The sequence below is a fragment of the Pseudomonas syringae group sp. J248-6 genome (assembly GCF_032586995.1).
Lineage (GTDB): Bacteria > Pseudomonadota > Gammaproteobacteria > Pseudomonadales > Pseudomonadaceae > Aquipseudomonas > Aquipseudomonas amygdali.
Genome location: NZ_JAWHOP010000004.1, coordinates 1 through 56947 on the forward strand (window position 1 = coordinate 1; position 56947 = coordinate 56947).

The 56947-nt window shown below is 56.8% G+C and carries 50 protein-coding genes, 3 tRNA genes and 1 pseudogene; 33 read left to right on the plus strand and 21 right to left on the minus strand.

Annotated elements, in window-relative coordinates; genetic code table 11:
* Both RYC17_RS06450 and RYC17_RS06455 read left to right on the plus strand, forming a co-directional pair.
* Positions 1 to 6597, plus strand: a 6597-nt coding sequence (locus tag RYC17_RS06450; protein ID WP_316902652.1) for a DUF637 domain-containing protein, incomplete at its 5' end; no start/stop codon positions are given.
* Between the two features lie 9 nt (positions 6598 to 6606).
* The gene (locus RYC17_RS06455; RefSeq protein ID WP_080396151.1) at positions 6607 to 7014 is read left to right on the plus strand and encodes a hypothetical protein; all 408 of its coding nucleotides are present in this window, start codon (positions 6607 to 6609) and stop codon (positions 7012 to 7014) included.
* A 49-nt stretch (positions 7015 to 7063) separates the two neighbouring features.
* On the opposite strand, the gene RYC17_RS06460 is transcribed toward RYC17_RS06455, so the two are convergent.
* Complete coding sequence (locus RYC17_RS06460) at positions 7064 to 7222, minus strand: hypothetical protein (RefSeq protein ID WP_158510003.1); 159 nt, start codon at positions 7220 to 7222, stop codon at positions 7064 to 7066.
* A 192-nt stretch (positions 7223 to 7414) separates the two neighbouring features.
* On the opposite strand from RYC17_RS06460, the gene RYC17_RS06465 reads away from it, so the two are divergent.
* The 6 genes and pseudogenes from RYC17_RS06465 to RYC17_RS06490 form a co-directional block, all read left to right on the plus strand.
* On the plus strand, positions 7415 to 8836 hold the full coding sequence (locus RYC17_RS06465) for a CdiA family toxin C-terminal domain-containing protein (protein WP_316902653.1): 1422 nt from the start codon (positions 7415 to 7417) through the stop codon (positions 8834 to 8836).
* Positions 8833 to 9189: a hypothetical protein gene (locus tag RYC17_RS06470; RefSeq protein WP_058399682.1), complete on the plus strand. Its 357-nt coding sequence runs from the start codon at positions 8833 to 8835 to the stop codon at positions 9187 to 9189. Before RYC17_RS06465 ends, RYC17_RS06470 begins: the two co-directional genes overlap by 4 nt.
* Positions 9190 to 9934: 745 nt before the next feature.
* Complete coding sequence (locus tag RYC17_RS06475; RefSeq protein ID WP_316902654.1) at positions 9935 to 10387, plus strand: hypothetical protein; 453 nt, start codon at positions 9935 to 9937, stop codon at positions 10385 to 10387.
* 368 nt (positions 10388 to 10755) lie between these two features.
* Entirely contained in the window at positions 10756 to 11112 is a 357-nt protein-coding gene (locus RYC17_RS06480; protein ID WP_080396154.1) for a hypothetical protein, read from the plus strand.
* Between the two features lie 714 nt (positions 11113 to 11826).
* Positions 11827 to 11952: a hypothetical protein gene (locus tag RYC17_RS06485; RefSeq protein ID WP_264674875.1), complete on the plus strand. Its 126-nt coding sequence runs from the start codon at positions 11827 to 11829 to the stop codon at positions 11950 to 11952.
* Between the two features lie 392 nt (positions 11953 to 12344).
* Positions 12345 to 12548 (plus strand): annotated as a pseudogene (locus RYC17_RS06490) (filamentous hemagglutinin family protein); the annotation flags it as partial.
* 168 nt (positions 12549 to 12716) lie between these two features.
* Here RYC17_RS06490 and RYC17_RS06495 read toward each other — a convergent pair.
* Positions 12717 to 14315: a glycoside hydrolase family 28 protein gene (locus tag RYC17_RS06495; RefSeq protein WP_058399685.1), complete on the minus strand. Its 1599-nt coding sequence runs from the start codon at positions 14313 to 14315 to the stop codon at positions 12717 to 12719.
* Between the two features lie 394 nt (positions 14316 to 14709).
* Here RYC17_RS06495 and nadA point away from each other — a divergent pair, with 394 nt between their 5' ends.
* Positions 14710 to 15768: a quinolinate synthase NadA gene (gene nadA / locus RYC17_RS06500; RefSeq protein ID WP_002552585.1), complete on the plus strand. Its 1059-nt coding sequence runs from the start codon at positions 14710 to 14712 to the stop codon at positions 15766 to 15768.
* A gap of 53 nt (positions 15769 to 15821) precedes the next feature.
* Here nadA and RYC17_RS06505 read toward each other — a convergent pair whose 3' ends face one another.
* Positions 15822 to 17255 carry a M48 family metalloprotease gene (locus tag RYC17_RS06505; protein WP_058399686.1) on the minus strand — a complete coding sequence of 478 codons (1434 nt, stop codon included), beginning with the start codon at positions 17253 to 17255 and terminating at the stop codon, positions 15822 to 15824.
* A gap of 140 nt (positions 17256 to 17395) precedes the next feature.
* On the opposite strand from RYC17_RS06505, the gene RYC17_RS06510 reads away from it, so the two are divergent.
* Both RYC17_RS06510 and RYC17_RS06515 read left to right on the plus strand, forming a co-directional pair.
* Positions 17396 to 17647 carry a sulfurtransferase TusA family protein gene (locus RYC17_RS06510; RefSeq protein WP_002552587.1) on the plus strand — a complete coding sequence of 84 codons (252 nt, stop codon included), beginning with the start codon at positions 17396 to 17398 and terminating at the stop codon, positions 17645 to 17647.
* Positions 17648 to 17682: 35 nt separating this feature from the next.
* A complete protein-coding gene (locus RYC17_RS06515; protein ID WP_058399687.1) occupies positions 17683 to 18753 on the plus strand; it encodes an AI-2E family transporter in 1071 nt (356 codons plus the stop codon).
* A gap of 54 nt (positions 18754 to 18807) precedes the next feature.
* On the opposite strand, the gene RYC17_RS06520 is transcribed toward RYC17_RS06515, so the two are convergent.
* Entirely contained in the window at positions 18808 to 19281 is a 474-nt protein-coding gene (locus RYC17_RS06520; protein WP_002552589.1) for a peroxiredoxin, read from the minus strand.
* A gap of 9 nt (positions 19282 to 19290) precedes the next feature.
* On the minus strand, positions 19291 to 19854 hold the full coding sequence (locus RYC17_RS06525) for a glycine cleavage system protein R (protein WP_003317383.1): 564 nt from the start codon (positions 19852 to 19854) through the stop codon (positions 19291 to 19293).
* Positions 19855 to 20179: 325 nt separating this feature from the next.
* On the opposite strand from RYC17_RS06525, the gene dapA reads away from it, so the two are divergent.
* The 5 genes from dapA to RYC17_RS06550 all read left to right on the plus strand — a co-directional run bounded on the left by dapA (position 20180) and on the right by RYC17_RS06550 (position 23874).
* Positions 20180 to 21058 carry a 4-hydroxy-tetrahydrodipicolinate synthase gene (dapA, locus tag RYC17_RS06530; RefSeq protein WP_004657692.1) on the plus strand — a complete coding sequence of 293 codons (879 nt, stop codon included), beginning with the start codon at positions 20180 to 20182 and terminating at the stop codon, positions 21056 to 21058.
* Positions 21059 to 21076: 18 nt separating this feature from the next.
* On the plus strand, positions 21077 to 22195 hold the full coding sequence (gene bamC / locus RYC17_RS06535; RefSeq protein WP_058399689.1) for an outer membrane protein assembly factor BamC: 1119 nt from the start codon (positions 21077 to 21079) through the stop codon (positions 22193 to 22195).
* Entirely contained in the window at positions 22196 to 22954 is a 759-nt protein-coding gene (locus RYC17_RS06540) for an MBL fold metallo-hydrolase (RefSeq protein ID WP_316889922.1), read from the plus strand.
* 28 nt (positions 22955 to 22982) lie between these two features.
* Positions 22983 to 23693: a phosphoribosylaminoimidazolesuccinocarboxamide synthase gene (gene purC / locus RYC17_RS06545; protein WP_005740975.1), complete on the plus strand. Its 711-nt coding sequence runs from the start codon at positions 22983 to 22985 to the stop codon at positions 23691 to 23693.
* Between the two features lie 91 nt (positions 23694 to 23784).
* Positions 23785 to 23874: transfer RNA gene (locus tag RYC17_RS06550), tRNA-Ser, on the plus strand.
* 133 nt (positions 23875 to 24007) lie between these two features.
* Here the strand turns inward: RYC17_RS06550 and RYC17_RS06555 are convergent.
* Together RYC17_RS06555 and RYC17_RS06560 are read right to left on the minus strand one after the other, a co-directional pair.
* The gene (locus tag RYC17_RS06555) at positions 24008 to 24319 is read right to left on the minus strand and encodes a type II toxin-antitoxin system RelE/ParE family toxin (RefSeq protein WP_058408898.1); all 312 of its coding nucleotides are present in this window, start codon (positions 24317 to 24319) and stop codon (positions 24008 to 24010) included.
* A complete protein-coding gene (locus tag RYC17_RS06560) occupies positions 24297 to 24545 on the minus strand; it encodes a CopG family ribbon-helix-helix protein (RefSeq protein ID WP_002552596.1) in 249 nt (82 codons plus the stop codon). The genes RYC17_RS06555 and RYC17_RS06560 overlap by 23 nt, the downstream gene beginning before the upstream one ends.
* A gap of 269 nt (positions 24546 to 24814) precedes the next feature.
* Between RYC17_RS06560 and gvpU the strand changes: the two genes are divergently transcribed.
* The 6 genes from gvpU (at position 24815) to RYC17_RS06590 (ending at position 31794) form a co-directional block, all read left to right on the plus strand.
* Positions 24815 to 25297, plus strand: a complete 483-nt coding sequence (gvpU, locus tag RYC17_RS06565) for a gas vesicle accessory protein GvpU (RefSeq protein ID WP_002552597.1) — start codon at positions 24815 to 24817, stop codon at positions 25295 to 25297.
* Between the two features lie 311 nt (positions 25298 to 25608).
* Positions 25609 to 27300: an NAD-dependent malic enzyme gene (locus RYC17_RS06570; protein ID WP_122258298.1), complete on the plus strand. Its 1692-nt coding sequence runs from the start codon at positions 25609 to 25611 to the stop codon at positions 27298 to 27300.
* Positions 27301 to 27535: 235 nt separating this feature from the next.
* The gene (locus RYC17_RS06575) at positions 27536 to 29179 is read left to right on the plus strand and encodes a phosphoethanolamine transferase (RefSeq protein ID WP_058399758.1); all 1644 of its coding nucleotides are present in this window, start codon (positions 27536 to 27538) and stop codon (positions 29177 to 29179) included.
* 188 nt (positions 29180 to 29367) lie between these two features.
* Positions 29368 to 30501: a ribonuclease D gene (rnd, locus tag RYC17_RS06580; RefSeq protein WP_002552602.1), complete on the plus strand. Its 1134-nt coding sequence runs from the start codon at positions 29368 to 29370 to the stop codon at positions 30499 to 30501.
* Positions 30498 to 30791 (plus strand): YcgL domain-containing protein, encoded by a 294-nt coding sequence (locus RYC17_RS06585; RefSeq protein ID WP_058399759.1) that lies wholly within the window; start codon positions 30498 to 30500, stop codon positions 30789 to 30791. Before rnd ends, RYC17_RS06585 begins: the two co-directional genes overlap by 4 nt.
* Positions 30792 to 30861: 70 nt before the next feature.
* The gene (locus RYC17_RS06590; RefSeq protein ID WP_004664280.1) at positions 30862 to 31794 is read left to right on the plus strand and encodes a D-2-hydroxyacid dehydrogenase; all 933 of its coding nucleotides are present in this window, start codon (positions 30862 to 30864) and stop codon (positions 31792 to 31794) included.
* Positions 31795 to 31860: 66 nt separating this feature from the next.
* Here the strand turns inward: RYC17_RS06590 and RYC17_RS06595 are convergent, their stop codons facing one another.
* On the minus strand, positions 31861 to 32454 hold the full coding sequence (locus RYC17_RS06595; RefSeq protein WP_004657710.1) for a nitroreductase family protein: 594 nt from the start codon (positions 32452 to 32454) through the stop codon (positions 31861 to 31863).
* A 211-nt stretch (positions 32455 to 32665) separates the two neighbouring features.
* On the opposite strand from RYC17_RS06595, the gene RYC17_RS06600 reads away from it, so the two are divergent.
* Entirely contained in the window at positions 32666 to 33115 is a 450-nt protein-coding gene (locus tag RYC17_RS06600; protein ID WP_316902655.1) for a YcgN family cysteine cluster protein, read from the plus strand.
* Positions 33116 to 33119: 4 nt separating this feature from the next.
* Here the strand turns inward: RYC17_RS06600 and RYC17_RS06605 are convergent, their stop codons facing one another.
* The 7 genes from RYC17_RS06605 to RYC17_RS06635 all read right to left on the minus strand — a co-directional run bounded on the left by RYC17_RS06605 (position 33120) and on the right by RYC17_RS06635 (position 39990).
* The gene (locus tag RYC17_RS06605; RefSeq protein WP_316902656.1) at positions 33120 to 33500 is read right to left on the minus strand and encodes a DUF2892 domain-containing protein; all 381 of its coding nucleotides are present in this window, start codon (positions 33498 to 33500) and stop codon (positions 33120 to 33122) included.
* Positions 33501 to 33598: 98 nt separating this feature from the next.
* Positions 33599 to 34099 carry an RNA methyltransferase gene (locus RYC17_RS06610; RefSeq protein WP_002552608.1) on the minus strand — a complete coding sequence of 167 codons (501 nt, stop codon included), beginning with the start codon at positions 34097 to 34099 and terminating at the stop codon, positions 33599 to 33601.
* A gap of 72 nt (positions 34100 to 34171) precedes the next feature.
* Complete coding sequence (locus RYC17_RS06615) at positions 34172 to 35056, minus strand: copper resistance protein B (RefSeq protein ID WP_316902657.1); 885 nt, start codon at positions 35054 to 35056, stop codon at positions 34172 to 34174.
* An 11-nt stretch (positions 35057 to 35067) separates the two neighbouring features.
* Positions 35068 to 36846, minus strand: coding sequence for a copper resistance system multicopper oxidase (locus RYC17_RS06620; RefSeq protein ID WP_316902658.1), 1779 nt, complete (start codon positions 36844 to 36846; stop codon positions 35068 to 35070).
* An 85-nt stretch (positions 36847 to 36931) separates the two neighbouring features.
* Complete coding sequence (locus tag RYC17_RS06625) at positions 36932 to 37306, minus strand: YajD family HNH nuclease (RefSeq protein WP_003317410.1); 375 nt, start codon at positions 37304 to 37306, stop codon at positions 36932 to 36934.
* Between the two features lie 66 nt (positions 37307 to 37372).
* On the minus strand, positions 37373 to 37849 hold the full coding sequence (locus RYC17_RS06630; RefSeq protein WP_002552612.1) for a cyclic nucleotide-binding domain-containing protein: 477 nt from the start codon (positions 37847 to 37849) through the stop codon (positions 37373 to 37375).
* An 80-nt stretch (positions 37850 to 37929) separates the two neighbouring features.
* Positions 37930 to 39990 (minus strand): S9 family peptidase, encoded by a 2061-nt coding sequence (locus tag RYC17_RS06635; RefSeq protein ID WP_316902659.1) that lies wholly within the window; start codon positions 39988 to 39990, stop codon positions 37930 to 37932.
* Between the two features lie 131 nt (positions 39991 to 40121).
* On the opposite strand from RYC17_RS06635, the gene RYC17_RS06640 reads away from it, so the two are divergent.
* From RYC17_RS06640 to RYC17_RS06650, 3 genes are all read left to right on the plus strand, one after another.
* Positions 40122 to 40598 carry a hypothetical protein gene (locus RYC17_RS06640; protein WP_058399764.1) on the plus strand — a complete coding sequence of 159 codons (477 nt, stop codon included), beginning with the start codon at positions 40122 to 40124 and terminating at the stop codon, positions 40596 to 40598.
* A gap of 76 nt (positions 40599 to 40674) precedes the next feature.
* Positions 40675 to 41463 carry a class II glutamine amidotransferase gene (locus RYC17_RS06645; protein ID WP_005782804.1) on the plus strand — a complete coding sequence of 263 codons (789 nt, stop codon included), beginning with the start codon at positions 40675 to 40677 and terminating at the stop codon, positions 41461 to 41463.
* Positions 41464 to 41508: 45 nt separating this feature from the next.
* Positions 41509 to 42033, plus strand: a complete 525-nt coding sequence (locus tag RYC17_RS06650; protein ID WP_005740963.1) for a DUF2937 family protein — start codon at positions 41509 to 41511, stop codon at positions 42031 to 42033.
* Positions 42034 to 42094: 61 nt separating this feature from the next.
* Here the strand turns inward: RYC17_RS06650 and RYC17_RS06655 are convergent, their stop codons facing one another.
* On the minus strand, positions 42095 to 43273 hold the full coding sequence (locus RYC17_RS06655) for a VWA domain-containing protein (protein WP_316902660.1): 1179 nt from the start codon (positions 43271 to 43273) through the stop codon (positions 42095 to 42097).
* Between the two features lie 39 nt (positions 43274 to 43312).
* A complete protein-coding gene (locus RYC17_RS06660) occupies positions 43313 to 44158 on the minus strand; it encodes an AAA family ATPase (protein ID WP_058399767.1) in 846 nt (281 codons plus the stop codon).
* 205 nt (positions 44159 to 44363) lie between these two features.
* On the opposite strand from RYC17_RS06660, the gene RYC17_RS06665 reads away from it, so the two are divergent.
* Entirely contained in the window at positions 44364 to 44594 is a 231-nt protein-coding gene (locus RYC17_RS06665) for a DUF4160 domain-containing protein (protein ID WP_044317730.1), read from the plus strand.
* The gene (locus RYC17_RS06670) at positions 44591 to 45079 is read left to right on the plus strand and encodes a DUF2442 domain-containing protein (RefSeq protein ID WP_031594859.1); all 489 of its coding nucleotides are present in this window, start codon (positions 44591 to 44593) and stop codon (positions 45077 to 45079) included. The genes RYC17_RS06665 and RYC17_RS06670 overlap by 4 nt, the downstream gene beginning before the upstream one ends.
* On the opposite strand, the gene RYC17_RS06675 is transcribed toward RYC17_RS06670, so the two are convergent.
* Positions 45076 to 46143: a DUF748 domain-containing protein gene (locus RYC17_RS06675; protein WP_122281480.1), complete on the minus strand. Its 1068-nt coding sequence runs from the start codon at positions 46141 to 46143 to the stop codon at positions 45076 to 45078. The two genes, RYC17_RS06670 and RYC17_RS06675, sit on opposite strands and share 4 nt — an antisense overlap.
* A gap of 126 nt (positions 46144 to 46269) precedes the next feature.
* Here RYC17_RS06675 and cysK point away from each other — a divergent pair, with 126 nt between their 5' ends.
* Together cysK and RYC17_RS06685 are read left to right on the plus strand one after the other, a co-directional pair.
* On the plus strand, positions 46270 to 47244 hold the full coding sequence (gene cysK / locus RYC17_RS06680) for a cysteine synthase A (RefSeq protein WP_002552621.1): 975 nt from the start codon (positions 46270 to 46272) through the stop codon (positions 47242 to 47244).
* 177 nt (positions 47245 to 47421) lie between these two features.
* Entirely contained in the window at positions 47422 to 48360 is a 939-nt protein-coding gene (locus RYC17_RS06685; RefSeq protein ID WP_004657737.1) for an aspartyl/asparaginyl beta-hydroxylase domain-containing protein, read from the plus strand.
* A gap of 55 nt (positions 48361 to 48415) precedes the next feature.
* On the opposite strand, the gene RYC17_RS06690 is transcribed toward RYC17_RS06685, so the two are convergent.
* Positions 48416 to 51889, minus strand: a complete 3474-nt coding sequence (locus RYC17_RS06690) for a PAS domain-containing hybrid sensor histidine kinase/response regulator (RefSeq protein ID WP_122281479.1) — start codon at positions 51887 to 51889, stop codon at positions 48416 to 48418.
* Between the two features lie 243 nt (positions 51890 to 52132).
* Between RYC17_RS06690 and RYC17_RS06695 the strand changes: the two genes are divergently transcribed.
* The gene (locus tag RYC17_RS06695; RefSeq protein ID WP_058399771.1) at positions 52133 to 54007 is read left to right on the plus strand and encodes an MFS transporter; all 1875 of its coding nucleotides are present in this window, start codon (positions 52133 to 52135) and stop codon (positions 54005 to 54007) included.
* Between the two features lie 97 nt (positions 54008 to 54104).
* On the opposite strand, the gene RYC17_RS06700 is transcribed toward RYC17_RS06695, so the two are convergent.
* Together RYC17_RS06700 and rdgC are read right to left on the minus strand one after the other, a co-directional pair.
* Positions 54105 to 55052: a bile acid:sodium symporter family protein gene (locus tag RYC17_RS06700; RefSeq protein ID WP_230017922.1), complete on the minus strand. Its 948-nt coding sequence runs from the start codon at positions 55050 to 55052 to the stop codon at positions 54105 to 54107.
* Between the two features lie 88 nt (positions 55053 to 55140).
* Positions 55141 to 56061 (minus strand): recombination-associated protein RdgC, encoded by a 921-nt coding sequence (gene rdgC, locus RYC17_RS06705; protein ID WP_057402085.1) that lies wholly within the window; start codon positions 56059 to 56061, stop codon positions 55141 to 55143.
* A gap of 171 nt (positions 56062 to 56232) precedes the next feature.
* Here rdgC and RYC17_RS06710 point away from each other — a divergent pair.
* Both RYC17_RS06710 and RYC17_RS06715 read left to right on the plus strand, forming a co-directional pair.
* Positions 56233 to 56308 (plus strand) — tRNA-Val (locus RYC17_RS06710).
* Positions 56309 to 56329: 21 nt separating this feature from the next.
* Positions 56330 to 56406: transfer RNA gene (locus RYC17_RS06715), tRNA-Asp, on the plus strand.
* Positions 56407 to 56947 lie beyond the last annotated feature (541 nt).

The window sequence follows — 56947 nt, forward strand, 5'->3', positions numbered from 1 at the left end:
TGGACCAACAGCAGCGTTATTCAGGCCGGGCGATTGACGGTGAATGTCGGCACCTTGAATCAGACGGCGGGCGGGCAATTGCTGGCGTCGAATTCGTTCAGCGGGAGTGGCGGGAACTGGACGAATGATGGGTTGATTGCGAGTGATGGCGGGGTAGAAATACGTATTGGCGGGACGTTTACCGGTAGTGGTAGGACTTCTAGTGTCGGTGGTATGTATCTGTCTGCTGGGCAACTGAATCTGAACGGCGCCTCGAGCATCACGAGTGGTGGTAACAGCGAAATCAATATTGGTGGCCAACTTACAAATAGCGGACGCCTGACCTCAGCAGGCGATTTAGTCGTGAATGCTGGTGGCATTGCCAACTACGGAACCCTGGGCGCCGCGCAAAACCTGACGCTTGCAACGCCGTCCCTCACTAATGATCGAGGTTTGATTTTTAGCGGCGGCGATACAACGCTGAGTGTTAATAGCTTCACCAACCAGAACGGTGACCTTTACAGTCAGCGAGCGCTATTTATCAAAGGCTATGGTGGCGGAACTCAGGCTAATGATGTTTCGAATATATCCGGGTCAATAGAAAGTGGCGGGACCCTCACCATCAATTCAGGAAGCTTTACTAACCGTACCTCTGACGCAGGTGGCGCTCAAGGGTTTGCTGTAGGTCGTACGCTGGTTTCCGGATTTATCGCCGTACTTTGTAATGATTGCAGTGGCGATCATTACAATGTTGATTACATCGCTAGAGAGTTTTACGAGGGTGGGCAGGATAACGACACCTCAGCCTCCTCTCTGCTGACCGCTGGAGGCGATTTCGTTTTCAGAGGCGGTGATTTCCTCAACAGTAAAAGCACCATCAGCGCGACGGGAAACATCGACATTCAGGCCAATAGTGTCAAAAACCTGGGTGCTGTCAGTGGCAGTATCGAGCGCACACGTACCTATAATTCCGGCAGGGTAACGGACGGTACGGTCAACCGGTTCATGCCTCAGGTAGTTGCTTACAATCAGCGCAACAACCCTGATTTCCCCTATGTTTATTATGTTGATGCGGCTGGTGGCTTGAGCCTGGGCATTGCCTCGTCCGTGACGACACGTGAGCCAGGGCGTGATGGTGGCACGATTAAAACGGTGGTGGTCAAAGACAAGTCGACCGGAAAGGCAGTTACCAATACGCTCACCGGTTATGGCTACGGTGGGACCAGCCCGCAGTCTCAATATGACCGTAACAATCTAGTACAACTGCCTGCAGGTTTGGAAAGCTACGCACTTATCAGTGACGTTGAAGTCGCAAAAGATGGCAGCGGTAACGGCGGACGCAGTGCAGTCATTCAAGCGGGCGGAAATGTATCCATTAATGCCAAACAGGATCTGCAAAACAGTGTCATTCACCAAGACTATGCAGGCAGCGCAGGCACCAGCAAGGTTCAGGACACGCGTACCTCCGGCACTGGCGCCACAGTTATCAGGATCAATGCCCAGCTCCCCCCCGACCTGGCCCAACAACAAGTTAACCCACTAAGCCTGCCAGGTTTCAGTCTGCCCACCGGACAGAACGGACTGTTCCGTCTGAGCGGCCAGACCGGCACCGCAGCCGCTGTCGCCCAACCCGTCGGCCTGCCACAAAGCTGGACCATGGGCGGCGCGGCGGTCTCCGTCGCTCAACGCGAGCAAACCGTTTCCGATGCACAGGCAAGCACCATCCAGATCGGCTCGGTTAGCCAGATATCCAACGCCACCCGCCAGCTTGCTTCGGTGACACGACAAGGCGCTGGCGTGAGTGCCAATGCATCCTCCTTCGACGCCAGCGCGCCAGGTGCCGCGCCCCTAGGCGGATTTGTACTACCGGGCCATACGTCTGATTCCACAGGTGTAACCAGCGTCGACAGTGTCACCGGTATCGCGACAGGTAATCAGGGAAGTGGTGCTTTGCTGCCTGTGCAAAATGCAGGTTCGACAGGTCTTCCGGTCATAACTGCCACAGGATCAGGTAGTTCGGCGGCCCAGAATGCCGGGATGGTGCAAGGCTCGCGTATCAACAGTGCCGGTCAAGTTGTAACCGACGCTCAGGGCCGCCCGGTAACTGCAACGGTTAGTAGCCCGGTCGCTGCTGCCGCAGCACAAACCGTTACCCGAGTGCAGGGCCTGCCCAGCAGTAACTTCGTTTCCAAACCGCAAAAATACCTGATCGAAACCAACCCGGTGCTCACTGAGCTCAAGCAGTTCATGAGCTCGGATTACCTGCTCGCAGGTCTGGGCTACGACCCGGAAGTCAGCGCCAAGCGCTTGGGCGACGGCTTGTATGAACAACGCCTCGTTCAGCAGGCAGTCGTGGCCCGCACTGGTCAGGCCTTCATCGATGGACAGACTTCCAACGAGGCGCAGTTCAAGTACCTGATGAACAACGCCATCGCCAGCAAACAGCAACTGAACCTGGCTGTCGGCGTATCGCTGAGTTCACAACAGGTCGCAGCGCTGACCCACGACATCGTCTGGCTCGAAGAGCACGAAGTGAATGGCGAGAAAGTGCTGGTGCCGGTGCTGTATCTGGCACAGGCCGACAATCGCCTTGGCCCGACCGGGGCATTGATTGCGGGTAACGACGTCTCACTGATCGCCGGCCAGAACCTCGACAACGTTGGCACCTTGCGTGCGGCCAATAACCTGTCAGCGGTTGCCGGTAACAATCTGGTCAACGCCGGCCTGATAGAAGCTGGTAACCGGCTTGATCTGCTCGCGGGCAATGACCTGATCAACACCGCTGGCGGCATCATCAAAGGTCGCGATGTTTCACTGACCGCGATCAACGGCGACGTGACCAACGAACGCAGCATCACCTCGATGGACAACAGCGCGCGCGGTCAGCGACATAACGAGTTCGCCGACAGTGCCGCGCGCATCGAAGCCGCCAATGACATGAGCATCTCGGCAGGCCGCGACGTCATCAACAAAGGCAGCGTGCTGGAAAGCGGTCGTGACATGAGCATCCAGGCCGGACGCGACGTCACCATCGCCCCGACCGAAGTCACCAACAGCCTGTTCTCGGACAGCAAACACAACAGCAGCGACATCACCCAACTGGGCTCCACCGCCAGTTCCGGACGCGACCTGACCGTTCAGGCCGGACGCGACATCTTCGTAATCGCCAGCCAGATCGACGCCAAACGCGACATCGCCATGGCCGCGACCGAAAACCTCACCATCAGCTCTGCGGCGGACGAAGAACACTCCCTGTCCAAAAGCAAAAAACTGACCCGTCAGGAAGACCACGTCAGCCAGGTTGCCGCCGATCTTGAAGCGGGAGGCAGCGTTGCCTTGCAGGCTGGCCAGAACCTCTCCGTGATCTCCAGCCGTATTACTGCGGGTAAAGAGGCGTATCTGGTAGCCGGTGAGAATCTGGACATTCTGGCCGCGCAGGACAGTGATTATTCGCTGTATGACAAAAAGAAGAAGGGGAGTTTTGGGGCGAAGAAAACCAAGCGTGACGAAATCACTGATGTGAAAAACATCGGCAGTGAAATTACCACTGGTGGTGATTTGCTGCTGTCGAGCGGAGGCGATCAGAAGTATCAGGCCGCGAAGCTGGAGAGCGGTAAAGACCTGACGATTGAAAGTGGTGGTGCAGTTACGTTTGAGGGCGTGAAGGACCTGAAGCAGGAGAGTCATGAGAAGAGCAAAAGTGACCTTGCCTGGAATTCGAGTAAAGGCAAGGGAAACACCGACGAAACCCTGCGTCAGAGTGAGCTGGTGGCCAAAGGCGAAGTAGCGATCCGCGCTGTTGAAGGCTTGAAAATCGACATCAAACAAGTCGACCAGCAAAGCGTTAGCCAGACTATTGATGCAATGGTCAAGGCCGACCCGCAACTGGCGTGGCTTAAGGATGCTGAGCAGCGCGGTGATGTGGATTGGCGTCAGATCAAAGAGGTACATGATTCGTTCAAGTACAACAATTCAAGCCTCGGCCAAGGGGCAATGCTGGCAATCATTATTGTCGTTACGGTGTTGACGGCCGGGGCTGGGACATTCGCTACAGCGGGTGCGGCAGCAGGCTCTGCTGCTAACGGAGCAGCACTCGCTGCTGGTATTTCTGGGACAACGGCTGCAACGATCGGTGTTGCGGCAAACGCGGCTGCTGTTGCCAGTCTAACGTCAATAACTGCTCAGGGTGTTGTGAGCACGATCAACAACAAAGGCAATCTGGGGGCAGCCTTAAAAGATACGTTTAGTAGCGATAGCTTAAAAAGCGCTGCCATCTCAGGCCTTACCGCGGGATTCACCGCCGGCGTCATTGATCCACAACTGGGCGGTAGTACTAAGCCATTCAACAATCTGACCAAGGGGTTCGATCTATCCACGTGGGGAGGCGTGGGTGGCTTTGCGGTTCATGCCGGTGCGCAAGGTCTGGCTTCGGGGGCTATCAATACTGCGGTCAACGGCGGTAGCTTGGGTGGCAATCTGGTTAACGGATTGGTCAGTCAGGCAGGCAACGTAGCTGCGGCCATAGGGTTTTATCAGGTCGGAAGTTTTGCAGATCAGAAGCTTCTTGAAGCTACTACAGCCGGGGATGTAACAGGAAAGGCCATGTGGGTTGAAGGTGGTATAGGCCGAACAACCTTGCATGCCTTGATGGGAGGCGCAGTTTCCTCTGCAACCGGCGGCGACTTCACCACTGGCGCCGTTGCCGCTGGTGCCAGTCAAGCAATGGCAGGTGCCTTGAATGATGTATTCAAAGCAAGCCCAGAATATCGTCAGGCCGCTGCGCAGATCGTCGGCTTGGCAGCGGCAGGATTGGCAGGTGGAGATGTCGAGAAAGCTGCCTGGGTTTCGGCCATGGCAGATCAATACAACCGACAGTTGCACCCGGACGAAATACCACTGTTGGAAAAACAGTCCGCGAGCCTGGCTCAGGAAGCCAACATCAGCCCGGCCGAGGCCGAGAAACGCCTAGCACAGGCATTGGCTTATTACACCGATAAAAATTGGAATGGTGCACTCGCAGAGAACGGTGTCGTCCCCGATGCTGTGACGCTGAAACATCTGGGTATCGCGCTTTCTCCTTTGGCTGATACTTATGCAGCGGTAGGCGATGTTCCTGTAGCGGCCGGGAGTAAATCTTATACGCCAGCAGAAACAGTGGCGCTCATCACCGACTATCGCAATACCCACACCGCTGAGTATGCAGATGCGTCGATCAACGCAGTCAACATGCAGGGGCTGTACGCAGGTGATCCTGGATACAAATACGCTAACTTTTACCAAAAAAACCTTGCGGTCAACACCGATTTTCTGAGTTCCCTTTCCGGCACTTTAGCCGGGATTGCCCAAGGTAGCGGCAGCGCGTTGTCGGATTCTTTCGGTTCGGCATGGGCGCTTATGAGTGATCCTGCAGGGGTTAGCGAGCAGGCCGCCAATGGTCTAATGGGTTTGAGCAAGAACCCATGGGGTTCCTTCATGAATAGCGTGGAGGCAAGCCAGACCAAAGAGGCCATGGCGACCATCTACGATATGCAGGGCAACACGGCGGCGAGTGCGGCTATTCGTGCGAAAAGTGATCTTGAGTTCGCGCTGAACTTCTTGCCAGCCAATCGGGCAAAGACGTTGGCAGAGCTCGGGGCAGGTCGCAAGTTCGTGATGGACGGTCCTTGCTGCTTCGCGGCCGGAACGATGGTCTCCACACCAGATGGCGAGCGCGCCATTGATACGCTCAAAGTGGGTGACATCGTCTGGAGCAAACCGGAGGGCGGCGGCAAGCCATTTGCGGCAGCGATCCTGGCGACACATATCCGCACCGATCAGCCTATTTATCGACTTAAGCTCAAAGGTAAACAGGAAGACGGCAAGGCTGAAGATGAAACCCTGCTGGTCACGCCGGGTCACCCGTTCTACGTGCCGGCCCAGCATGGCTTCGTCCCGGTCATCGACCTGAAACCAGGCGACCGTCTGCAGTCTTTGGCAGATGGCGCCAGCGAGAACACGTCATCCGAAGTCGAGTCACTGGAGCTTTACTTGCCAGTGGGTAAAACGTATAACCTGACGGTCGATGTAGGGCATACGTTCTATGTTGGGAAGCTCAAGACATGGGTGCATAATACCGGGCCTTGTCAGCTGCCAGACGGGTATTTTGGGGCAAGTGGTTCAAAAGGTGCAGGGACTGCTCTAGAAACTACTAGTCCTGTGGTTGTCAGTGGTACGCGGGCAATTGATAAGGCTCAAAGCTACGAAAGTGGTCTTCGAAATCTATACGGTAGTGTTCCTTATGCGGAGCGTCAGTACACAACTGTTATCAATGGGCAACGTGTTAACGGTGTTGCGGACAACGTGACTATTGTTAATGGGCAGCGGACTGCTGTTGAAGCTAAATTTGTAGAGGACTGGGGCAGCTCTCTTCGAAATCCTGCTAGCCCAGTGGGCTCAAAGCCTTGGTCGGCCGCTGAGCAGACCAAAATGGTGGATCAGGCGAAGAAATACTCATCCGGTTTCGAAGGCGGCGTTATTTATCATACGAATAGTCCAGAGTTGGCTAGTTACTATTCGAAAGTATTTACTGATGCAGGCGTTAAAAACTTTAAGTTTGTAATGACGCCAGTGAAAAACTGAGGTGATATCTTGGCTAACCAAATAGAAGAATTGGAGAAGGTTTTAGGCGGAAAGCTAGAAAGGTCTGATGCGAGAGTCATTCCTGGGACGGATGGTGCAACCACTAGGGAGGCTATTTATTTTTCTGATGATGGGAAAAGTAAATTTCGTAAACAATTTAAAAAAATAACGTGTTTTGCTGAACCTCCGAATGCAACTAGTGGTGGGATCAACGAAGCTGGATGCAGCATCACACCGGGACATGGCCCGCTCTTTCATGCTGTCGTATATCACGGTGATATTGACGGCTGGAGAAAAGACATCAAAGCCGGTGCAGAAGGTCTTGGTCTACTGTTGGCCCGAATCGAAGGTGATCAATTTATTATTTCCGATGGTCGTTCGATCCCTCTGTCAGATTGCAAAATAGAGTTCTCTTGAACACTGCTTACCCTCAACACCGGCCCTGCGCCGGTGTTGTTGTATCTGCTTACTGCAAAACTTCCCTTCCTTCACTGCTCGCTTTAGTCGTGGCCTGAGCGATCAGGGCATCGAGCGTCTGCGCAACAAATTTCTGCTGGCTTTTAGGTAGCTGGTCGATAGATTCCAGTTGCTGTTGCCATTTTGGAGCAGGTCCACGCTTACGCACAGTGGTTTCCTGCTGCTGACCAAACAGCTTTTCAAGTGTGGTCGAAAGGAGTCGGGCCAGTTCTGGTAACGCCGCTACCTGGATACGCCGCTTGCCGGACTCATAGGCTTGAATCTACGGCGGGAGCTTTGAGGATAACCTGGCCAGTTCGGCAGTCGCTACAGCGGCCAGCATCGGTGGCGCCAAAGGGCAATGGCGATAGGAGATCTTGAGTTAACTGAAGGAAGCATTACCAAGATTCTCTTGCACGCAGGCCTGGGTGGCCTGCTAGCCGAAGCCATGGGTGGTGATTTCCGCGCCGGAGCTATTGCCGGTGGTGCAAACGAAGTGTTGGTCGGATTGCTGGGGGATAAGTTACTTCCGTCAAACCTTGTCAAGGGAACGCCCGAGTATGAGCAGGCGCAGGCCAATCTTCTTGCTTTGTCGCAAATTGTCGGCGTACTAGGCGCTGCCGCTGGGAATTCGGATGTCGGCGTCTCTGCTGCCGTATCCGCTAATGCTACCCAGTACAACTGGCTATCACACGCTGAGATTCGGGATGCTGATAAGGCTCGGGCTGCCTGTGCGACGGCTGGTGGTGACGTTGGTGCTTGCCAAGCGAAGGTCACTCGTGAAACGGATGAACTGGACAAGGCACGAGACTACGAACTGAAAGAGCGTAAACGTGCAATTCAGCTCCAATCTTTTAAAGATGGCGGCTGGACTCTGGGCGAATACAACAAGGCTCTGTTCGACGATTATTTTGCCAGCAAAGGTGTAGATCAGAGTCAGGTCACATTTGATGGGTACGCCCCTGCGAAAACGTTGGGTTATATGCTTTCCGAACGGGGCCTTGGCACCATCAAACAGGCCGTAGAATGGCCAGGCAAAGTTGCTGACAGTGTCGTAAATTTTGTCAGTAACCCTATTGATACGACGTTAGGGGTCGGGCAGAACATTTTGTCTGCAGCCGGTTCGGGTTTGGATTGGGCTGCCAGTCCGATCCCAGCCCAAGGCCTTGAGCGAGTAGGCGATAAACTACTGGCGCAATCCGACCAGCAGGCGGGTGGGTTGATATTTGACGTCGTCAGTGGTTTGATCACTGCAGAGATTGGTGGGTTTGCGGTCAAGTGGGTTGGGGGTAAGTGCGTTCAATCTGAGGCTAGCGTGAAAGGTGGTACCAACCTTGGGCTACCAGATAATCTTTTACCAGACGCCGATTTTGTTGGTCGTGGTGTTGTTCGGCCTGATCTGAAAGATCATCTCGTAGATGCGACTCGCTCAGGGAAGCAGATATCGGGAGGGCATGATATGGATAGTTTTATGCAAGCGCTAACTGAGTATTCAGGGACGATTTCATCGAAAATAGAGGTTGCTCCTGGAATCTATAAGGTCGAATATCAGCTGCCGAATTCTACAAAAGATGCAGTAAAGACAGTGTATGATCCAAAAACATATCCAGATATGCCAAATATGGCTAATGAAGCTGCTTACAAAGCGCTGCTTCAGTATCAGGTAACAGGTAATTCATTGCAGGAGGTTGTTGTGGGTAAAGTTAGATTTCAGGTTCCGATAAATATCAAGAGTGAGCAAATGTATGTCCCGACGGCATTTCCAGTCGGTGTCGTTAAGTGAAGTGGGGAAAGCTTCCGGGGGACGACAGGGACTTATTGTTCTGGGTGCTCTGGTTCGCTATACAATATTATTCTGATGTCAGCTTGGAAAAGCTTTTAAAGAGATTTTTTACACATGGCAGTGGGCTTTTGGGGGACCCGGGCTGGGAATTTGAATTTTTGAGAAATGAGGTTGGTTATGAGTCCTATGATTTCTCCGCGGATGTCAACTTTAGTGGGATAGAACCGGCGCACATGAACTACAGCGCTGAAATCGTTCGCGAAGCTCTAAAGGATTCTTTGCTTGCCCTTGCTGATAAAGAACCGACAAAAGCTGATGAGGTGGTTAGCCTCATAATTAAGTATGGACTTTGAATTGGTGAGAAAGATCCAGCTGTCAGCTCTCATTGTTATTTTGATGTTGAATTAATGTTCGGCGCTGAGCTGTAGCTTACTAAGGGTAAGTACCTACCACGACACGCTTACAGACAGGATCGTGGGTGGCCGGTAGTGCTACGTCCTATAATCGGCTGCTTCACAGTACACGTTTCTGATAAGCAGATGGTTTACGCCAAAAACGTGAAGGAAGGATGGCTGACACCTGAGGAAACGGCCGGGCTTGATCAGTGGTTCAAAGACACGAGCTGGCTCGATGCTCAGAAGGGGAGATCAATAACAGATGTAAAAGAGCGTGCTACTCTGCTTACCGACCTGATGGCTGCAGCAGGGATGACGTTGCTGGGCGGAAGATCATCCGTTGGTACGAGTACACTGGGTGCAAAAGCATCTGCCCAGATCGACAGTCCGCCCGTGAAGAAAGGATGGAAGGTTGGTGATGATGTTTATAATCAAACGGCTAAAGGTCACGACCCTTCTTGGTCTGCTGTCCGGGCTAGGTTTTGGAAAAACGAGGCATCTGCTCCCGATGCTGCGAGTACATATGGATCAGAGAACCTTGATCGAATGAGTAAAGGGCTCGCACCGCAGCGATATAATGCGGATAAAGGTGGAGTTGAGTCACGAACCCATTCCTGCTCGGGATGGAGGGAAAGACTTTGTTCCTCGTTGGCCGCAAGATCACGCCGCTGTCGATCCTTACCGAAAGCCAGGATATTGATAAATGACGGAAACACTGTCTTCAATTTTTCAGCGGACTCGAGGGGCTCCTATTGAAGTTGCTGAGGGGCTTGCGCACCCGATTTTTCAAAAAAAGATTAGGGCAGGCCGAAGCAGATTCTTGGCTCGAAGGTTGAAATTATCTAAACAGCTGGTGTCTGGACTGCGTTTAAAAGTGGTAAAGGGCGAGCTAGAAGTAAATAACCAGCGTCACTCTGAAATAATTTTATGGTCTGATACTAGCCCGGAGTCAGTTTTTTTTACGGTGGTGTCCAAAAAAGCTTGCGAGCTAAAGGTCTGGAATGTATGGCGTGTGAACGATATCGTGCAGGCTTGGGTTGGGAACGCAGGAATTGTAATAAATGAGGAGGGTTGCATAAAAAAATTGGAGTGTAGTGGCGGTACTGAGGTAGTCGACTTTTCTACTTTAGTTTTCCAGATCGAGTCGATTGATTAATATTCACTACTCGGTGCAAAAGAGACAGGTTCCATCAGTCCTGGTCCCAAAATCCCTCCAAAATTGCAACCTCTATCGAATCCTCCTCAGGGGGCAGTTATTCCTCCGGCTGGGTGAGTCGTCCAGGTAAAACACAAGGCAGTACAATATATTATCCACCGGGATCCGACCCAAGTGCTCCAAGCAGCACATACATTCGGTTGATGCCTTCAGGCTCAACGCCAGTTCCCGGTCTGGAGAATGGCTACTGGATATCGGTGAAAAATGGACAACCTATAAACCCGGCCACGGGTGGAACTGGTGCAAGGGGAGATACGCATGTACCACTGCCACCTAATACCGTGCTGCCTAAACGTTAAGAGGAAAATATGATTAACGAATCAGATTTGGCGGAGTTAAGGTCAGCAGTGCTGACAGGTGTGACTATTGGTGTAGGTTCGCAGATTCTTATTTTCGGAAATGGAGTGACCTTATTAATTCAGTGTCCTTTTAAAAGCAATAGTAAACACGGCGAGCGGTGGGGGCACGGTGAGAAAGTTGCTACTGGTATACTGTTTCTTGATTTTTTGAATCATAAAATTGAGAATGCATTTCTTGATGCGGGGGGAGTATTAGTGCTTGATTTTGGAGGTGTGGGATCTTTGGTGATTGTTCCAGATTTAAATGGTTTGGAATCTTATGTTCTGACGACAAAGTTTGGTGTGTCTCCAATATTAGTAATTTGATGATGCAAAAGCGGCAGGTGGTGCGGTAGAACTAATATTTGACAAGGCTACCCGGGCTTGGACAAATATGGAGCATTGCCCCCGCCAACCTTTATTGGCCCAATAGATGAAGGGGCGCAGAAGTAGTGGGTAGAATATTAGAGCTTTATTCAGCACTGCAGCAAAATACACTCTCTATTAATATGGGCTCGAAAAATCTAGATGAGGTGTAAGAACTAATTCGTGCCGTAAAAAACTACCTGAAAAAGAAAATATTTCCTTTGAGTTTCAGTTAGGTACTACTTTTGTGGGTACCATTGATGATGGTGTTATTGATCGAGTCTTGCTGGAGGAGCTGCTTGTGCCGTGGCGAAATCATATCAAAGGCAAAAGTTGAGTTGGTCCAAAAGGCGTTCCCTCTACTGCTGAGTCAGGAGCGAGCAGCGCGGCCAGTGCTGCTAGACCTATAATGCAGATGGCTGCTGAGCAGGCCGCTGGAGCCAGGGCAACTACACAAATCACTAGCTATTCAAATCACGCATTAGAACAATTTGCAGGAGGGGATGGCGGCATTGGTGTAACCCAGTCTGCACTCAGTGGCGCTTGGTCTGACCTACAAAAATTGAATATGTCCTTTCAAGCTTGGGGGGACTTGGACTCAGATAGGCAACGGGCTTTGCAGTAGGCAGGCATGGTCGATCGGAAAGGTGATGTTTTAATTGGCGGAGATAGGTAATGAGTTATAAAAATTCTCCTGTTTATGACAGAAGCACTGTTGAAAAAGCTTTGGACTCAAAGGAAATAAAATCTGTTTGTGAGGCATTGTTGTCAATTGCTTTTTATGATCCAGACTGGGAGTGAGCGCAGAGAAAGTTTTTGGATGGGCTTGAAAGTAGCAATCCTGATATTAGGGGGTTGTCGGCAACTTGCCTGGGACATGTCGCTAGAATTCATCAGAAACTAGATAAAGTTAGGGTGATTACGGCCTTTCGTGATCATTTAAATGATAGCGCGATTTCAGGGCAGATAGAGGGTGCACTGAGTGATATTGATACGTTTGTAAAGTGATTTTTTGACTATTGATTGGTTTTGCAGAGTGAATGATATAGTTAGCGCGTCAAGTGAAATGGCGTGCTGTTTAGCCTTCGAGCTAATATAAGGCTGCTGGCGTGATATGAAAAATATGATCAAAGGGCGGTTGCAGGAACCGAGTGCAACACGATCGTTGAGTTGACCCGACCGGTGCATTGATTGCCGGTAACAATCTGGTCAACGCCGGCCTGATAGAAGCTGGTAACCGGCTCGATCTGCTCGCGGGCAATGACCTGATCAACACTGCTGGCGGCATCATCACAGGCCATGATGTCTCACTGACCGCGATCAACGACGACGTCATCAACAAGGGCAGCGTGCTGGAAAGCGGCCGCTACATGACCATCCAGGCCAGCCGCGACGTCACCATCGTCCCGACCGAAGTCAGCAACATCCTGTTCAGTGGCTGATTTCAGCTTTCCAGCATTCATATGCTCATGGTGTTTTATTATTCCCGTGAGGATATCCATAACCAAACAGCCATCTGCGGGGAACTCCAAGCCCCCGCAGCGCTGTCCGACAACAAACGTCCGTTAAAACGGAGCCCAAGGCACCACTGATTTCATCGGTACAAACGCTGCCGTGCAATCGACCGGCGCGCCGTCACCTGGACTGCCGGACACCGTGATGTCGTCTTTTATCGAAGGCACCAGTTTGTTGAAGAAGCTTACCGGCCCTGGGCCAATTGTGAAGTGGGTGGCGGTAAGCGCTGTGAAGGTTGGTTGAGTACCGTCAAAGACAACGTTATCCAGCGTGATCAGAATCGGCCGTTTATGGCCATTGTCACTGTAACCGGCGAAGGTCATCTTGCCGCCACCGAATCGCGGACTGTTCAGGTAGTGGAAGCCCTTCACTGTGATGTCGCTGAGATCGGGGTACGAGGTTCCGCTGGCACTGCCGTAGTTGGTGTCGAACACCAGCGGGAATTTGACGTTGCGCATGCATACATTTTCGTAACGGATACCGTCTACCTTTCCACCGTTCTTGGCGCTCGTCTTTATTCTTAGCCCGATGCCGTCCTGGCTGTCTCCGCCATCTGCCGCCAAATCCACAACGCTGACATTGTGTACGCCGCCGTTGGTTTCACTGCCGATGGACAGGCCGTGGCCATAATAAAAATGATTGTGCGCGAACATCAGGTCCCGGCTCCCGGAGATCCGGCTGGACTTTATCGCTACGTTGTCATCACCTGTGCTGATGTAGGAGTAGGCCAGCAATACTTTGTTCGATTGACCGGGGTCGAAGCCATCGGTGTTCTTCACGGTTTCCGGGGTAAAGCAGGTCCCTGGGGTCTTCTGGTCGGGCGTCGAGCCGCTCGGGCAGTGGTAGCCTTCTACACTGTAGACCCGGCTTGGATTCAGAATCTTGATCCCCCAGACAGTCACCCCGGTCACGCCGTCAGTCACAATGTTGAAGTCCGGAGCGTTTTGCAGCGTCAGCCCCTGGATAACGAAGTCCGTTCCGCCACTGACCTGTATAAGGCGCGGCTTTTGTTGATAAACGTTGGACAAGGTCTTCTGGTAAACAAGGTCCCACCAGCTGCGCAGATTGGCATTCGCCCCGGCGGTAAGCAGGCTGCCGCCGCGACCATCGATAACGCCTTTGCCTATGACGCCGCTGGAGTGGGTGTTTTTGGCCGAAATCAGTGAGCTGCAGGCATCCTGATTGGCAATTGTAGTGACGCCGCAAGTGCCTTTGCCGTTGTCGTAGTCCTTGGGGTTACGTGACGCAAACAGCGTTACGCCTTCGTCTATCCAGAGCGTGACGCCGGATTTCAATTGCAGAGGCCCGCTGAGGAATGCCGAGTTGTCGCCTTCACCTTTGACAAGCTGTACGGCTTGTCCGGCAGCACACCCATTGATTGCACTCTGGATATTCTCCTGGTCAGGCCTGGAGTCGAGCGCCGAAGTGTCAGCGCTGTCCAGCGAACCGTCTCTGGGAGTCAGGTGCGCTTGAAGTTGCTTGCAGACTGGTGGGCTGGGTGGCTCGCTTATGGTGCCCCATGGTGTCACCACGGCTGCCTCGCTGGCCGCCTGCGCGGGCAGGGTGAAAGTCAGTGACATGGCCACGGAAGCGGCCATCCAGGAGGTCTGCCGAAAAGTGTTGATGGCGAATTGTAGGGGACCTGGCATCTATGAGACCTGTGATAGTGAGTAACCATGTTGGGTCGGCCAAGATATTTTAGAGATGTGTCAAATAGAAAGGCGCTACAAATTATTTCTTTGTCATGTTCCGCGATTAGTGCATCCGTAGACGGTTTCAAGAACGGTTCTCATCGGCGGTAGCCAATCCAGAAACTTCTGGTAAATCGGTTTTTTGGCGTTAGAATCGGCGCGCCTTCAGAAGTCGGGCCGATATTCACTGAATATCAGCCATATGCTTGATTGCACATGGCGCAGCCTTTGTCAGGCGATGTATGCGTAAAGCTGGAGGGCCTTGGTTGATAAGGGTTTCCGGCTTTTTTATTGCCTGTATTTCGGGTGTAAACTTGCCTTTCGCGCTCTAGCGCCTTCAGGTCCCGCAAACATGACACAGATCTCCGAACGTTTCCTGGTGCAGGCTCATCTCGATGCGAAGCAGCCCAAGGCATTGAGCCCTGCAGAGCAGGCGCGTTACCGAGCCGACATCGCTGCCGAGCTCAAGAAGCAGGACGCCGTACTGGTCGCCCACTATTATTGCGACCCGGTCATTCAGGCCCTGGCCGAGGAGACCGGCGGTTGCGTGGCCGACTCTCTGGAAATGGCCCGCTTCAGCAATAACCACGCTGCCAGCACTGTATTGGTTGCGGGTGTGCGTTTCATGGGCGAAACCGCGAAGATTCTCAACCCGGAAAAACGCGTGTTCATGCCGACGCTCGAAGCCACCTGTTCGCTTGACGTAGGGTGCCCGGTCGATGAGTTTTCCGCATTCTGCGATCAGCACCCGGAGCGTACCGTGGTGGTTTATGCCAACACCTCGGCAGCGGTCAAAGCCCGTGCGGACTGGGTAGTGACCTCAGGCTGCGCGCTGGAGATCGTCGAAAGCCTGATGGACAACGGTGAGAAAATCATCTGGGCTCCAGACAAGCATCTGGGCCGCTACATCCAGCGTGAAACCGGTGCCGATATGTTGTTGTGGGACGGTGCCTGCATTGTCCACGAAGAATTCAAATCCAAGCAGCTTGAAGACATGAAAGCCTTGTATCCCGAGGCTGCGATTCTGGTTCACCCGGAATCGCCGGAAGCAGTGATCGAGCTGGCTGATGTGGTCGGCTCCACCAGTCAGATGATTGCCGCCGCGCAGCGCTTGCCCAACAAGACGTTCATCGTGGCCACCGACCGGGGCATCTTTTACAAGATGCAGCAGTTGTGCCCGGACAAGATCTTCATCGAGGCGCCTACGGCCGGTAACGGCGCTGCATGCCGAAGCTGTGCACATTGCCCGTGGATGGCGATGAATACGCTTGAGCGCACCTTGCAGTGCCTGCGCGAGGGTAGCAACGAGATATTCGTTGACCCGGCGCTGATCCCCAACGCCGTACGCCCGTTGCAGCGCATGCTGGACTTCACTCAGGCGGCGCGCTTGCGACAAGCGGGCAATGCCTGACAGGCGTAATGAAAAAGCCCGACGCTCTTGCGTCGGGCTTTTTCATTCGGACATCAGTTCATCATGTCCTTGACCATCCGCTCTTGTTCAATCAGATCCTTTTGCCGTGCATCGATGCGTGACGCTAGCTGAAAGTTGTTGGCCGCGCGGCGTTTGGCAAAGTCCAGCTGCTGGATTGCCTGACGGAAATCGCCGACCAGTGCGAAATATTCGGCACGCGCCTGATGCAGGCCGATGGTGTTGCCATTCAGGCCACGGGTTTCCGCTACGACGTACCAGATGTCCGGATCATCCGGCCGGGTCTTGAGCAGCGCTTCAAGGCTTTTTTCGGCTTCGGCGGTGCGGTTCTGCTTGAGCAGCACGTCAATACGCACATCATTGAGCGGGTAGCTGCCAGGGTACAGCGTCAGCATGCGATCGACCCGTTGCTGGGCATCGGCCAAGCGGTTATTGGTGATGTCCAGGTCGATCTGCGTCAGATTATAGGTGATGTCGTTTGGCGCTTTTTCGATTAATGGCTTGAGGGTTTCTCTGGCTTCGTTCAGTTGCCCACCCTTGATCTGTGCGATGGCCAGACCATAGCGAGCTGGATCGGATTTCGGGTTTTCAACCAGCTGCGCACGAAAGCGCTTGGCGGCGATACCTGGTGTTTCTTCGTATATCAACGCAACGCGGGCGCGCATCAGTTGATACAGCACGCTGTCTTCCTTACCGCCCGGTTTGGCCTGTTCGGCACGGTTGCGTGTGTCGGCGATCCGCGATTCGCTGACCGGGTGAGTCAGCAGAAACTCCGGAGGTCTGGCGTCGAATCGATATTGGCGCATGAGGCGCTCGAACATGGTCGGCATGTTGCGCGGGTCATAACCAGCCTTCTCCAGATTGAGAATGCCGATACGGTCGGCCTCCTGCTCGTTCTGGCGCGAAAAGCGACGTTGCTCCTGGATTGCAGCCGCCTGTGAGCCGGCGATGGTTGCGATACCGGCATCACCGGCACCTGCGGCAGCCATGACAATACCCGCCAGCATCGCGGCCATTACCGGCACCTGCATGCGTTGCTGGGCCTCCATGCCTCTGGCGAAGTGGCGTTGCGACAAGTGAGCCAGTTCGTGGGCCAGTACAGACGCGTATTCGCCCTCGGTCTGGGCATTGAGGAACAGGCCACCGTTGACACCGATGATTCCGCCGGGTGCGGCAAAGGCGTTGAGTTGCGGGCTGTTGATCAGGATGAATTCAAGGCGCCGGTCCTGAACCTGGCTGGTCTCGGCAAGGCGATACACCGAGGTCTCGACGTAGTCCTTGAGTTGCGGGTCTGACAGTTGCGCGACCTGGCCACGCAGCAACCCCAGCCATGCTCGACCCAAACGGTGTTCCTGTTCGGGGGAGACAATCGAGGAGCTGGCGTCGCCAAGTGAAGGCAGGTCATCCGCCATGCCGTGTGTAGCGAACAGGCAAGCGAGGGTGAGCAGTGTAGGACGCAAAAAATTCATGCACGAAGCTCTGGTCAGAAGAACCTGTACTGTAGCTGGCTCAATGGCGTGCTGACCAGAGTGAGGTATTCTTGCCGCCTTATCCGCCATGCCTTTTCGGACATGGTTTGTAATTCGATGTGTCCGCCTGGAGAGAAACGATGTCTGACGCTGTAGTGCGCCCCGAGGTGTGTGACGCCGAGCTGGATGCCAGTGGTCTCAACTGTCCATTGCCTCTGCTGAAAGCCAAGATGGAGCTCAATCGTCTGGCCAGCGGCGCGGTGCTGAAGGTGATCGCGACTGACGCCGGGTCACAGCGGGATTTTCGAACCTTTGCCAGACTTTCCGGGCATGAGTTGCTGCATGAAGAGGTCGACGCCGGCACTTATCTTTACTGGCTACGCAAGGCTTGAACCGCCACCGCCGTTTTTTTTGAAAAGGATGTTTGATGTTCAATGTGCTTCGCAATTGGGTGCAACGCTACTTCTCCGATGAGGAGGCGGTGGTACTGGCGGTCTTGCTGTTTCTGGCGTTTACCCTTGTCCTGACCCTGGGCGGAATGCTCGCGCCGGTCATTGCGGGGCTGGTGCTGGCCTTCCTGATGCACGGGCTGGTCAGCGTTCTGGAGCGCCTGCGCATGCCGGAAATGGCCGCAGTCGGCCTGGTATTCACGCTGTTCATTGGTGTACTGCTGCTGTTCCTGCTGGTGCTGGTACCGCTGCTCTGGCACCAGTTGATCACGCTGTTCAATGAGGCACCGGGCATGCTTGCCAAGTGGCAGTCGGTGCTGCTGTTGCTGCCCGAACGCTACCCGCATTTGGTTTCCGACGAGCAAGTGTTGCTGGCGATCGAAGTCGCCCGTGGTGAAGTGGGCAAGCTCGGTCAATTGGCGCTGACCTTCTCGATCTCCAGCCTGCCATTGCTGGTCAACCTGATGATCTACCTGGTGCTGGTGCCGATTCTGGTGTTCTTCTTCCTCAAGGACCGGCACATGATCGGCCGCTGGGCACGCGGCTATCTGCCTCGCGAGCGTGCATTGATCAACCGGGTGGCGGAGGAGATGAAGCGGCAGATTGCCAATTATATTCGCGGCAAGGTCATCGAGATTTTCATCTGTGGTGGCGTGACCTACATCGCTTTCGCCGCACTCGGGCTCAACTACGCAGCGTTGCTGGCGATGCTGGTGGGTATATCGGTGGTCGTGCCTTATGTCGGCGCGGTAGTGGTCACAGTGCCGGTGGCGTTGATCGGACTGTTCCAGTGGGGCTGGGGTGATCAGTTCATCTATCTGATGATTGCCCACGGCATCATCCAGGCGCTGGATGGCAACGTTCTGGTGCCGTTGCTGTTTTCCGAAGCTGTCAATCTGCACCCGGTTGCAATCATCTGCGCCGTACTGCTGTTTGGCGGGCTGTGGGGGTTCTGGGGGATCTTCTTTGCGATTCCGCTGGCCACGCTGTTCAAGGCCGTGCTCGATGCCTGGCCGCGTAATGAGCCCACTGTGGCACCGCTGCTTTAAGCAGCAAGGCTGGATCGCTGCGGCACCTTGCGTGCCGCAACGCTCAGCGGCAGATCAGCCTTTGTTCAGGGCCTCGGCCTGCGCCAGTACTTCAGCCACATGGCCCGGCACTTTAACGCCGCGCCATTCCTGACGCAGTACGCCTTCCTTGTCGATCAAAAAGGTGCTGCGGTCAACGCCCAGGTATTCCTTGCCGTACAGCTTTTTGAGCTTGATGACATCGAACAGCTGGCAGACGGCTTCGTCCTTGTCCGAAATCAGCTCGAACGGGAAAGACTGCTTGGCCTTGAAGTTTTCATGGGTCTTCAGGCTGTCTCGGGAAACACCGAGCACAACCGTATTGGCCGCCTGAAACTGCGCGATATGGTCACGAAAGTCCTGACCCTGCGTGGTGCAGCCGGGCGTGTTGTCTTTCGGGTAAAAATAAATCACGACCTGCTGACCCTTGAGCGCAGACAGCTCTACGGTCTGTCCGCTGGTCGCGGGTGCCTGAAAGTCGGGAACCGGTTGATCTACTGTGACGGTCATGGGAACTCCTTACATTGGGGCTTGTGGGCGCCAGGGTTCGATCAGTGCGTCGAGATTCAGCGCGTCGGCGAAATCGAGGAATTGATCGCGCAGCCAGCTGATCTGTGTGCCTGCAGGCAGTGTCACCGTGAATGTGGCATTAAGCATGGTGCCACCGGTCTGCGGAGCCTGATACGTGTCACAGATCAGATTTTCCAGCTCGACGTTATGGTCAATGAAGAACTGGCACAGCTCATTGATGATGTCCGGGCGGTACGCCGAGCTGACGTAAGCCACGTAGGGCAGGGCTTCCGGGCGATTCTCCAGGGTAGCGCTGCGCACCACGCTGGTGGTGAACGCATGCTTCTTGGAGAGGCTCGACAAGCCGGTTTCAAGGCGCGCCAGAGCGTCCCAGCTGCCTGACACCTGAAGAATAAGCGCACTGCACTCACCGTGGCGAGTGAGGCGCGAGGTGACGACCGAGCAGCGGTTTTCATGGCTGGCGCGGCACAGGACGTTGGTCAGCTCCATGGGGTTGGCGCCAAGGGCACTGATGACAAGGAATTGTTCGCGAACTGTGGGGGTGGACGACATGCAGCATTCCTAGACGATGAGCGGTCGGTACTTTTTCGGACTTGCGGGGCTGTTTCGACAATCGATGGCGCGAGATACCTTCCCGGGTCCCGGAGCGCCTGCCTTGCATGGAAGGACCATGACGGGGCTGGAGTGCACTGGGGCAGGGCTTCTGGCGACAAATTCGACCGATTGAGCGAGGTGCGCAGGTGACCAGTACCGATCAAAGGACGAAGGGTAGCGAAAACCATCGCTCAGGGGAATGCTCAGAGCGCGGTACTTCGCTTGTACAAGGCTGATAGCGCCAGTACCATTACGGCTCTCTTTTTCCGGCAGGAGCGGTTGCATGATTGCGGGCAGTATGGTGGCACTGGTCACACCAATGGATGCACAAGGTCGTCTGGACTGGGACAGCCTGAGCAAACTGGTTGACTTCCACTTGCAAGAGGGCACCAACGCCATTGTTGCCGTAGGCACCACCGGTGAATCGGCGACGCTGGATGTGAGCGAACACATCGAGGTCATCCGCCGTGTTGTTGCTCAGGTTGCAGGACGTATTCCGGTCATCGCCGGTACAGGCGCCAATTCGACGCGCGAAGCCGTCGAGCTGACCACCAACGCCAAGACCGCTGGCGCCGATGCGTGCCTGCTGGTAACGCCTTATTACAACAAGCCGACGCAAGAAGGCCTGTTTCAGCATTTCAGCCACATCGCCAATGCCGTAGACATCCCGCAGATCCTCTACAACGTGCCGGGCCGTACTGCCTGCGACATGCTGCCAGAAACTGTTGCGCGTCTTTCCACGGTCAAAAACATCATCGGCATCAAGGAAGCCACCGGCAACCTGCAGCGCGCCAAGGACATTCTGGCCAGCGTCAGCAGTGATTTTCTGGTGTACTCCGGTGACGACGCTACGGCAGTCGAGTTGATGCTGCTGGGCGGCAAGGGCAATATTTCCGTCACCGCCAACGTTGCACCGCGCCTTATGAGCGATCTGTGCGCAGCGGCCATGCGTGGCGATGCCGAGACGGCACGGGCGATTCACGAAAAGCTCATGCCGCTCAACAACACCCTGTTTATCGAATCCAACCCTATCCCCGTGAAGTGGGCCTTGCATGAAATGGGTAAGATGCCAGCCGGTATCCGTCTGCCGCTTACCTGGCTCAGCGAAGCCTGTCACGAACCGCTGCGTCAGGCCCTGCGCCAGTCCGGCGTCCTGGTTTAATTGAGGAAGTATCACGCAATGAAGCGATTGGCCGGACTTTCCGCACTTGCTCTTATTATCTCCAGCACCAGCGGTTGCGGTTGGCTCTGGGGCGAAGATGGTTACTTCCGTGATCGCGGTAGCGATTACCTCCAGGCCACCCAGACCCCACCCATGCAGGTGCCTGCCGATGTGTCCGGCGTCAAGCGCCTGGACCCGTTGCTGCCGATCCCGCGCAATGTGGCTGACAGCACTCAGAAAGACGGCGAGTACACCGTGCCGCGTCCTCAGCCGCTGGGCACGACTTCCGAGTCGAGCGACTTCAGCCTGCAGAAGAGTGGTGATGCTCACTGGATCCTGGCTCAGCGTCAGCCGGCCGAAGTCTGGCCGGTGGCCCACCAGTATTTCGAAGACAACGGTTTCCGTATCGCCGAAGAGCGTCCACAGACGGGCGAATTCAGCTCCTCGTGGCAGCGCCTCGATGAGCTGTCCGCTTCGGTGGCCAAGCGTCTGAGCGCTGCAGGCGTCTCGGCCGACTCGGAAACCCGTGTACGTGTTCGCATCGAGCCGGGCGTGCAGCGCAATACCAGTGAAGTCTACGTGGTCAGCGTCGAGCGTCCTGCCGGCAGCACGGCCGATGTGGCGTTCCCGACCCGTACCACCAATCTCGGCCTTGATGCCGCGCTGACCGACGACCTGCTGGCCAGCATGGGCCGCAACGCTGAAAAGGGCGGTTCGATTTCCCTGCTGGCAGCGCGTGACTATGACACCCCGAGCCGTGTTGCCTTGAGCGAAGACGGTAGCGGCAACCCGGTATTGAACCTCGGCGCCGATCTCGACCGTGCGTGGTCGAGTGTCGGCCGCGCGCTGGATCAGGGTGACTGGCGCGTCGAGGACATCAACCGCAGCCTGGGTCTGTACTACATCAACCTGGCCGAAAAGGCCAAAACGCCTGAAAACGAGCCTGGTTTCTTCGGTCGCCTGTTTGGCAGCAAGTCGAGCAAGGAAGAGATCGATGCCCGTGCCGAGCGTTATCAGGTTCGCCTGAGCAAGGTGGGTGACAACGTTCAAGTGACCGTCGAGAAGAACATCAACACCGTTGCGCCTGCGGATATCGCGCGTCGGGTGTTGAGCGTTATTCAAGACAACCTGGGTTAAGTGCGTTTCGCGGTTCTCGGCAGCGGCAGTCGTGGCAACGGCACGCTGGTCGCAAGCAACGATACGTACGTACTGGTCGATTGCGGTTTCTCCCTTCGGGAAACCGAGCGGCGCCTGGCGCGTCTGGGCGTTTCGGCAGGCCAGCTGAGCGCTATTCTGGTAACCCACGAACATGCCGATCATGTGCATGGCGTGGGTTTGCTGTCGCGGCGCTACAATGTGCCGGTCTACCTCAGCAGCGGCACCTTGCGCGGTATGCGCAAGCCGGTTGAAGTTGCCGGTTTGCTGGCGGGCGGGGAGAGCTTGCAGGTGGGCGCACTGGGCATCGATGTGGTGTCTGTCGCCCATGATGCGCTTGAACCGACGCAGTTTGTCTTCAATGACGGCAAGCGCCGCTTCGGTCTGCTGACCGACCTGGGCTCTTACTGCTCCAACGTATTGCAGCGTTATCAAGGCCTGGATGCCTTGATGATCGAGGCCAATCACTGTCGCGACATGCTTGCCCGAGGCCAGTATCCGGTCTTTCTCAAGCAGCGCGTTGGCTGTGAAACAGGTCATTTGAACAATCATCAGGCCGCCAGCCTGGTGAGCGAGCTGGGATGGCAGGACCTTCAGCACCTGGTGCTGGCGCATCTGAGCAGCAAGAACAACCTGCCGCATCTGGCCCGGCAATGTTTTGTCGACACCCTTGGGTGCGACCCGGACTGGCTGCAACTGGCCGATCAAGATTCAGGGCTCGACTGGCGACATATCGCCTAGCCCAACTACTTAGCAAGCGGAGCCCATCATGGAAAAACGTGAAGAACTCTACCGCGGCAAAGCCAAATCGGTTTACAAGACCGACGACGCTGACCGCTTGATCCTGCTGTTCCGTAACGACACTTCGGCGTTCGACGGCAAGCGCATCGAACAACTGGACCGTAAAGGCATGGTGAACAACAAGTTCAACGCCTTCATCATGCAGAAGCTTGAAGAAGCGGGTATTCCGACCCAATTCGACAAGCTGCTGGGCGACAACGAGTGCCTGGTCAAGAAGCTGGACATGATCCCGGTCGAATGCGTCGTGCGTAACTACGCCGCTGGCAGCCTGGTCAAGCGCCTGGGCATCGAAGAGGGCACCAAGCTCAATCCGTACACCTTCGAACTGTTCCTCAAGGACGACGCCAAGGGCGACCCGTTCATCAACGAATCCCACGTTGTAGCGTTCGGCTGGGGTACCGCCGAGCAACTGGTTCGCATGAAAGAGCTGTCGATCAAGGTCAATGAAGTCCTGACCAAACTGTTCGACGACGCTGGCCTGCTGCTGGTCGACTTCAAACTCGAATTCGGCGTATTCCACGGTGAAATCGTCCTCGGCGACGAATTCAGCCCGGACGGCTGCCGCCTCTGGGACAAGGACACTCGCAAGAAAATGGACAAGGACCGCTTCCGCCAGGGTCTGGGCGACGTCATCGAAGCTTACGAAGAAGTCGCAAACCGTCTGGGCGTGCCGCTGTAAGCGGAAAAAACACGCAAGCGCTTGATAGCACGAAAAAAAACAGCAGAAGGGCTTCGCCTTCTGCGCTGATACTGTTATGATGCGCGCCGTTGGAGAGATGCCAGAGTGGCCGAATGGGACGGATTCGAAATCCGTTGTACCTTCACCGGTACCTAGGGTTCGAATCCCTATCTCTCCGCCATTATTTGAAAAGCCCTGTGAATCTTTGATTCACGGGGTTTTTTGTTTTTGGGCTGTACTACCTCTCCCTTTCCCCGATTTGCCCCTTCTCCGACTCCCTTTTTCCGCAGTCGACGATAACTGGCCGGTCAGAACTAGCTGAATTGGTCCAGGATTTTTGGAGTGTTCAGGCGCTCGTTCCGCTCGTGCAGCACGCGGACGATGAATACGACCTGGCTGCGAACCACATAACTCACTAAGAAGGGGTAGCGAGTAAGTACCAGCTCGCGCACGTCCGGGGCTTGGGAAGGGCGTCCCATCCCTGTAAACGTTGCGAGCTGCTCAATGGACTCAAGAATAGTGGCTACGACTTCGTCAGCTCTCTGATGGCCCATCAGCCCAGCATAATGCTCATGAATCGCTTCAAGATCGCTATCGGCTTTTTCACTTAACTCGATTTGCGGCACGTGCTACCCACTTGGCTTTAACCGTTTCCAGATTGATAGTCTTCCCTGCATCAATGTCGGCCAAGCCTTCGTCAATGGCTTTCAGGTGCCAGGCTTCTGCTTCGACATAGCGAGACAAAGCACGTTTCAGGTGGTACTGACGATCACGGTCCGTGGCAAGCGCTAGCTGGTCAAGCATTTCGACCAAGCCTTCTTCAACACGGAATGACAAAACAGGCGATGCCATATCGGCCTCCACGGATGGTGGTTGTAAACAATGTATACAGAGGCTTGGAACGTATACTTGATACCTTGATCATGCAACAGATTTGTCTGCTTTTCGCCGAGTTGCTATTCATTTTTGGAAAATCGACAGCCACCCCGAACGACTGAACAAAGTCAGAACGATTAAGCCCCCATCACCAACCCCAAACTATTCACCCCTTTCGGTTTCCCCTTTAGCCCTTTCTGATCTATACCTTGGGTTCAACGTTTTGTGAGGCGAGGAGCTATCAGATGTCGGACGTAGATCAGGTACAAAAGTCGCAACCCTCTCCCAGTCAGAGCCATGATGACGTGATTGCCCAGTTCAAGTGGCAGGGCAAGCAGATCGACTGGTTGCTGCAATGGCTGGTCAAGTTTGTCGCAAACACCAAGGTGGAGCTGGGCGTGACGCTGTCGGTGGGCGGGAATCTGGTTTCCGGGCATCTGATTTCTCACGACACCTATTTTGAGCAGTTGGCCGACGATATTTCGGCGCCGTTCAGTTCGTTTGCCAATGGCACTGACGCGACGATGAAAGAAATGATTCTGTCCTTCAAGCCGGGAGAGTCTTCCGAAGACACGCCAGCATTCCATTTCATTCACTTGAAGGATTGCCGGACCTATTCCACTGACGGTAATCCGATTTGCGACGCAGGTGTGTTGTGGCGCGGCAGGATCTCGGCGGTGGACGGCTTCACCATCGGGCTCATCGCTGAAAAACCAGGCGTGTCCTGACCTTTTCAGGCCCCGGCTTTCGTCGGGGCGTTCTCATCCATTCTGATGATGGTCTCCAGCGTGCTATGTGCACCCGCTGGTCTGGAAAGCTGCGCCGGTAGTAGCGTCACTTAGCCATTCTTTGCGCGACAAAATGTCGCAATGGGCCTTTAGCCGGGTAATATGTTCGCCCTGACCTTACACGCCGAATGGTTTTCGGCATGGCCTGATAGAGAACTGGCGACAAGAAAAAATAACAAGAAACGAGCCAGGCTGCCCGCCCCGGTCGACGTAAAGAATTAATGAGTAGACGAAAAAGGCGATTAGAGAAAATGACCAAAACTTCGCGACCTTTGTACATTTCCTACGCAGGACCCGCACTGCTGGAAATGCCCCTGCTGAACAAAGGCAGTGCCTTCACCCCGCAAGAGCGGGTCGAATTCAATCTGATCGGGTTGCTGCCGCAGAACGTAGAGACCATCGAAGAGCAAGTCACCCGGGTCTACAGCCAGTACAAGCAGTGCGCGAGCGATCTGGACAAGCATATCTACCTGCGTTCGATCCAGGACAACAACGAAACCCTGTTTTTCCGCCTGTTGGACTCTCATCTGGACGAGATGCTGCCGATCATTTACACCCCGACGGTGGGTCAGGCGTGTCAGGAATTCTCCAAGATCTACCGCACGCACCGTGGCCTGTTCATTTCCTATCCCGAGCGCGACCGCATCGATGACATTCTGCGTAGCGCCACCAAGGACCGGATCAAAATCATTGTCGTGACCGACAGCGAGCGAATTCTCGGTCTGGGCGACCAGGGCATCGGCGGCATGGGCATTCCGATTGGCAAACTGTCGCTGTACACCGCCTGTGGCGGGATCAGTCCGGCGTACACGCTGCCGATCGTGCTGGATGTCGGCACCAATAACCGTGAGTTGCTGGATGACCCGATGTACATGGGCTGGCGTCACGAGCGGGTATCGGGCAAGGAATACGAAGACTTTATCGCCTTGTTCATCGAAGCCGTACAGCGTCGCTGGCCCGACGTGTTGTTGCAGTTCGAAGATTTTGCCCAGTCCAATGCCATGCCGTTGCTTGAGAAGTATCGGGATGAGCTGTGCTGCTTCAACGATGACATTCAGGGCACTGCGTCGGTTGCCGTGGGTACATTGCTGGCGGCCTGCAAGGCCAAGAATGAAACCCTTGGCCAGCAGAAAGTGGTGTTTGTCGGTGCCGGTTCGGCAGGCTGCGGGATTGCCGAGCACATCATCGCAGCGATGCGCATCGAAGGCCTGAGCGAAAGCGAAGCGCGCAAACGTATCTTCATGGTTGATCGCTTCGGCCTGCTGACCGAGGGTATGGATAACCTGCTCGATTTCCAGAAGCGTCTGGCGCAAAAGACCGCCGATGTGTCTGGCTGGACTGCTGGCACAGAAGCCTTCCCGCAGTTGCTCGACGTAGTGACGAACGCCGGGGCTACGGTGTTGATCGGCGTGTCCGGGCAGCGTGGTCTGTTCACCGAACAAGTGATTCGCGAACTGCACAAGCATTGCGCCAAACCGCTGGTAATGCCGCTATCCAATCCGACTTCCAAGGTTGAGGCCACTCCGGAAGAAATTCTGCGCTGGACGGATGGCAATGCGCTGGTTGCTACCGGCAGTCCGTTCGCGCCGGTGGAGATCAACGGTCGCACCGTGCACATCGCTCAGTGCAACAACTCCTATATCTTTCCAGGCATCGGCCTTGGCGTGGTGGCTTGCAAGGCGTCGCGCATCACCGACCGCATGCTGATGGCGGCGTCCAATGCGCTGGCCGAGTGTTCGCCGATGGTCACGGGGCAGGGCGATGCGGTGTTGCCGCCGCTCAAGGAGATCCAGCAGGTGAGCCGCAAAATTGCGCTGGCTGTCGCCAAAGAGGCCCAGGCTGAAGGCTTGGCACTGGAAACCTCCGAAGAGGCACTGCTTGAAGCCATCGAACGTAATTTCTGGCTGCCGGGCTATCGTGCCTATCGCCGTCGTTCGGTCTGATCGAGCGCTTTCAGATAGACAGCGTCTGCGCGAGCCTGCTTGCGCAGATGCTGTATTGGCGGGGTTATTGAACGTTCATAGGCGCGTATTGCTTCACGGTGAAATAAGCTTCATTCACCCGATCCTCTCACCGTTTTCACATAAAATTGATGAAGCGCTGCCTAGAGTGCGCGCCATCGGGGAGTTACCTGGCTCCTGAATGCCCGATGCATATTAATTCGATAAGCAGACCACGATGCCGACACCCAGAACTGTTCGTCCAGAGGTTGTTACCTTACTTGCCAGTGCCTTTCTGTTACTGGGTTTCAATATAAATCTGTGGCAGCATCTTTTCGCGATTACCAGCTCCGATGCCAAAGGCCTGGCCATGCGCTTTGCGTTCGGGCTGATGATTTTCTGCGTATTCAATATCGTTCTGACGCTGTTGGCATTTCGTCGTGTGTTTAAACCCGTGGTGATCGCTCTGTTTATGATCAGCGCCGGGGTGGTGTATTTCATGACCGAGTACGGTGTCATGATTGACGCCGGGATGTTCCGAAACTTCGCCGAAACCAACGTGACGGAAGTGCAGGGGCTACTGTCTTTTAAACTGGCGTTGTATATCGTTCTGTTGGGTGTACTGCCTTCGCTGATTCTGTGGAAACTGCCGATCAGCTACCGTCGCTGGCACCTGGAACTGTTCAGCAAGCTGGTGGTAGGTGTGGTCTGTTGCGTGGCAATAGGCGGCGTTGCGCTGGCGAATTATCAAGGCTTGTCCTCGTTGTTCCGCAACCATCACGAATTGCGCCTGATGGTCGTGCCAAGCAATTACATCGGTGCCTCGATTGGCTACCTGAGCGAGCAGGTGATCTCCGCACAGCGCCCGTTCGTCAAGATTGGCGAGGACGCCAAACGGTCGGCTGACTGGGCCACGCATGCCCGCAAGTCGTTGACCGTACTGGTGGTGGGCGAAAGTGCCCGTGCCGAAAACTTCGGGATTCTTGGCTATGGCCGCGATACCACGCCCAACCTCAACAAGGAGAGCGGGTTGGTGGCGTTTACCGATGTTTACTCGTGTGGCACCGAAACCGCAGTGTCGGTGCCGTGCATGTTCTCCAACATGGGTCGCAAGAACTACAACGCAACCAAGGCCCGTAATCAGGAAGGTTTGCTGGATGTCCTGAAACGTGCCGGTATAGAAGTGGTATGGCGTGATAATCAGGCGGGCTGCAAAGGGACCTGTGATCGAGTGACCTTCCAGGATGTCAGCAATCTCAAGGACCCGCTGCTGTGCAACAGCCACGAATGCCGCGACGAGATACTGTTGCAAAACCTGCAGGGGTTTATCGATAGCCTCGACAAGGACACTGTTCTGGTCCTGCACCAGATGGGCAGCCATGGCCCTGAATACTTCAAGCGTTACCCTAAAGAGTTTGAAAAGTTTACGCCGGTGTGTGAAAGCAATGCCTTGAACAATTGCAGCCGGGACAGCATCGTCAATGCCTACGACAATACACTGTTGTATACCGATCACGTACTGGCCACGTTGATTGATCTGTTGCGCAGCAATCAAAACAAGGTCGACACTGCCATGGTGTACCTGTCGGACCATGGCGAGTCGCTTGGCGAGTACAACTTGTTCTTGCACGGCACACCGTATGTGCTGGCTCCTGATCAGCAAAAGCATGTACCGATGCTTATCTGGTTGTCCGATACCTACCAGAAGTCCTTTGCCGTCAGCCCGGAGTGCCTGGCCAAACAGCGTAATGCGCCGTTGAGCCAGGACAACCTCTTTCATTCAATGCTCGGCTTGTTGAAAGTCGACACCCAGGTCTACAACCCAAGCCTGGATATGTTTGCCGGGTGCCGCACTGAGCTGGCCGCCGCCGACAAGCAGTAAAATGTGTGCTTGCTCAGGATAGAGATCGTTTCCACGCCTGCGTGGAGGCGATCACCCTTGGCCCTTTTGCCAGGCAACAGCCCCTCCTGTCTGTCATTTGCGTGAAGATACGCCAGACCGGGACGACAGACGCGCGATAATCTCCCATCACGATATATACTGCGCGCCATTGTTGAAGGGAGAGCCGTGTGGCCATCGATATTCACTGGATTCGCGACGACGACAGCCTCGCCCGGCATTGCGCAGAATGGCAGTTGCTGCCTTTTGTCGCGCTCGACACCGAGTTTATGCGGGTCGATACTTTTTATCCGATAGCAGCGCTACTGCAGATTGGCGACGGGCAAAGCGCCTGGCTTATTGATCCTTTGCTGATCAACGACTGGCGGCCGCTGTCCGCGTTGCTTGAAAACCCCGACGTCATCAAGGTGGTGCACGCGTGCAGCGAGGACCTCGAAGTTCTGCTGCGTCTGACTGGCAGCCTGCCGGTGCCGTTGTTTGATACCCAGTTGGCAGCCGCTTACCTGAACCTCGGTTTTTCCATGGGCTATTCACGTCTGGTGCAGGAGGTCCTCAACATCGACCTGCCCAAGGGCGAAACCCGTTCTGACTGGCTGCAACGTCCGCTGTCAGAAACGCAGATCAGCTATGCCGCTGAAGATGCAGTGCACCTTGCCGAACTGTTCGCCATCCTGCGTCCGCGTTTGTCCGATGACAAATACGCCTGGCTGCTGGATGACGGTGCCGAACTGGTCGCCAACCTGCGCCGCGAAGTTGACCCGTACGAGGTGTACCGTGAGGCCAAACTGGCCTGGAAACTGTCCCGCGCCCAATTGGCGGTGCTGCGTGAGCTGTGTGCCTGGCGTGAGCGTGAGGCGCGCGCCCGCAACCTGCCGCGCAACCGTATTGTGCGCGAGCACTCGCTGTGGCCATTGGCCAAGACGCAGCCGGACAACCTCGCTGCACTGGGGCGTATCGAAGACATGCACCCGCGCACCGTTCGCCATGACGGCGAGTTTCTGCTTGAGCTGATAAAGACCGCAGGTACGCTTCCACCAGAAGAGTGGCCGCCTGCATTGCCTGAGCCACTGCCCATTGATGCAGCCGGGTCGATCAAGCGTCTGCGTGCAATCGGTCAGCAATACGCCGAGCAGCTGGACATGGCTCCAGAGTTGATGCTGCGCAAGAAGACTCTCGAAGCGCTGCTCAAGAGCGGCTACCCCGACGGTCCTTACCAATTGCCCGACTCGCTGCGTGGCTGGCGTCGCGAGTTGATGGGGCAGGCGCTGCTGGACAGCCTGGCCACCCCCGGAGAACAGTCTTGAAGCGTATCTGCTCGATTTATCGCAGCCCGAAAAGAAACGAGATGTACCTTTACGTCTTGAAAAGCGATGTCCTCAAACGCGTGCCGCCTGAACTGCTGGTCGCGTTTGGCAAGCCTGTTCATGCATTCGACCTGGTCCTGAGCCCCGAGCGTGCGCTGTCGCGCGAGGACATCAATGTGGTGCTGGATAATCTCGACAGCCAGGGTTATCACCTGCAGATGCCCCCTGCCGAAGATGACTACATCGAACATTTGCCGGAAGAGCTGCTGCGCCGCAACGATCCGATGTAATAGTTGCTCACGTTGTAAAGCAGTCCACATCGCCGTGGGCTGCCTGTCCTGTTTTTAAGGTTTTTGAAACATGCGCGTTCTGATTGCCGAGCACGATTATCACGTTTACACCCAATTGTTGCGCAAGGCTGCGCCTGACCTGGAAGTCTTCAGCACGGGCGACTCTGCCGAGCTGTCGCGAATGGCCAGCGATTGCCCGGTCTGGCTGGGACAGCCGGATCTGATGGCCAACCTGCTGCGTCAAGGGCACAAGCCTCAGTGGCTGCAATCCACCTGGGCAGGCATCACGCCACTGCTGGCCGACAGCCTGTCGCGCGAATATCGCCTGACGCGTGCAGTCGGGATTTTCGGTCAGGTCATGGCTGAATTTGTTTTGACCTACATGCTCGGCCACGAGCGTGAGGTGCTGGCGCGTTTGATGAGTCAGGTCGAGCGCAAGTGGGACAATCGTACTGGCCAGAGCCTGTCTGGTCGCAAGGTACTGATCGTGGGCGCCGGTGATATCGGCCAGCGTGTCGCCGAGTTTCTTTTGCCGTTCGGTGTGCAGGTCTACGGCGTGGCCTCCAGTGCGCGCACTCAGGCGCCGTTCATCGAGGTGACAGCGCTGTCAGACATGACGCGGCTGCTTGGCGAGATGGATTACGTCATCAACCTGCTGCCCAATACACCTGAGACACACGACCTGTACGACGCGAAGCTGTTCGCCAGCTTCAAGCCAACGGCGTTGTTCATCAACGTCGGGCGCGGTGTAGCGGTTGTGGACGCAGATCTGGTCGAGGCGTTGAAGGAAGGCCATCTGGCCGGTGCGGTCATTGACGTGTGCCGTCAGGAGCCTTTGCCGCAGCGCCATCCATTCTGGACGGCCTATGGTCTGCTGTTGACCGGTCATAGTTCGGCCCCGACATCGCCGGTGGCCATGACCGAGCTTTTCGTTGAAAACCTCAAGGCGTTTCAGGCTGGAGAAGCACTGCGCGGAGAGGTCGATTTTTCGCGAGGTTATTGAAGCGGTTCCGAGCGAGCCGACGTTTCAGGCGTCGGCTCGCCGGCATCGATCGCAGAGATCAGTCAGTTACAGCGAAAAATCACCTTCAGCGGCCAGTTCTGCCAGTGGCTTGCGCGGGCTTGGCGCTTCGCGGCCTTGCAGGTATTCCGGCAGCGTCGACTTGTCACCGATTTTGCCGATGGCCACCGCGGCATGCAGTGCGTAATCCTCTGGAATGTTCAGCTCCTTGCGGGTCAGGTCCTGATCGAAGCCCGCCATGCCGTGGGTGTGCCAGCCGCTCAGGCTCGCTTGCAGCGCAAGATAACCCCAGGCCGAGCCGGTATCGAAGGTGTGCCACAAGGCCGGGCTTTCTTCGGTTGCCCCTGGTGCGACGAAGGTGGTCTTGGAGACGATGATCACCAATGCTGCTGCATGTTGCGCCCAGTTGCGGTTGAACTCGTTGAGCAGGCCCAGATAACGCTCCCAGTTAGGCGTGTCGCGACGTGCATACAGAAAACGCCAAGGCTGCGTGTTGTAGGCTGAGGGTGCCCAGCGTGCGGCTTCGAAAAAGCTCAGCAGGGTTTCCTGATCGATGCTTTCGCCGCTGAACGCGCGTGGCGACCAGCGTTCGGTGAATTGCGGGTCGATAGGGTGATCGGCGATGCGAGGGTTCGTGCTCATGAAAGTCCTTGATAGCGAAGGTGGAAAACGAGCGTGGCTTGATGGGCCGTGGTCGGCAGGCATCGCTTGAGCGCACTGGAAAACCCGTTAACGCTACTGTTTTGCCCTGTCGCTGACAAGTCCCGGCTACCGGCAGTCGCAAGTGCTTGGCCCGCACCCTTTGTACCTCTAGACTGACGGCCTTTTCATTTTCGATACCGTTGTCCGAACCATGGCCGCTAAAGTTGAACCCTTCTGGATTCGCAAGACCCTTGACCAGCTCAGCACCGAAGAGTGGGAATCGTTGTGCGATGGCTGTGGCTTGTGCTGCCTGCAGAAGCTGGAAGACGAAGAAGACAACAGCGTTTATTACACGCGGATCGCCTGCAAGCTGCTGGACCTAAAGACCTGCCAGTGCTCCGACTACGGCAATCGTCGTGCGTCGGTGCCTGACTGTATTCAGCTGACGCCTGGCCAGGCAGATGAATTCAAATGGCTACCGCCGACCTGCGGCTACCGGCTGGTCAGCGAGGGCAAGGATTTGCCGCTCTGGCATCATTTGGTGTGTGGTGATCGCACGGCTGTGCATCACGAGCGTATCTCCCAGTCCGGCCGCATGCTCAGCGAGAACAGTGTGGCCGAAGACGACTGGGAGGATTACCTGATCTTTCGCGCAGGTTGAGCGTTTACACGACCGGCTTTGGCTCGGTCAGCGCTTCCACGCCTTTGACGGCAGCGTTTTTCACCGCGTTTTCGGCGTCGTCTTTCAGGTTGTTCAACTGGGCACCGGCACGTTCGATGGTCGAGCGGGCGCTGTGCAGGTCGCTGCGACCTTTTTCCACCAGGCTTTTGGCCGAGCAGTGACCGCTGATGCCACGAGCCAGCACTGCGCCGCCGATGGCCAGTTGGATCAGGCCCAGAAAGCCGCCACGACGGACACCTTTGCCCATCATCAATACACCGCCAGCCAGTGAGCCAATGCGCTCCCAGCCGTGGACGTTCTGATCAGGGGTGCGCTGCAGCAGTTCAGGTGTGTCGATGCGTTCGATAATCGGGGTGTCGCGCATGATGGCTCTCCATGAGGCGGTAATTCGCAGGAAGTAGGTAGTAACCCGGTTCAGAGAAACTGACTGTTCGCCCGCGACACAGGTTCAATGCTTTTCCGTCAGCGGTCGCTGGCCGGATCGATTTTCTCGCGACCGAACTGTGGCCCCGAGCGGGTATTGATGCCTTTGGCCATGCGGTCGTAGAGCACGACGTTGACGGTTGCGGCCAGATTCATGCAGCCCTCGGTCGGTATATAGACCACGTCTTCACACCAGTCGCGAATGTCCTGATCGAGCGAGCCGTCTTCCGGACCGAAGATATACAACGCGCGGTCAGGGTGCGTGTATTCAGGCAGGGCACGGGCACCGTCCACCAGTTCGACGGCCACCGGAATGCAGCCCAGCGGCAGAATGCTCTTGAGGTCTTCAATGCCGATCAGCGGGATGTCCTGATGGATTTTCTTGGTGTCGGTGATGAAGTCCCGCGCACGCTCATAGCGTTTACCGGTATAGAACACCGACGCCACGCCGTAGCAGCCGGCCGCTCGCATGACGGAGCCGACATTTTCCGGGGACTTGGGGTTGTAAAGACCGATGCAGGCGTACCGTTTATTGGCCACGGGGAGGGTGCTCTGAAGAAAACCGCGGATTATACGGCAGCTTCAGAGCAATGCCATTTTCAATTCCGACGCTCAGAACCACATGCGTAAACCGACGACCAGCCGCGCGTCGGCAACGTCCTCATCGTCTTCGCGTGCGTAATCGGCAGTATTGCCGTAGGACCGATCCCAGGTTACGCCCACGTAAGGAGCGAATTGCGGGGTGATTTCATAGCGCAGCCGAAGGCCGAACTCACTGGTCGACAGGCCCGAGCCATTGCCGCGTTGCGGGTCGTTCTTGCCGTAGAAATTCAGCTCGGCAGTGGGCTGAAGAATCAGATTGTTGGTCAGCAACAGGTCGTAGTCGGCTTCCAGGCGCGCAGCGGTCTGCCCGGCTTCACCGATAAATGCCGTGGCTTCGATATCAAGATCCGAAATCGCCTGCCCTTGCAGGCCGAAAGCCGCCCAGGTTTGTGGCGCGCCAGGTTTGAAGTCCTGGCGTGCCCCGGCGACTACGTCCCACGATGAGCTGACGGCATGACCCCATAACGCCTGGACTTCCGCCTCCTCGGTCTTGCCGTTGCTGCGCTCGCCCTCTGAACGCAACAGCAAGCGGTCGACATCACCGCCAATCCAGCCGGACAGGTCCCAGGCCAGCGCGCTGCCGTCGTTTGCGTCCTGCCATTCCAGCTTGTCGGCCAGAAAGTAACTGTTGATGGCGCTGTCGTGGACCTGATGCCCGCTATGGCTGGTGTACACCGCAGCCCGGTCGGCGTCGGTGACAGGCGGGATTGGTGTCCGGCTCTGCATTGGGGTGGCATTGTGCTCGCTGGCGTCCATAGGCATCGAGTGGCTGCCATGATCCATGCCTTCCATGCCTTCCATTCCGGCAGCCTGCGTGTTTGCCCAAGGTGTTATCGCCAGGCCTGCCGTCAGCAGCAGGGTTGGCAGGCAGGACGAGTTGCGCAATCCATTCACCGGTAAAATCCTCATTCTTCCACCCGCACTTCGCGGAACATGCCCATTTCCATGTGGTACAGCATGTGACAGTGATAAGCCCAACGGCCCAGTGCGTCAGCTGTGACGCGATAGCTGCGGCGTGAACCCGGAGGCATGTCGATGGTGTGTTTGCGCACCATGAACTGACCGTTTTCGTCTTCCAGATCGCTCCACATGCCGTGCAGATGGATGGGGTGAGTCATCATCGTGTCGTTGACCAGCACGATACGCACTCGCTCGCCGTACTTGAGCATGAGCGGTTTGGCGTCCGAGAATTTCACACCGTCGAACGACCAGGCGAATTTTTCCATGTGCCCGGTCAGGTGCAGCTCGATCGTGCGGCTGGGCTCACGGCCATCGGGGTCTTCGAAGGTGCTGCGCAGGTCTGCGTAAGTCAGGACTCTGCGGCCATTGTTCCTGAGGCCTATGCCCGGATCGTCGAGTTTGGGCGAGGTGCTCATGGCCTGCATGTCGACCAGCGGATTGTTTTGTTCGCTGTCCGGGTGTGGCTGCATGGCAGGTGTTTCTTTCATCGGCATCTTGCTGTGGTCCATGCCGGGCATCGAGTCATGGCCCATCTTGCTGTGGTCCATGCCTGACATGTCGTCCATTGCCGGGGCTGCGCCGTGGTTCATGCTGCCATGATCCATACCCGCCATGCCCACATCATCCATGCTCAGCAATGGGCGTGGATCCAGGGGCGGGACGACGGCCTGCAAGCCCGGCCTGCTGGCCAGGGTGCCGCGAGCGTAGCCGGTGCGGTCCATCGACTGGGCGAACAGCGTGTAGGCACCTTCGGCAGGCTCGACGATCACGTCGAAGGTTTCTGCCACCGCGATGCGCAATTCATCGACCGTCACTGGCTTGACGTGCAAACCGTCGCTGGCGACTACGGTCATTTTCAGGCCCGGAATACGTACGTCGAAATACGTCATGGCCGAGCCGTTGATCAAGCGCAGTCGAATCCGCTCGCCAGCCTTGAACAGACCGGTCCAGTTCATGTCCGGGGCCTGGCCGTTCATCAGGTAGGTGTAGGTCGCGCCGCTGACATCCGCCAGGTCGGTCGGGTCCATCCCCATTTTCGCCCACATCCAGCGATCACCAGTGGTCTCGCTCCAGCCTTTCTCACCGACGTCGTTGATGAAATCGCCGACGGTGCGCTTGTTATTGTTGTAGTAATCGGACTGTTTCTTGAGCGTCTTCATCAGTTGAAGCGGCTCTTCGTCGGTCCAGTCGCTGAGCATGATCACGTGTTCGCGGTTGTACTCGAATGGCTCAGGCTCTTTGGCGTCGATCACCAGCGGCCCGTAAACCCCCGACTGTTCCTGCAAGCCCGAGTGGCTGTGGTACCAATAGGTGCCGTTCTGTTTGACCTTGAAGCGATAGACGTACATGCCATCGGGCGCGATACCGTCGAAGCTCAGCCCCGGCACGCCGTCCATGTTGGCGGGCAGAATGATGCCGTGCCAGTGGATCGAGGTGGTTTCGTCGAGACGGTTTTTTACCCTGATGGTCACCGTATCGCCTTCGCGCCAGCGCAACAGCGGGCCTGGAATACCGCCGTTGATCGCCATCGCGGTTCTGGTATTACCGGTGATATTGACCTGGGTTTCGCCAATAAACAGGTCGAACTCGGTACCGGACAGCCCGGCCGGCTGACCCGGGTTCGGAACCGCCCATGCCGGACTGCGCCACAGCCCCAGGCCACCGAGGATGCCACTGGCGGCAAGCCCTTTCACAAAGGTTCGTCTTGAGGTACGGGAGGGCATGGCGAAATATCCGGTCAGTCGGTTGGCCGCAGGCCGAAGACTGCGCGGGTAGGGCGGGGAGGTGCGGTTGCGGGAAAGTGCCGGGTTACTCGTCTTTCTTCATCAAACCTGCCAGCGCGGCGAACGGGTTGTGGGTCGCCTTGGCGGTTTTCGGACTGCCCAGGGAGCCATCGGCGAAGTACTGCTGATCGGTGTAGCGCGAGTGCTCGTTGTCGTGGCAATACAGGCACAGCAGCTCCCAGTTGGAACCGTCCTGCGGATTGTTGTCGTGGTTGTGGTCGCGGTGGTGCACGGTCAGTTCGCTGAGGCGTTTGCCAGCGAACTCGCGGGCGCAACGGCCGCAGACGTGCGGGTACATGCGCAACGCCTTGTCGCGGTAGCCCATCTCGCGGTCGCGCTGGGCGTCGGCCAGAATGCGGTCCAGCTTGGCAGTATGGGAAGGAGGATTGGCCGTGCTCATGGTGTCACCTGTGCGTGTGCGCATTGAAAGCGGAATATCGGCAAGTTTAGCGCCAGATGGGCAAACTCACACCTGCTGAGACAGTAATTGGCCGTCGACCATGCGCAGGCGCCTGGACAACGAGATGGCCAGGGCACGAATGATCTTGGCGGCGATTTTCGGCGCTTCGTCGAGCATCTTGTCCAGAGAGTCGCGTCCCAGGTTCAATAACTGGCATTGGGTGGCCGCGATACAGCTGGCCGAGCGACGTTCGCCATCCAGTACAGCCATTTCTCCGAATGCCCGCCCGCGACGCAGAACGGCAATCTCGACCTGTTGGCCGTCTGCAGCAAGTTTCTGCACGGACACGGTGCCTTGATGAATGATGCACATGAATGTCCCGGCATCGCCCTCGGCAAAGATGGTCTCGCCTTTTTCGATGTCGGTAATGCTGAAATACCCGGCTACGGTCACGAAGTCGCCGGGCAGCAGCGTGTCGAACAGGCCGCAGTCCAGCAGCATGTCGCGTATGGCGTTGTTCAGGTTGGACAATGGTTCTGACATGGTTCGGTCTTTCAATCCTGATACGAAGGGGGCAGCTCCGTGCCCCCCGATGCTAGTAAGACAGGTGTTTCACGCCAAGTTCATTCGGCGATCTGCAATACTTTGAAGATAAACGCGTACTCCAGCGCCACGTCACGCAACCCTTGATAGCGTCCACTCATGCCGCCGTGTCCGGCACTCAGTTCGGTCTTGAGCAGCAGCAGATTGTCGTCGGTTTTGCAGGCGCGTAACTTCGCCACCCATTTGGCGGCTTCCCAATACTGCACACGGCTGTCGTTGTAACCGGCGATGACCAGCATGGCCGGGTACGCCTGAGCGCTGACGTTCTCATAAGGCGCGTAGGCCTTGATGCGCTCATAGACCTCAGGCTCCTGCGGGTTTCCCCATTCGTCGTATTCGGTGACGGTCAACGGCAGGTCCGGATCGAGCATGGTGTTCAGCACATCGACGAACGGTACTTCGGCAATCGCTGCCTTGAACAGCTCGGGTCGCTGGTTGAGCACGGCACCGATCAGCAGACCACCGGCGCTGCCACCGCTGATGACAAGCTGTTCGGCGCTGGTCAGGCCTTGGGCAACAAGATGTTCGGCGCAGGCAATGAAGTCGCCGAAGGTGTTCTGTTTATGTTCCTGCTTGCCATTGCGATACCAAGCCTCGCCCAGCTCGCCACCGCCGCGTACATGGGCGATGGCAAACGCCACGCCACGCTCGAGCAGGCTCAGGCGCGCGTGGGAAAACCACGGGTCGAGGCTTTCGCCGTAAGCGCCGTAGCCGTACAGATACAGCGGGGTCGCTTTGCCGACCAGCTCGCGCTTGACCACCAGGCTGATCGGCACCTGAGTGCCGTCACTGGCGGTGGCCCACAAACGCTGGCTGACGTAGGCATCGGCGTCGAAGGTGCCCAGCACCGGCGTTTCCTTGAGTACCACTTGCTCGCCGCTGGCCAGGGTCAGTTGACGCACCTGCGCCGGACGGTTCAGCGACTGGTAGCGCAGGCGAATCCTGTCGCTGTCGAACTCCAGGGTGTCCTGCACATACAGGCTGTAGGCGGCGTCGGGCAACTGCACGCGATAGGCAGGCAGATCCTGCGGGCGTACTTCGATGATCGGCAGGCCGCCCTCGCGAAGGCTCAGACTGATGGCCTTGGCGTTGAAGCTCACGCCTTCGAGCATGACCTTGTCATCGTGTGCAACCAGGGTCTGCCAGTCTTCGCGAGCCGGGGCGCCACTGGCGTGTTCCGCTGCGTGATACAGCGCGAAGTTGATGCCGCTCTGATTGCTGCGGATGAACCAGCTCCACACACCATTGAGCAGGCCGTGATCCGGGTAATACTCGTGCCCTTCGCTGCGCGGCGCGAGGCAGGTGAAGGCCTGCTGCGGATGATCGGCGTCCAGCACCCAGGCTTCGCTGGTGGTTTTGCTGTTGAGCAGAATGATCAGTTGGCGTTCGGAACTGCTGCGGAAGCAGTGCAGGAAGAATCGACCGTCCGGCTCGTCGAACACCAGCTCTGCCGATGCATTGCCCAATGTGTGGCGATGCAGCCTGCCGGGGCGATGGGTATCGTCCAGCTCACCGAAAAACAGGGTCTGGCTGTCGTTGGCCCAGGTCATGCTGCCGTCGCAGTCTTCAAACGGCAGGCTGCTGATCTGGCCGGTGCTCAGTTCCTTGACGTAAAGCTGGTACACCTCGTCGCCACTGGTGTCCAGGCTGTAGGCCAGGCGCTGATGATCGGGGCTGATGCTGAACGCACCCAGCGAAAAGAAGCCGCCATCGGCCATCGCGTTCGGGTCCAGCAACAGTTCTTCACGGCTTTCATCCACCGTGTTGGAGTCGTCGGCCGGGCGCGGGCAGCGATAGTGACGGGCGTATTCATCGCCTTGTGTGGTGCGCGTGTAATAAAGGTACGGCCCCCAAGGGGAGGGCAGTGACAAATCGGTTTCGAGGATACGGCCCTTGATCTCCTGAAACAGGTTTTCGCGCAACCCGGTCTGCTCTGCCAGTTGCTGTTCCTGCCAGGCGTTTTCCGCCTTGAGGTAGTCGAGCACCTCGTCAGTGTCGCGGTTCTGTAGCCAGGCATAGGGATCGGAACCGTCGGCCTTGCGAGCAATCGGGGCGCTGGAGGTTGCATTCGAGAAGGACATGCTGGGCTCTCTGTTTAGGCATCAATCATGGAAATTCGGTACACGCTGAACCGATTACTGAAGCGAGGCAAGCCGCGTCAGGCAAAAGCCGTTATCATAAGCGCCTCTTTACCTGCCTTACCACGGACGTCATGACCGAAAACGACTATCTGATCGCCTGGAGCGTCTACGCCTTCGCCGCGTTGGGTTGCCTGCTGGTATGGTTCCTGATGACCCGCTGGATGTGGCGTTATCTCAAGGAACCGTTGCTGGTAGCAGTCGCGGTGCTGCTGTTTACGCCAACCATGGTCGACCCTGCCAAGGATGCGATGGCGCCAGCCGTGGCGATCACCGCGCTCGACCTGATGTTCAAGGTCGGCAGCAATGTCTGGACCGCTGTGTCGGATCTGGCCATGTATGGCATGTTCGCCTTCGCTGCGTACGCGCTGTTCGTGCTCATTCGCTGGCCGATCGAGCGCAGCCGCAAGGCTCGCCAGCCCCGGCCCGTCGCTCAGCCTGCCGACACAGACTCCACTGACGAACCGTTTGCCGAGGACGATCGCTACCCTCGCAAATCCGCTGCGCCGCTTCCTCCGACCAGGGCTGCACGGGTCGAACCGCGGTTGTAGATCCCGCTTCGTTGGCATGCGCCGTCATTGTCGGCGCATGACCTGCTGCAAAACGTCTTGAAGCGAGAACCTGAGCATGTGTGAACTACTGGGCATGAGCGCCAATGTCCCGACCGACATAGTCTTCAGCTTTACCGGGCTGATGCAGCGTGGCGGGCGTACTGGTCCGCATCGCGATGGCTGGGGCATTGCCTTCTACGAGGGTCGCGGCCTGCGCTTGTTTCAGGACCCGGCAGCCAGCAGCGAATCAGAAGTTGCACAACTGGTGCAGCGCTATCCGATCAAGAGCGAAGTGGTGATTGGCCATATTCGTCAGGCCAACGTCGGCAAGGTCTGCCTGTCCAACACTCATCCTTTCGTGCGTGAACTCTGGGGTCGCAACTGGTGCTTTGCGCACAATGGTCAGCTAGCCGATTTCACCCCCGGTGCCACTTTCTACAGGCCTGTGGGCGATACCGACAGCGAAGCTGCATTCTGCGACCTGCTCAATCGCGTTCGCGAAGCCTTTCCCGAGCCGGTTGAGGTCGAGCAATTACTGCCCTCACTGATCCAGGCCTGCACTGAATACCGTAGTAAAGGCGTATTCAACTGCCTGTTGAGCGATGGCGACTGGCTGTTTTGCTTTTGCAGTACCAAACTGGTTCAGATCACCCGGCGCGCTCCTTTCGGCCCGGCAAGGTTGAAAGATGTCGACGTGATTGTCGATTTTCAGGCTGAAACAACGCCGCACGACGTGGTGACTGTGATCGCCACCGAGCCATTGACCGAGAACGAAAACTGGAAGCGCTATGAACCGGGCCAGTGGAGCCTGTGGCGCAAGGGTGAGTGCGTGGCGCAAGGCTCGGTCGAGACAGCAGTGCAGTAACAGCGCCTCCACCGGCATACTGGATAAAAAAGAAGAGGGATATTGATGCTGCGAAGTTATCTGCGATTGGTCCTGTTCACGACAGGCCTGCTGTTCGGGGTACAGATCCCCGGATTCATCAGTGATTACAGCAAGCGTGTCGAAGCGCATCTGATCGAGGCGCAACAGGCCGTCAAGGGCTACACCGCTACTGCGCAGCAGTTCTTCAAGGGCGATATACAGGCGCTGATCCAACACTATCGCAGCAGCGAAGACCCGGTTTTCCGAGCCGATGCGGACAACATCGATACGTTGATGAGCCGTACCCATATCCTTGAGCGTCAGTGGCTCGGACTCCAGGGACCGTGGTATTCCAAAGCCCTGTTCGTCGTCACGTCTGCCGATGCGGATATCCGCCGGGAAACGTTCAACGGTTATACGTGGCAAGTTCTGCTGGCCCCCGAAGTCATTGCCTGGGGCATCATCAGTGCATTGCTGCTGGCGCTGGTGATCGAAAGCTTCGTGCTGTTGCTCGGCTGGGTGATCCACGGCGGACGACGCAAGCCGCAACTTGAGCGGGACTGGCGCTGATCGCTGGATACGGTAATAACGACAACGGGCGTTGCATAGAGTCAGCACGCGCCCGTCATGCTTATTTCGCCAGATGACGCATGCCTTCTTCCAGGCCGCGCAGGGTTAGCGGGTACATCTGTCCTTCAATCAGGTCGCGCACGATATGCGTGGACGTGGTGTAGTCCCAGGCATCTTTCGGATAGGGATTGATCCAGATGATCTTCTTGAATTTGGCCATGAAGCGCTGCATCCATACATAGCCTGCTTCTTCATTCCAGTGTTCGACGCTGCCACCGGGCTGGGTGATTTCATACGGTGCCATTGAAGCGTCGCCGATGAAAATCACTTTGTAGTCTGCGCCGTACTTGTGCAGCAGGTCTTGAGTGGCGGTTCGCTCCGAGCCGCGGCGCAGGTTGTTCTTCCACACCGATTCGTAGATGAAATTATGGAAGTAGAAATACTCCATATGCTTGAACTCGGTCTTGCAGGCCGAGAACAGCTCTTCGCAGATCTTGACGTGCGCGTCCATCGAACCGCCGATGTCGAACAGCAGCAATAATTTGATGGTGTTGCGCCGCTCAGGGCGCATTTGAATGTTCAGCAGGCCCGCATCGCGAGCTGTGTGATCAATGGTGCCGTCGATGTCCAGTTCATCCGCAGCGCCCTGGCGGGCAAACTTGCGCAGACGACGCAGGGCCACCTTGATATTGCGCGTACCCAGTTCGACCTGATCGTCCAGGTTTTTATATTCGCGCTCATCCCAGACCTTGACTGCCTTGCCCTTGCGTTCCCCTGCGTCGCCGACACGAATGCCTTCAGGGTTATAGCCCCCCGAGCCGAAAGGGCTGGTGCCGCCTGTGCCGATCCATTTGTTGCCACCCGCGTGGCGTTCCTTCTGTTCTTCCAGACGCTTCTTGAATTCCTCGATCAGCTTGTCGAGGCCGCCGAGGGACTGAATTTGCGCGCGTTCCTCGTCACTCAGTGAGCGCTCGAACTCTTTGCGCAGCCAGTCTTCAGGGATCAATGCCTGCAAATGATCGTCGAGATTTTCCAGACCTTTGAAATACGCACCGAAGGCCCGGTCGAATTTGTCGAAATGGCGCTCGTCCTTGACCAGAATCGTGCGCGCAAGAAAGTAGAACTCATCGATATCGGCAAAGATAACCCGCTGTTTCAGCGCATTGATCAGGTCCAGCAGTTCACGCAGAGACACCGGCACTTTGGCCGCGCGCATTTCGTTGAACAGGTTGAGCAGCATGGCTGTCGCCCTTTTACGTAACGGGGTTGATGGACGCGCTCAACGGTTGCCGCGGCGGCTCATGAACGCCAGACGCTCAAGCAAATGCACATCCTGTTCATTCTTGACCAGCGCCCCGGCCAGCGGCGGGATCGCCTTGGTCGGGTCGCGCTCACGCAGTACGGCTTCACCGATGTTGTCGGCCATCAGCAGCTTCAGCCAGTCCACCAGTTCGGACGTGGAGGGCTTCTTCTTCAGGCCCGGCACTTTGCGCACGTCGAAAAACACGTCCAGCGCTTCGCTCACCAGGTCTTTCTTGATGTCCGGGTAATGCACGTCGACGATGCGTTGCAGGGTGGCACGGTCCGGGAAGGCGATGTAGTGGAAGAAGCAGCGACGCAGGAAGGCGTCCGGCAATTCCTTTTCGTTGTTGGAGGTAATGATGATGATCGGGCGCTTTTTGGCCTTGATCGTTTCATCGATTTCGTAGACGTAGAACTCCATCTTGTCGAGTTCCTGCAACAGGTCGTTGGGGAACTCGATGTCGGCCTTGTCGATCTCGTCGATCAGCAAAATGACCCGCTCATCGGACTCGAAGGCTTCCCAGAGCTTGCCCTTTTTCAGGTAGTTACGTACGTCGTGGACTTTGTCCACGCCCAATTGAGAGTCACGCAGACGGCTGACGGCATCGTATTCGTAGAGGCCCTGATGCGCCTTGGTAGTGGACTTGATATGCCAGGTGATCAGCTTCGCGCCAAAGGACTCGGCCATTTGCTCGGCCAGCATGGTCTTGCCGGTGCCGGGCTCGCCCTTGACCAACAGCGGACGCTCCAGCGTGATTGCCGCGTTGACCGCCAGCTTGAGATCGTCAGTGGCGACGTATGCCGGGGTGCCTTCGAACTTCATGATCAATCCTTTTCACGTGGGTAGGCGCAGCCTGCCGGTGCGCACACCGTAACAGGGGCAAGCAATGCCGGAACTATAACGTGGCTGCCGGACGGCTGTGAACGCAGACGCCTCATTCAGTTCTTGAATGGGGCGTCACGCAGTGACCGGGTCGAAATTGTAACGCTGCTTTTGGTATGGCTAATTTGGCTATACCATACGCTTCATGTCGACTAAATACAGATTCAGGGATAAATACAGGATTCAGTTGAGGGAAAAAGACCACCTGCCGCCGCATGTGCATCTGACCGGTGGTGGTCTGGATGTACTGATTTGCCTTGAGCTCGTAGAGCCCATGCGCGGACATGCCCCGACTGTTGTGCTTAAGGAAGCTCTCGAATGGATACGAATTCACCGCGACGAACTGATGGAGGAGTGGAAACGATGGCATCCATGAAACGACCCCGGCTCAGGGATGTTCAGGCGCAGTCCGGATACCGGCTGGCCCTGACATTCATCGACGATCAACAATTCGTCCTCGACATGAGCGCTGATGTGCAGGCTTTTCCGGGGTTACGACCCCTGATTGCTGCTGAAGCCTTTGCCCACGCCCAAGTGGGCGATGATGGCTGGACGGTTGAATGGCCTGAACTGGATATCCAGATCGGTGCGGATACCCTGTATCTCGACGCTCAGGCTCAAGCTGCCACCGACGAAAACACGCGTATTTTCATCGGGTGGCGTGCCCGCACGGGTTTGCCCTTGGCTAAGGCCGCACAGGCATTGGGTGTCAGCCCTCGCAGCATCACTCGCTACAGCAACTCTCGCGAAGCTACGCCACGTACCCTTGCGCTGGCTTGCCTGGGCTGGGATGCATTGCAGCAACAGGCACATGCCGCCGAGGAGCGGGGTGTTTATTCCGTGGATAAAAAGGACCACTAAGACCCCTTGCTGCTCTCATAACGCGCATTGAATGCCTGCACGAAAGCATTGCGCAGGATCTGCAGAAACGCTTGGAAGCCGCTGATGTCCTGCTGATGGACGCTGCCGCTCAGATCGACACGGGTGGCGAACTGGTTTTCCCGCTGGTTTTTCAATACGGTTTCGCTGGTGCCGACCAGCGCTTCCCAGATCGAGCGGAAAACGCCCTTGTCCTTGTTCTCGACGTCCTGCTGCCAGTTGAACACGTCCACGTTGCGCAGCAGCGGCTTTATATAGCCCTTGAGCTGGCCTTTGTCGGCCTGCGCTTCAATCACCACATCGCCATCGCCGGCGTTGAAATCGAACTTGCCATACGCCGACGAGAAGTCGTTGAGCTTCTTGAGCTGAATGCCGGTGGCGCGCAGTTTGAAGTCGAAATCTTCAAAGTTGCTGAACGGATCGAATCTGGCGGTGCTCTCCAGGTCGGCATGGCCCAGCAGACGTGCCTTGCCCTTGAACTCGGCATCGCGGTTGCCTTCCACGTCGACCACGTTGGTCAGGTTATAGATGCTGGCATTGACCTGATCCGCCTCGATTTTTACTTTGGGCGTGGAGTTGAAGTTATTGAAGGTGATGCGCCCGTTATCGATGCGCAATTCGTTGAGGGTGATGGGCAGCAGCTTGTTCATCTGGGTACGCCAGTCAGTGCCTTGACCGGTCTGCGAGGCTTGCTTGCTGCCACCGTCTACAAAGTTGATCTGCGGGCCGGTGAACAGGGCTTTCGCCACCACGGCATGGTCATACCAGAGCGAATGCCAGCTGACTGCCAGCTCGATCATCGGCGCGTCGAAGAAAGGCACCGGGACCTTGCCGTCGGTCTTGACGATCTTCAGTCCTTTGATCCGGTAAGCCCCTCGCCACAGTGCCAGGTCTACGTCGGTGATCTCACCTCGGTAGTCGCCCATGTCGGCCAGTTTGTCGTTCAGATAGTCGCGCACCAGATAGGGCAAGGCGATATTGACCGCGATCAGCAGAACTACCAGAGCGGCCATGGTCCATAGCGGCCAGCTGTAGCGACGTTTCATGACATGAGTCTCCTGTTTCAATGAGGGATTGACTGCGTACGCGGTCATCCGTTCGGTCAGACTGGACGCCCCAGGGTTGGCGGCATAGGCTTTGGGTCTTTAACCGATGTGCACAAGGACACTTTCATGAGCCGTATCTACGCTGATAACGCCCATTCCATCGGTAATACGCCGCTGGTGCAGATCAATCGTATTGCGCCCCGCGGTGTCACGATTCTGGCCAAGATCGAAGGACGTAATCCGGGCTACTCCGTCAAGTGCCGTATCGGCGCCAACATGATCTGGGACGCTGAAAGCAGCGGCAAACTCAAGCCTGGCATGACCATCGTCGAACCGACCTCGGGCAATACCGGGATTGGCCTGGCATTCGTTGCCGCCGCCCGTGGTTACAAATTGATGCTCACCATGCCCGCTTCCATGAGCATAGAACGTCGCAAGGTACTCAAGGCGCTGGGTGCCGAACTGGTGTTGACTGAACCGGCAAAGGGGATGAAAGGCGCGATTGCCAAGGCAGAAGAGCTGCTGGCGGGCGATCCGGAAAAATACTTCATGCCCGCACAGTTCGAGAACCCGGCCAACCCGGCCATCCATGAAAAGACCACCGGCCCTGAAATCTGGGCGGACACCGACGGCGCTATCGACGTACTGGTGGCAGGCGTCGGGACTGGCGGGACTATCACCGGTATTTCCCGCTATATCAAGCACACCGCAGGCAAGCCGATCCTGTCGGTTGCGGTCGAGCCGGACGGTTCGCCGATTATCACCCAGGCGATGGCCGGTGAAGAGATCAAGCCCAGCCCGCACAAGATTCAGGGCATCGGTGCCGGTTTCATTCCGAAAAACCTCGACCTGTCGATTGTGGACCGCGTAGAGCGTGTCACCGATGAAGAATCCAAGGCCATGGCGCGGCGCTTGATGCAGGAAGAGGGCATCCTTTGCGGTATCTCGTGCGGAGCAGCCATGGCGGCGGCCGTCCGTCTGGCTGAAAAACCGGAGATGCAGGGCAAGACTATCGTGGTGATCCTGCCTGACTCTGGCGAACGTTACCTGTCCAGCATGCTGTTCAGCGACCTGTTTACCGATCAGGAGCTTTCCCAGTAACACATCTTCGCAAGTGTGCACTTCATGCGGGCAACGCAAGGGTTTATGATGGCCAGCTTACGCGTCACCGGACGATTATCTCTGTTCGTCCGGTGCTTGCGGTCCTTCATTCAGAATCATGCATCAGTACTGCCCGCGTGACGTTTGGCGTTATCTGCCCGCTTCAAGGAGAGCTTCATGACCCTTTCATTTGTTGCCAAGGCATCGATCCTGATGCTGTTTCTGGGCAGCACGCTGTACGTTCATTTGCGCGGTCGGGCCCGGCTGCCCCTGTTGCGGCAGTTCGTCAACCATTCGGCATTGTTCGCGCCTTACAACGCACTGATGTACCTGTTTTCCCGCGTGCCGTCCGAACCGTATCTGGACCGCAGCAAATTCCCTGAGCTGGATATCCTCAAGGACAACTGGGAAACCATTCGCGACGAAGCCATGCACCTGTTCGATGAAGGCTACATTCGGGCTGCCGAGAAGAACAACGACGCCGGTTTCGGCTCGTTCTTCAAGAAGGGCTGGAAGCGCTTTTACCTGAAGTGGTACGACAAGGCACTGCCATCTGCCGAAGCGCTGTGCCCGAAGACTGTCGAGCTGGTCAACAGCATTCCCAACGTCAAAGGCGCGATGTTCGCGCTGTTGCCGGGCGGCAGCCACCTCAACCCGCATCGCGATCCGTTTGCCGGTTCCCTGCGTTATCACCTGGGGCTGTCTACGCCGAATTCCGATGACTGCCGGATCTTTGTCGATGGCAAGGAATACGCCTGGCGTGACGGCCAGGACGTGATGTTCGACGAGACCTACGTGCACTGGGTCAAGAATGAAACGCCGCAGACCCGGGTGATTCTGTTCTGTGACGTCGAGCGTCCGCTGACCAACCGCTTCATGACGCGTGTGAACCGCAGCGTCAGTGCGTTTCTGGGCCGTGCAACCGCGCCGCAGAATCTGGATGACGAGCGTGTCGGCGGGATCAATCAGGCATATGCGTTCAGCAAGCGCTTCAGCGACGGCTTCAGTGGCAAGGTCAAGCAGTTCAAGCGCGCCAACCCCAAGGCCTACCGAGTTTTGCGGCCTGTACTGGCGGTGGTGGTGCTGACGTTACTGGGCTACTGGTTGTTTGGTTAAGCAACCGCTTTGATCCGGTTGTTCGCTGTCACGGCGAACAACCGTCAGCCCTTTCTCAGTCCAGATTCACATGCCGGCTCAACAACGCTCGCAGCGCTGCGGGTTTGACCGGTTTGGGCAGGTAATCGAGTCCTGCTGCATGCACCTGAGCAATCAACTCCGGACGGCCATCAGCGCTGATGAGCACGCCCGGCACCGGTTGACCCAGGCGGGTTCGTAACCAGGCCATCAGTTCAGTACCGGTTTCGCCCTCATCCAGATGGTAATCCACCAACGCAATCTGCGGCCTGACGCCATTGTTCAGCAGCGCTTCGCATTCCAGGCGACTGCGAGCGGTCCACACCTGACAACCCCAGCGTGACAACAGGCTGTTCATGCCGATCAGGATGCTGTCTTCATTGTCGACACACAGCACCTGCGTGCCGTTCAGCGCGGGTCGGCTGACATCCGGCAGCGTATCGGGCATTGTCGCCGGGGCTGCTGCCAGTGGCACGCGCACGCTGAAAACGCTGCCTTTGCCAGGCCACGAACGCACCTGCAAAGGGTGCTCGAGAATGCGACACAAACCATCGGCAATCGCCAGCCCCAGGCCTAGCCCCTTGGCTGCGTGAGTCTTGTGGCTGTCGAGGCGTTTGAATTCTTCGAAGATCACCTGGCGCTTGTCTTCGGGGATGCCCGGCCCGCGGTCCCAGACCTCAAGGCTCAGGCTGTCGCCGTAACGCCTGACACCCAGCAGAATAGGGCCTTTGGCATAGCGGAAAGCATTGGTCAGAAAGTTTTGCAGGACCCGGCGCAATAGCTTGATGTCACTGTCGACGCGCAGTGAACTGCCTCTGAAACGAAAACTCAGACCCTGCTCCTGGGCCAGCGCTTTGAATTCGGCACCCAGGGTGTCAAACAGCGCGTTGAGCGGGAACGGTTGGCGGTCCGGGGTGATCTTGCCGTTTTCCAGGCGCGAGATGTCCAGCAGGTCGCTGATCAGGTCTTCGGCAGAACGCAACGAGCTGTCCAGATGCTGGACCAATTGCTGGGCGTCGCTGGAAATTCCGTCCTGCTGATGCGACAGCGCAGCAGAAAACAGCCTTGCAGCATTCAGCGGCTGCATCAGGTCATGGCTGACGGCGGCCAGAAAGCGGGTTTTCGATTCGTTGGCGGCTTCGGCGGTGCCCTTGGCCTCGGTCAGCGCCTGATTGAGCTGCGACAACTCGTGGGTACGTGCGGCGACACGCTGCTCAAGGCTTTCATTGACGCCTTTGAGGGCCTGTTCGGCGGCACGAAACGCGGTGATGTCGGTGAAGCTCATGACGAAACCGCCGCCGGGCATCGGATTGCCGATCAGCTCGATCACCTGACCGTTGGGGAACAGTCGCTCCGAGGTGTGCGCGCGGCCCTGACGCATCCAGTGCAGGCGTCGCGCCACGTGAACTTCAGCCTCACCCGGCCCGCACAGCCCGCGTTCGGCGTTGTAGCGAATGATGTCGGCAATCGGCCGGCCGACGCCAATCAGGCCTTCGGGGTAATTGAACAGCTCGAGGTAGCGGCGGTTCCAGGCCACCAGCCTCAAGGACTGATCCACCACACTGATGCCTTGGGTAATGTTTTCGATGGCACCCTGCAACAGTGCACGGTTGAACTGCAAAACTTCGGACGCTTCGTCGGCGATGCGTACGACGTCTTCCAGCTGCATATCGCGCCCTTCGATAGCGGCCTTGACCACGGCGCGGGTCGAGGAAGTGCCGAGCACGCCAGCCAGCAGCCGCTCGGTATGCGCGATCCACTCTCCATCGGCATTCAGGCTGGGGTTGAAACCCTTGCCTTGTCTGTAGGCGAAGCGAATGAAGCTCTGACGTGCCCGGTCTTCACCGACAAAACGCGCCGAGAGGCTGAGCAGGTCTTCTATCTGGACGGCAAGCAGCGGTCGGCTGAAGTCGCGTCCCTGGGTTTCCTGACCAATGAAACGACCTGCCTGCCAGTGCTCCGCCACTCGGGTTCTCGACAACATCGACACCCAGGCGAACAGCGTGCAGTTGCCGGCCATCGACAGCACCACGCCCTGAGTCATCGGCGAGATCGGCAGGTCGAACGGGTTGCTGTGCAGCCAGGACAGTAGCGGGAAATTGCTCAGCGACCAGCCCATGCCATGCGCCGCGACCGGCAGCACCAGGGTGTAGAACCAGATGAAGATACCCGCTGCCAGGCCTGCAAAGACACCACGCCGGTTAGCCTGCTTCCAGTACAGCGCTCCGAACATGGCCGGTGCCAACTGAGTGATCGCGGCAAAGGCGATCTGGCCGATAGTCGCCAGGCTGGCCGTCGAACCCAGCATCCGGTAGCTGACATAGGCCAGCAGGAGAATCATCACAATGCTGATGCGCCTTACCGAGAGCATCCAGTGACGAAACGCTTCGAACGGCCTTTCGGTGTTTTTGCGTCTTAACAGCCACGGCAGCAGCATGTCGTTGGATATCATCGTCGACAGCGCCACGCAGGCGACGATTACCATGCCGGTTGCCGCCGATGCGCCGCCGATGAAGGCCAGCAGGGCGAGTGACGGATGAGCGTGCGCCAGGGGCAGACTGATCACGAATGAGTCGGGCAGCATGGAGGCGGGCAGCAGCATTTGTCCGGCCAGCGCAATTGGCACGACGAACAATGCAGCCAGTGCCAGATAGGCCGGGAACACCCATTTGGCGAGATTCAGGTCCTGAGGCTCGATGTTTTCGACCACCGTGACGTGAAACTGTCGCGGCAGGCAGACAATCGCCATCATCGCCACACCGGTCTGCACGAACATCGACGGCCAGTTGATCGTGTCTTGCCAGTATTCCTCGAGGCGTGGCGCAAGTTTGGCCTGATTGAACAGGTCATCAAAACCGTCATACAGACCGAACGTGACGAACACGCCGACCGCCATGAAGGCAAACAGCTTGACCAGTGCTTCGAAGGCAATCGCCAGCACCATACCGCGATGGTGTTCGGTCACATCCAGATTGCGTGCACCGAAGACGATGGTGAACAGCGCCAGAATCAGCGACACCACCAGCGCGGTGTCCTGAGCGCGGGTGCCGGTGGAATCAGCCACGGCACCAATCAGGATATTCACGCCCAGCACGATGCCTTTCAGTTGCAGCGCGATATACGGCAGCATGCCGATCAGACAGATCAGCGCGACCATGACCGCCAGTGACTGGGACTTGCCGTAGCGTGCTGCGATGAAGTCGGCAATTGAGGTGATGTTTTCCTGCTTGCTGATCAGCACCATCTTCTGCAGCACCCAGGGCGCCAGCACCATCAGCACGATAGGCCCCAGATAAATCGGCAGGAAAGACCACAGCTGTTCGGCCGCCTGACCCACCGCGCCGAAAAACGTCCAACTGGTGCAATACACTGCCAGCGACAGGCTGTAGACCCAGGCGCGCATTGTCGGGCGCAGCGATGCGCTGTAGCGGTCGCCGTAAAAGGCGATAGCAAACATGATGGCCATATAGGACAAGGCAACGGCCGCAATCAGCCCGCTGGACAGCGACATATGAAATTCCACACCGTATTGATAGCGCGCAGTCTCGCACGATGGCCGCGCTTCGTCTTTGTCGACCAAGGTCGAGCGTGGCGGGGTGTCGCAGCTGTTACGCAAACGCCCGTAACGATGAAAAATGGTGCGGGGTGTTTTGTAAAAAGAAATGTCCTATCGACATTCGGCGGCGTTACGTCTTCAATGTGCCTCGGATTGGCGGCTACGTCAGTTCACCCCAGCCTCTCAGGACCACGGACGATGAGCCAACAGTCACAATTCAGCTTGCTCGGGAAACGCCGTTTCCTGCCGTTTTTCATCACGCAGTCCCTCGGGGCGTTCAATGACAATATTTTCAAGCAGTCATTGATCCTCGCTATCCTCTATAAGCTGAGCATCGACGGGGATCGTTCGATCTACGTCAATCTGTGTGCCTTGCTGTTCATCCTGCCGTTCTTCCTGTTCTCGGCGCTGGCCGGGCAGTTCGGCGAGAAGTACCCCAAGGACACGCTGATCCGCATCATCAAGTTCGGCGAGATCGTCATCATGGCGGTCGGGGCTGCGGGCTTTCTGTTCGATCACCTTGAATTGATGCTGGCGGCGCTGTTTGCCATGGGCACGCATTCGGCGCTGTTCGGGCCGGTCAAGTATTCCATCCTGCCCCAGCACCTGCGCGAGAGCGAACTGGTCGGCGGCAACGCGCTGGTCGAGATGGGTACCTTTCTGGCGATTCTGGCCGGCACCATCAGTGCTGGCGTGATGATGTCTTCTGCGCACTACGCCTGGGTGGTTGCGGCCGCTATCGTGCTGGTCGCCTGCCTGGGGTTCGTTGCCAGCTTCGGTATTCCGCGCGCGACTGCCGCCTCGCCCGAGATGAAACTCAACTGGAATATTTTCACCCAGTCATGGGCGACCCTGCGCATGGGGCTTGGACAGACGCCCGCAGTCTCGCGCTCGATTGTCGGCAACTCGTGGTTCTGGTTTGTCGGTGCTATCTACCTGACGCAGATCCCCGCTTACGCCAAAGAGTGGATGTACGGCGACGAAACGGTCGTCACGCTGATCCTGACCGTGTTCTCCATTGGCATCGCGCTGGGGTCGCTGCTTTGCGAGCGGTTATCCGGGCATAAGGTCGAGATCGGGCTGGTGCCGTTTGGCTCGATGGGGCTGACGATTTTCGGTCTGTTGCTGTGGTGGCATTCCGGTGGTTTCCCGCAGAACGTGCAGGCCAACGACTGGCTGGCGGTCCTTTCCTACGGGCAGGGCTGGCTGGTGTTGTTCGATATCCTGGGCATCGGCGTGTTCGGCGGCTTCTATATCGTGCCGTTGTACGCCCTGATCCAGTCGCGAACACCGGTGAAAGAGCGCTCACGGGTCATTGCTGCCAACAACATCCTCAACGCGCTGTTCATGGTGGTTTCGGCGATTGTCTCGATCCTGCTGCTGAGCTTCGCCAAACTGTCGATTCCGCAGCTGTTTCTGGCGGTGTCGCTGATGAACATCGCCGTCAATATCTACATCTTCAAAATCGTCCCCGAGTTCACCATGCGCTTCATGATCTGGCTGCTGGGCCATTCCATGTACCGCGTCGAGCATCGCGATTTGAACCGGATACCAGATGAGGGCGCAGCGCTGCTGGTCTGCAACCATGTGTCCTTTGTCGATGCGTTGCTGATTGCCGGTGCAGTGCGGCGGCCGATCCGCTTTGTTATGTACTACAAGATCTACCAGTTGCCGGTCCTCAACTTTATCTTCCGCACGGCCGGGACCATCCCGATTGCCGGGCGCAACGAGGACATGGACATCTACGAGCAATCGTTCAAGCGCATCGCTCAGTACCTCGCGGAAGGCGAGCTGGTGTGCATCTTCCCGGAAGGCAAGCTGACCACCGACGGCGAGATCAGCGGCTTCAAGAGCGGCATGAGCCGCATCATCCAGGAAACGCCAGTGCCGGTCATTCCGCTGGCACTCCAAGGCTTGTGGGGCAGCTTTTTCAGCCGTGATCCGAGCAAGACCCTGTTCCGTCGCTTGTGGTCACGCGTGGTGCTGGTCGCCGGTTCGCCCATTGCAGCAGATGTTGCAACGCCGGTGGATGTGCGCGAAGAGGTGAAGGCGCTGAGAGGGAAGGTGCAATAAGCGCTCCGCGCTGCATTGGCACGATATGACTATCGTGCCAATGCTCGTAGGCATGCATTTCGTGATGCTCTGCGTCACCTTCAGGTGCCGCCGCTGATCAAAGGCCGGGCTTGGTTTCTTCCTCCGGCATCTTCCTGAAATACGTCGATAGCAACGCCCCGGAAATGTTGTGCCAGACGCTGAACAGCGCGCTTGGCACCGCCGCCAGTGGCGAAAAGTGAGCGCTGGCCAATGCGGCGCCAAGCCCTGAGTTCTGCATGCCTACTTCCAGCGCCAGTGACTTGCGTTGCGGCAAGGGCAGCTTGAATGCCTTGCCGGTAAAATAACCCAGCAAAAAGCCGAAGGTGTTGTGCAGGATCACCACGGCCATGATCAACAAGCCCGATTCGGCGATTTTCGCCTGGCTGGCGGCGACTACGGCGCAGACAATCATCACGATGCTCACCACCGAGACCAGCGGCAGCACGTCGACGGCGTAGCTGACCCGCGCACCCAGCAGACGCTGTGCAACTACACCGAGCACGATCGGCAGCATGACCAGTTGCAGGATCGACCAGAACATATCGAGGAAGGACACCGGCAGCCACGCCGACGCCAGTAACCAGATCAGCGTCGGGGTCAGCAGCGGGGCGAGCAGGGTGGTCACCGCCGCGATTGCCACCGCCAGCGCCAGATCACCTTTGGCCAGCCAGGCCATGACGTTGGATGACGTACCGCTCGGGCAGCAGCCGACCAGAATTACACCCACAGCGATTTCCGGCGGCAGTTGAAACACCTGACACAGCAACCAGGCCACGCCGGGCATGATCACAAAGTGCGCGACCACCCCCAGCGCAACGCGCCACGGGTTTCGCGCCACCTCAGAGAAGTCTTCCAGCTTCAAGGTAAGACCCATGCCGAACATGACCAGACCCAGCAGCGGTACGATCCAGCTTTTCAGACCGATAAAGGCCTGCGGGAACAGAAACGCCAGGATGGCGAACAGCAGCACCCAATAAGCAAAGGTATTACCGACAAACCGACTCAAGGCTGCCAACGCACGCATGGGTGCTCCCTCCTGTAAAAAAACCTGTGTGAAATGAACGCGCCGTCTCACAGGACGGCGCGGTGTTGCAGGCAGCGACGGGCGGGGATCAGATCCCCTGCGGGATTTCCTCGCCGCCCAGCGCGTCGAACAGTTCCGGCAGGAACTCGCCGAAGGTCAACATCATCAGTGTGAAGCTGGCGTCCAGCTGGCCCAGTGCCTCGTCGCCACCGTCCTGTTCCGCCTGATCCTGCAGCAGGTCTTCGAACTTCAGGCGCTTGACCACCAGCTTGTCGTCCAGCACAAACGACAGTTTGTCCTGCCAGGCCAGCGACAGCTGGGTGACGACCTTGCCGGTGTTCAAGTGCAGCTGAATTTCGTCGCTGGTCAGGTCCTGACGCTTGCAACGTACGATGCCGCCGTCTTCGTGGGTGTCGCGCAGTTCGCACTCGTCCAGCACGAAGAAGTTGTCGGCCGCTTTCTGGGTCTTGACCCAGTCGGTCATGGTCGCACTTGGCGAAACCTTGACGGTCAGCGGACGTACCGGCAACGAGCCGATCACTTCACGCAGGGTCGACAGCAGGTCTTCGGCGCGTTTCGGGCTGGAGGCGTTGACCAGAATCAGGCCCTGCTTTGGCGCGATGGCAGCGAAGGTCGCGGAGCGGCGGATAAACGCACGCGGCAAAAAGGCCTGGATGATTTCATCCTTGAGTTGATCGCGTTCCTTCTTGTAGACCTTGCGCATCTGCTCGGCTTCGATCTCGTCGACTTTTTCCTTGAGCGCGTCGCGTACAACGCTACCTGGCAGAATGCGTTCTTCCTTGCGTGCAGCAATCAGCAGGAAGTCCTGGCTGACGTGTACCAATGGAGCGTCCTCGCCCTTGCCGAAAGGAGCGACGAAACCATAGGTGGCCACCTCCTGGCTGGCGCAGGCACGAGCCGGTTTGGTTGCCAGTGCTGTCTCCAGCGCTTCGGCATCGAAAGGCACGTCCTGGGTCAGGCGATAGACAAGCAGGTTTTTGAACCACATGAGGTGAGTCTCTCTTTCTATACAAAGGCGGGCATTATTCGCTCCTCGGCGGCTGCGGCCAACCCTGCACAGAGCGTTTGTAAGCCTTTGGAAGGATTATAAAAATTATTTAAAAAAGTGCTTGCCAGAGTGCAGGTCGCTCCGTAGAATGCGCGCCACACCGAGAGTGAAGGGTGATTAGCTCAGCTGGGAGAGCAGCTGCCTTACAAGCAGCGGGTCGGCGGTTCGATCCCGTCATCACCCACCAAACTCGCTTTTAGTGTTACGCGCAGCGGTAGTTCAGTCGGTTAGAATACCGGCCTGTCACGCCGGGGGTCGCGGGTTCGAGTCCCGTCCGCTGCGCCATATTCAGCTTCAAGGCCCTTGAACTCCTTGAAGCAAACAGAAAGCCCGCCTTGTGCGGGCTTTCTGCTTTCTGCTTTCCTGAAACGATGAAGTCCTCGTTCATTCATCGGGGTGTGACAGGCAGCTACCGAGCCATCCTGGTAACCATATGACCAAGCTATTTCCGCCCAGGCTTTCGACCATGTGCGGGCCATCTGCATCGGCCACGTTGGCCAGGGTCAGCAGTCCATTTTGATGCGCGTTGTGAAAACAATATTCAGTGCAGTCATCGCAGTTCAATACCCTTGACGTTTGGTTTCTAATGGCACGGTCTGGTTGATTTTTGCAGAGGAGCGCTGTTTTCATGTGATGCATTGTCGTGCGCTTCCACGCATCATCAGGTAAGACTTCCTCTTTGCCACTGTAAGTTATTTCCTTATTTATTGAAGTTTCTGGCTCGCTCTTTGTTTAACGCAATCAGGTCCTTGATTTCTCATCTTCGCTGGTATTAGCTGGTTTTGTCGGTTAGAGCACTTCAGTGTGCTGACCGACTGTCTTATAT

Excerpts from the sequence above, each read along its gene's own strand:
- RYC17_RS06515 (WP_058399687.1), top strand. The coding sequence starts at position 17,683 with ATGTTCAATGTGCTTCGCAATTGGGTGCAACGCTACTTCTCCGATGAG.
- RYC17_RS06650 (WP_005740963.1), top strand. The coding sequence starts at position 41,509 with ATGCTGCGAAGTTATCTGCGATTGGTCCTGTTCACGACAGGCCTGCTG.
- RYC17_RS06685 (WP_004657737.1), top strand. The coding sequence starts at position 47,422 with ATGACCCTTTCATTTGTTGCCAAGGCATCGATCCTGATGCTGTTTCTG.
- RYC17_RS06675 (WP_122281480.1), bottom strand. The coding sequence starts at position 46,143 with ATGAAACGTCGCTACAGCTGGCCGCTATGGACCATGGCCGCTCTGGTA.
- RYC17_RS06510 (WP_002552587.1), top strand. The coding sequence starts at position 17,396 with ATGTCTGACGCTGTAGTGCGCCCCGAGGTGTGTGACGCCGAGCTGGAT.
- RYC17_RS06600 (WP_316902655.1), top strand. The coding sequence starts at position 32,666 with ATGGCCGCTAAAGTTGAACCCTTCTGGATTCGCAAGACCCTTGACCAG.
- dapA (WP_004657692.1), top strand. The coding sequence starts at position 20,180 with ATGATTGCGGGCAGTATGGTGGCACTGGTCACACCAATGGATGCACAA.
- RYC17_RS06695 (WP_058399771.1), top strand. The coding sequence starts at position 52,133 with ATGAGCCAACAGTCACAATTCAGCTTGCTCGGGAAACGCCGTTTCCTG.
- RYC17_RS06620 (WP_316902658.1), bottom strand. The coding sequence starts at position 36,846 with ATGCCCTCCCGTACCTCAAGACGAACCTTTGTGAAAGGGCTTGCCGCC.
- RYC17_RS06595 (WP_004657710.1), bottom strand. The coding sequence starts at position 32,454 with ATGAGCACGAACCCTCGCATCGCCGATCACCCTATCGACCCGCAATTC.
- RYC17_RS06495 (WP_058399685.1), bottom strand. The coding sequence starts at position 14,315 with ATGCCAGGTCCCCTACAATTCGCCATCAACACTTTTCGGCAGACCTCC.
- RYC17_RS06640 (WP_058399764.1), top strand. The coding sequence starts at position 40,122 with ATGACCGAAAACGACTATCTGATCGCCTGGAGCGTCTACGCCTTCGCC.
- RYC17_RS06630 (WP_002552612.1), bottom strand. The coding sequence starts at position 37,849 with ATGTCAGAACCATTGTCCAACCTGAACAACGCCATACGCGACATGCTG.
- RYC17_RS06660 (WP_058399767.1), bottom strand. The coding sequence starts at position 44,158 with ATGAAGTTCGAAGGCACCCCGGCATACGTCGCCACTGACGATCTCAAG.
- RYC17_RS06505 (WP_058399686.1), bottom strand. The coding sequence starts at position 17,255 with ATGAATTTTTTGCGTCCTACACTGCTCACCCTCGCTTGCCTGTTCGCT.
- RYC17_RS06635 (WP_316902659.1), bottom strand. The coding sequence starts at position 39,990 with ATGTCCTTCTCGAATGCAACCTCCAGCGCCCCGATTGCTCGCAAGGCC.
- RYC17_RS06665 (WP_044317730.1), top strand. The coding sequence starts at position 44,364 with ATGTCGACTAAATACAGATTCAGGGATAAATACAGGATTCAGTTGAGG.
- RYC17_RS06520 (WP_002552589.1), bottom strand. The coding sequence starts at position 19,281 with ATGACCGTCACAGTAGATCAACCGGTTCCCGACTTTCAGGCACCCGCG.
- RYC17_RS06605 (WP_316902656.1), bottom strand. The coding sequence starts at position 33,500 with ATGCGCGACACCCCGATTATCGAACGCATCGACACACCTGAACTGCTG.
- cysK (WP_002552621.1), top strand. The coding sequence starts at position 46,270 with ATGAGCCGTATCTACGCTGATAACGCCCATTCCATCGGTAATACGCCG.
- RYC17_RS06480 (WP_080396154.1), top strand. The coding sequence starts at position 10,756 with ATGATTAACGAATCAGATTTGGCGGAGTTAAGGTCAGCAGTGCTGACA.
- gvpU (WP_002552597.1), top strand. The coding sequence starts at position 24,815 with ATGTCGGACGTAGATCAGGTACAAAAGTCGCAACCCTCTCCCAGTCAG.
- RYC17_RS06645 (WP_005782804.1), top strand. The coding sequence starts at position 40,675 with ATGTGTGAACTACTGGGCATGAGCGCCAATGTCCCGACCGACATAGTC.
- purC (WP_005740975.1), top strand. The coding sequence starts at position 22,983 with ATGGAAAAACGTGAAGAACTCTACCGCGGCAAAGCCAAATCGGTTTAC.
- RYC17_RS06690 (WP_122281479.1), bottom strand. The coding sequence starts at position 51,889 with ATGTCGCTGTCCAGCGGGCTGATTGCGGCCGTTGCCTTGTCCTATATG.
- RYC17_RS06625 (WP_003317410.1), bottom strand. The coding sequence starts at position 37,306 with ATGAGCACGGCCAATCCTCCTTCCCATACTGCCAAGCTGGACCGCATT.
- RYC17_RS06670 (WP_031594859.1), top strand. The coding sequence starts at position 44,591 with ATGAAACGACCCCGGCTCAGGGATGTTCAGGCGCAGTCCGGATACCGG.
- RYC17_RS06465 (WP_316902653.1), top strand. The coding sequence starts at position 7,415 with ATGGCGATAGGAGATCTTGAGTTAACTGAAGGAAGCATTACCAAGATT.
- RYC17_RS06560 (WP_002552596.1), bottom strand. The coding sequence starts at position 24,545 with ATGGCATCGCCTGTTTTGTCATTCCGTGTTGAAGAAGGCTTGGTCGAA.
- rdgC (WP_057402085.1), bottom strand. The coding sequence starts at position 56,061 with ATGTGGTTCAAAAACCTGCTTGTCTATCGCCTGACCCAGGACGTGCCT.
- RYC17_RS06700 (WP_230017922.1), bottom strand. The coding sequence starts at position 55,052 with ATGCGTGCGTTGGCAGCCTTGAGTCGGTTTGTCGGTAATACCTTTGCT.
- RYC17_RS06570 (WP_122258298.1), top strand. The coding sequence starts at position 25,609 with ATGACCAAAACTTCGCGACCTTTGTACATTTCCTACGCAGGACCCGCA.
- RYC17_RS06475 (WP_316902654.1), top strand. The coding sequence starts at position 9,935 with ATGACGGAAACACTGTCTTCAATTTTTCAGCGGACTCGAGGGGCTCCT.
- RYC17_RS06485 (WP_264674875.1), top strand. The coding sequence starts at position 11,827 with ATGAGTTATAAAAATTCTCCTGTTTATGACAGAAGCACTGTTGAAAAA.
- RYC17_RS06575 (WP_058399758.1), top strand. The coding sequence starts at position 27,536 with ATGCCGACACCCAGAACTGTTCGTCCAGAGGTTGTTACCTTACTTGCC.
- RYC17_RS06590 (WP_004664280.1), top strand. The coding sequence starts at position 30,862 with ATGCGCGTTCTGATTGCCGAGCACGATTATCACGTTTACACCCAATTG.
- bamC (WP_058399689.1), top strand. The coding sequence starts at position 21,077 with ATGAAGCGATTGGCCGGACTTTCCGCACTTGCTCTTATTATCTCCAGC.
- RYC17_RS06655 (WP_316902660.1), bottom strand. The coding sequence starts at position 43,273 with ATGCTGCTCAACCTGTTCAACGAAATGCGCGCGGCCAAAGTGCCGGTG.
- RYC17_RS06525 (WP_003317383.1), bottom strand. The coding sequence starts at position 19,854 with ATGTCGTCCACCCCCACAGTTCGCGAACAATTCCTTGTCATCAGTGCC.
- nadA (WP_002552585.1), top strand. The coding sequence starts at position 14,710 with ATGACACAGATCTCCGAACGTTTCCTGGTGCAGGCTCATCTCGATGCG.